Origin of the sequence: Aneurinibacillus terranovensis DSM 18919, assembly GCF_000430625.1 — a bacterium.
Taxonomy (GTDB): Bacteria; Bacillota; Bacilli; order Aneurinibacillales; family Aneurinibacillaceae; genus Aneurinibacillus_B; species Aneurinibacillus_B terranovensis.
On sequence record NZ_AUMJ01000047.1, the window covers coordinates 1 to 49,117 of the forward strand.

47 protein-coding genes, 1 tRNA gene, 2 rRNA genes, 2 pseudogenes and 1 other annotated feature are annotated in these 49,117 nt (G+C 43.2%); of the genes and pseudogenes, 39 read left to right on the top strand and 13 right to left on the bottom strand.

Going from position 1 to position 49,117, the window contains the following annotated elements; translation table 11 throughout:
* Positions 1 to 210, top strand: a 23S ribosomal RNA gene (locus H525_RS0108995); the annotation flags it as partial.
* A 172-nt stretch (positions 211 to 382) separates the two neighbouring features.
* Here the strand turns inward: H525_RS0108995 and H525_RS0109000 are convergent.
* Complete coding sequence (locus tag H525_RS0109000; protein ID WP_162142488.1) at positions 383 to 1,435, bottom strand: YaaC family protein; 1,053 nt, start codon at positions 1,433 to 1,435, stop codon at positions 383 to 385.
* A gap of 199 nt (positions 1,436 to 1,634) precedes the next feature.
* Here H525_RS0109000 and guaB point away from each other — a divergent pair, with 199 nt between their 5' ends.
* From guaB to serS, 5 genes are all read left to right on the top strand, one after another.
* Entirely contained in the window at positions 1,635 to 3,101 is a 1,467-nt protein-coding gene (gene guaB, locus H525_RS0109005) for an IMP dehydrogenase (protein ID WP_027415936.1), read from the top strand.
* Between the two features lie 121 nt (positions 3,102 to 3,222).
* Positions 3,223 to 4,548, top strand: coding sequence for a D-alanyl-D-alanine carboxypeptidase family protein (locus H525_RS0109010; protein ID WP_245590438.1), 1,326 nt, complete (start codon positions 3,223 to 3,225; stop codon positions 4,546 to 4,548).
* Between the two features lie 118 nt (positions 4,549 to 4,666).
* Positions 4,667 to 5,551, top strand: coding sequence for a pyridoxal 5'-phosphate synthase lyase subunit PdxS (pdxS, locus tag H525_RS0109015; protein ID WP_027415938.1), 885 nt, complete (start codon positions 4,667 to 4,669; stop codon positions 5,549 to 5,551).
* 2 nt (positions 5,552 to 5,553) lie between these two features.
* Positions 5,554 to 6,141: a pyridoxal 5'-phosphate synthase glutaminase subunit PdxT gene (gene pdxT, locus H525_RS0109020; protein ID WP_027415939.1), complete on the top strand. Its 588-nt coding sequence runs from the start codon at positions 5,554 to 5,556 to the stop codon at positions 6,139 to 6,141.
* Positions 6,142 to 6,326: 185 nt separating this feature from the next.
* Positions 6,327 to 6,530 (top strand) — a binding site (T-box leader).
* Positions 6,531 to 6,592: 62 nt separating this feature from the next.
* Positions 6,593 to 7,876, top strand: a complete 1,284-nt coding sequence (gene serS / locus H525_RS0109030) for a serine--tRNA ligase (protein WP_027415941.1) — start codon at positions 6,593 to 6,595, stop codon at positions 7,874 to 7,876.
* Here serS and H525_RS26155 read toward each other — a convergent pair.
* Positions 7,789 to 8,445, bottom strand: a complete 657-nt coding sequence (locus H525_RS26155) for a thiamine pyrophosphate-dependent enzyme (protein WP_081413316.1) — start codon at positions 8,443 to 8,445, stop codon at positions 7,789 to 7,791. The two genes, serS and H525_RS26155, sit on opposite strands and share 88 nt — an antisense overlap.
* Before the next feature lie 55 nt (positions 8,446 to 8,500).
* Positions 8,501 to 10,051 carry a succinyl-CoA:acetate CoA-transferase ScpC gene (gene scpC, locus H525_RS23420; protein WP_051330920.1) on the bottom strand — a complete coding sequence of 517 codons (1,551 nt, stop codon included), beginning with the start codon at positions 10,049 to 10,051 and terminating at the stop codon, positions 8,501 to 8,503.
* Between the two features lie 220 nt (positions 10,052 to 10,271).
* On the opposite strand from scpC, the gene H525_RS0109040 reads away from it, so the two are divergent.
* Positions 10,272 to 10,347, top strand: a tRNA-Arg gene (locus H525_RS0109040).
* A 501-nt stretch (positions 10,348 to 10,848) separates the two neighbouring features.
* Here the strand turns inward: H525_RS0109040 and H525_RS0109050 are convergent.
* A complete protein-coding gene (locus tag H525_RS0109050; protein ID WP_155837207.1) occupies positions 10,849 to 11,472 on the bottom strand; it encodes a hypothetical protein in 624 nt (207 codons plus the stop codon).
* Positions 11,473 to 11,921: 449 nt separating this feature from the next.
* On the opposite strand from H525_RS0109050, the gene H525_RS0109055 reads away from it, so the two are divergent.
* The 14 genes and pseudogenes from H525_RS0109055 (at position 11,922) to lpdA (ending at position 25,817) form a co-directional block, all read left to right on the top strand.
* Complete coding sequence (locus tag H525_RS0109055) at positions 11,922 to 13,934, top strand: glycosyltransferase family 39 protein (RefSeq protein ID WP_027415943.1); 2,013 nt, start codon at positions 11,922 to 11,924, stop codon at positions 13,932 to 13,934.
* A 24-nt stretch (positions 13,935 to 13,958) separates the two neighbouring features.
* On the top strand, positions 13,959 to 14,936 hold the full coding sequence (locus H525_RS0109060; RefSeq protein WP_027415944.1) for a glycosyltransferase family 2 protein: 978 nt from the start codon (positions 13,959 to 13,961) through the stop codon (positions 14,934 to 14,936).
* Positions 14,929 to 15,333 (top strand): GtrA family protein, encoded by a 405-nt coding sequence (locus tag H525_RS0109065; RefSeq protein ID WP_027415945.1) that lies wholly within the window; start codon positions 14,929 to 14,931, stop codon positions 15,331 to 15,333. The genes H525_RS0109060 and H525_RS0109065 overlap by 8 nt, the downstream gene beginning before the upstream one ends.
* Positions 15,330 to 15,629, top strand: a pseudogene (locus H525_RS29435) (sugar phosphate nucleotidyltransferase); the annotation flags it as partial. The gene H525_RS0109065 and the pseudogene H525_RS29435, both read left to right, overlap by 4 nt.
* A gap of 2 nt (positions 15,630 to 15,631) precedes the next feature.
* Positions 15,632 to 15,757, top strand: coding sequence for an NAD-dependent epimerase/dehydratase family protein (locus H525_RS26160; RefSeq protein WP_081413318.1), 126 nt, complete (start codon positions 15,632 to 15,634; stop codon positions 15,755 to 15,757).
* Positions 15,715 to 15,893, top strand: a pseudogene (locus H525_RS26165) (NAD-dependent epimerase/dehydratase family protein); the annotation flags it as partial. The gene H525_RS26160 and the pseudogene H525_RS26165, both read left to right, overlap by 43 nt.
* A 141-nt stretch (positions 15,894 to 16,034) precedes the next feature.
* Positions 16,035 to 16,712 carry a response regulator transcription factor gene (locus tag H525_RS0109080; RefSeq protein ID WP_027415946.1) on the top strand — a complete coding sequence of 226 codons (678 nt, stop codon included), beginning with the start codon at positions 16,035 to 16,037 and terminating at the stop codon, positions 16,710 to 16,712.
* Positions 16,713 to 16,715: 3 nt separating this feature from the next.
* On the top strand, positions 16,716 to 17,948 hold the full coding sequence (locus H525_RS0109085; RefSeq protein WP_027415947.1) for a sensor histidine kinase: 1,233 nt from the start codon (positions 16,716 to 16,718) through the stop codon (positions 17,946 to 17,948).
* 108 nt (positions 17,949 to 18,056) lie between these two features.
* The gene (locus H525_RS23430) at positions 18,057 to 18,533 is read left to right on the top strand and encodes a phosphotransferase (protein ID WP_051330921.1); all 477 of its coding nucleotides are present in this window, start codon (positions 18,057 to 18,059) and stop codon (positions 18,531 to 18,533) included.
* 271 nt (positions 18,534 to 18,804) lie between these two features.
* The gene (locus tag H525_RS0109095; protein WP_342664281.1) at positions 18,805 to 20,763 is read left to right on the top strand and encodes a sigma-54-dependent Fis family transcriptional regulator; all 1,959 of its coding nucleotides are present in this window, start codon (positions 18,805 to 18,807) and stop codon (positions 20,761 to 20,763) included.
* A 207-nt stretch (positions 20,764 to 20,970) separates the two neighbouring features.
* Positions 20,971 to 21,957, top strand: coding sequence for a thiamine pyrophosphate-dependent dehydrogenase E1 component subunit alpha (locus H525_RS0109100; RefSeq protein ID WP_027415949.1), 987 nt, complete (start codon positions 20,971 to 20,973; stop codon positions 21,955 to 21,957).
* 43 nt (positions 21,958 to 22,000) lie between these two features.
* A complete protein-coding gene (locus H525_RS0109105) occupies positions 22,001 to 23,020 on the top strand; it encodes an alpha-ketoacid dehydrogenase subunit beta (protein ID WP_027415950.1) in 1,020 nt (339 codons plus the stop codon).
* A 49-nt stretch (positions 23,021 to 23,069) separates the two neighbouring features.
* Positions 23,070 to 24,425 carry a 2-oxo acid dehydrogenase subunit E2 gene (locus tag H525_RS0109110; protein WP_035100498.1) on the top strand — a complete coding sequence of 452 codons (1,356 nt, stop codon included), beginning with the start codon at positions 23,070 to 23,072 and terminating at the stop codon, positions 24,423 to 24,425.
* Positions 24,426 to 24,437: 12 nt separating this feature from the next.
* Positions 24,438 to 25,817 (top strand): dihydrolipoyl dehydrogenase, encoded by a 1,380-nt coding sequence (lpdA, locus tag H525_RS0109115; RefSeq protein ID WP_027415952.1) that lies wholly within the window; start codon positions 24,438 to 24,440, stop codon positions 25,815 to 25,817.
* Between the two features lie 40 nt (positions 25,818 to 25,857).
* Here lpdA and H525_RS0109120 read toward each other — a convergent pair whose 3' ends face one another.
* The 3 genes from H525_RS0109120 to H525_RS0109130 all read right to left on the bottom strand — a co-directional run bounded on the left by H525_RS0109120 (position 25,858) and on the right by H525_RS0109130 (position 27,518).
* Positions 25,858 to 26,193: an AAA family ATPase gene (locus H525_RS0109120; protein WP_342664282.1), complete on the bottom strand. Its 336-nt coding sequence runs from the start codon at positions 26,191 to 26,193 to the stop codon at positions 25,858 to 25,860.
* An 80-nt stretch (positions 26,194 to 26,273) separates the two neighbouring features.
* Entirely contained in the window at positions 26,274 to 26,402 is a 129-nt protein-coding gene (locus H525_RS28960; protein ID WP_281172595.1) for a hypothetical protein, read from the bottom strand.
* Positions 26,403 to 26,468: 66 nt separating this feature from the next.
* Positions 26,469 to 27,518 (bottom strand): aliphatic amidase, encoded by a 1,050-nt coding sequence (locus H525_RS0109130; protein WP_027415954.1) that lies wholly within the window; start codon positions 27,516 to 27,518, stop codon positions 26,469 to 26,471.
* A 282-nt stretch (positions 27,519 to 27,800) separates the two neighbouring features.
* Between H525_RS0109130 and H525_RS23435 the strand changes: the two genes are divergently transcribed.
* From H525_RS23435 to glpK, 5 genes are all read left to right on the top strand, one after another.
* Positions 27,801 to 30,155, top strand: coding sequence for a sigma-54-dependent Fis family transcriptional regulator (locus H525_RS23435; protein WP_051330922.1), 2,355 nt, complete (start codon positions 27,801 to 27,803; stop codon positions 30,153 to 30,155).
* 110 nt (positions 30,156 to 30,265) lie between these two features.
* Positions 30,266 to 31,006, top strand: coding sequence for a hypothetical protein (locus tag H525_RS0109140; protein ID WP_027415955.1), 741 nt, complete (start codon positions 30,266 to 30,268; stop codon positions 31,004 to 31,006).
* 169 nt (positions 31,007 to 31,175) lie between these two features.
* Positions 31,176 to 31,733 (top strand): glycerol-3-phosphate responsive antiterminator, encoded by a 558-nt coding sequence (locus H525_RS0109145; RefSeq protein ID WP_027415956.1) that lies wholly within the window; start codon positions 31,176 to 31,178, stop codon positions 31,731 to 31,733.
* 229 nt (positions 31,734 to 31,962) lie between these two features.
* Entirely contained in the window at positions 31,963 to 32,787 is an 825-nt protein-coding gene (locus H525_RS0109150) for an MIP/aquaporin family protein (RefSeq protein WP_027415957.1), read from the top strand.
* A gap of 36 nt (positions 32,788 to 32,823) precedes the next feature.
* Positions 32,824 to 34,314, top strand: a complete 1,491-nt coding sequence (gene glpK, locus H525_RS0109155) for a glycerol kinase GlpK (protein WP_027415958.1) — start codon at positions 32,824 to 32,826, stop codon at positions 34,312 to 34,314.
* 142 nt (positions 34,315 to 34,456) lie between these two features.
* On the opposite strand, the gene H525_RS27205 is transcribed toward glpK, so the two are convergent.
* The gene (locus H525_RS27205) at positions 34,457 to 34,699 is read right to left on the bottom strand and encodes a hypothetical protein (protein ID WP_155837208.1); all 243 of its coding nucleotides are present in this window, start codon (positions 34,697 to 34,699) and stop codon (positions 34,457 to 34,459) included.
* 34 nt (positions 34,700 to 34,733) lie between these two features.
* Here H525_RS27205 and H525_RS0109160 point away from each other — a divergent pair, with 34 nt between their 5' ends.
* Positions 34,734 to 36,425 (top strand): glycerol-3-phosphate dehydrogenase/oxidase, encoded by a 1,692-nt coding sequence (locus H525_RS0109160; protein WP_027415959.1) that lies wholly within the window; start codon positions 34,734 to 34,736, stop codon positions 36,423 to 36,425.
* 130 nt (positions 36,426 to 36,555) lie between these two features.
* Here H525_RS0109160 and H525_RS0109165 read toward each other — a convergent pair whose 3' ends face one another.
* Both H525_RS0109165 and H525_RS27780 read right to left on the bottom strand, forming a co-directional pair.
* Positions 36,556 to 36,792, bottom strand: coding sequence for a transporter substrate-binding domain-containing protein (locus H525_RS0109165; protein WP_027415960.1), 237 nt, complete (start codon positions 36,790 to 36,792; stop codon positions 36,556 to 36,558).
* Between the two features lie 44 nt (positions 36,793 to 36,836).
* Positions 36,837 to 37,130, bottom strand: coding sequence for a DUF2653 family protein (locus H525_RS27780; protein ID WP_027415961.1), 294 nt, complete (start codon positions 37,128 to 37,130; stop codon positions 36,837 to 36,839).
* 444 nt (positions 37,131 to 37,574) lie between these two features.
* On the opposite strand from H525_RS27780, the gene H525_RS0109175 reads away from it, so the two are divergent.
* The 3 genes from H525_RS0109175 to H525_RS0109185 all read left to right on the top strand — a co-directional run bounded on the left by H525_RS0109175 (position 37,575) and on the right by H525_RS0109185 (position 38,914).
* The gene (locus H525_RS0109175; protein WP_425387670.1) at positions 37,575 to 37,778 is read left to right on the top strand and encodes a DNA alkylation repair protein; all 204 of its coding nucleotides are present in this window, start codon (positions 37,575 to 37,577) and stop codon (positions 37,776 to 37,778) included.
* Positions 37,779 to 38,192: 414 nt separating this feature from the next.
* On the top strand, positions 38,193 to 38,642 hold the full coding sequence (locus H525_RS25485) for an LpxL/LpxP family acyltransferase (protein ID WP_051330923.1): 450 nt from the start codon (positions 38,193 to 38,195) through the stop codon (positions 38,640 to 38,642).
* Positions 38,639 to 38,914, top strand: a complete 276-nt coding sequence (locus H525_RS0109185) for a hypothetical protein (RefSeq protein WP_027415963.1) — start codon at positions 38,639 to 38,641, stop codon at positions 38,912 to 38,914. The genes H525_RS25485 and H525_RS0109185 overlap by 4 nt, the downstream gene beginning before the upstream one ends.
* A gap of 266 nt (positions 38,915 to 39,180) precedes the next feature.
* On the opposite strand, the gene H525_RS0109190 is transcribed toward H525_RS0109185, so the two are convergent.
* Positions 39,181 to 40,296 (bottom strand): aminopeptidase, encoded by a 1,116-nt coding sequence (locus H525_RS0109190; RefSeq protein ID WP_027415964.1) that lies wholly within the window; start codon positions 40,294 to 40,296, stop codon positions 39,181 to 39,183.
* A gap of 236 nt (positions 40,297 to 40,532) precedes the next feature.
* On the opposite strand from H525_RS0109190, the gene H525_RS0109195 reads away from it, so the two are divergent.
* Both H525_RS0109195 and H525_RS23445 read left to right on the top strand, forming a co-directional pair.
* A complete protein-coding gene (locus tag H525_RS0109195) occupies positions 40,533 to 41,042 on the top strand; it encodes a DUF2062 domain-containing protein (RefSeq protein WP_027415965.1) in 510 nt (169 codons plus the stop codon).
* Positions 41,043 to 41,260: 218 nt separating this feature from the next.
* Positions 41,261 to 42,169 carry an alpha/beta fold hydrolase gene (locus tag H525_RS23445; protein WP_051330924.1) on the top strand — a complete coding sequence of 303 codons (909 nt, stop codon included), beginning with the start codon at positions 41,261 to 41,263 and terminating at the stop codon, positions 42,167 to 42,169.
* A gap of 66 nt (positions 42,170 to 42,235) precedes the next feature.
* On the opposite strand, the gene H525_RS28965 is transcribed toward H525_RS23445, so the two are convergent.
* Complete coding sequence (locus H525_RS28965) at positions 42,236 to 42,370, bottom strand: hypothetical protein (RefSeq protein ID WP_281172596.1); 135 nt, start codon at positions 42,368 to 42,370, stop codon at positions 42,236 to 42,238.
* 211 nt (positions 42,371 to 42,581) lie between these two features.
* Here H525_RS28965 and H525_RS0109205 point away from each other — a divergent pair, with 211 nt between their 5' ends.
* Complete coding sequence (locus H525_RS0109205) at positions 42,582 to 43,607, top strand: peptidase MA family metallohydrolase (RefSeq protein WP_027415966.1); 1,026 nt, start codon at positions 42,582 to 42,584, stop codon at positions 43,605 to 43,607.
* A 92-nt stretch (positions 43,608 to 43,699) separates the two neighbouring features.
* Here the strand turns inward: H525_RS0109205 and H525_RS0109210 are convergent, their stop codons facing one another.
* Entirely contained in the window at positions 43,700 to 43,942 is a 243-nt protein-coding gene (locus H525_RS0109210) for a YkuS family protein (RefSeq protein ID WP_027415967.1), read from the bottom strand.
* A gap of 202 nt (positions 43,943 to 44,144) precedes the next feature.
* Between H525_RS0109210 and H525_RS0109215 the strand changes: the two genes are divergently transcribed.
* The 6 genes from H525_RS0109215 to H525_RS0109240 all read left to right on the top strand — a co-directional run.
* Positions 44,145 to 44,867: an amino acid ABC transporter ATP-binding protein gene (locus H525_RS0109215; RefSeq protein ID WP_027415968.1), complete on the top strand. Its 723-nt coding sequence runs from the start codon at positions 44,145 to 44,147 to the stop codon at positions 44,865 to 44,867.
* 27 nt (positions 44,868 to 44,894) lie between these two features.
* Positions 44,895 to 45,698 (top strand): ABC transporter substrate-binding protein, encoded by an 804-nt coding sequence (locus H525_RS0109220; protein ID WP_027415969.1) that lies wholly within the window; start codon positions 44,895 to 44,897, stop codon positions 45,696 to 45,698.
* Between the two features lie 71 nt (positions 45,699 to 45,769).
* Complete coding sequence (locus H525_RS0109225; protein WP_027415970.1) at positions 45,770 to 46,474, top strand: amino acid ABC transporter permease; 705 nt, start codon at positions 45,770 to 45,772, stop codon at positions 46,472 to 46,474.
* Positions 46,475 to 46,509: 35 nt separating this feature from the next.
* A complete protein-coding gene (locus tag H525_RS0109230; RefSeq protein WP_035100505.1) occupies positions 46,510 to 48,135 on the top strand; it encodes a M20/M25/M40 family metallo-hydrolase in 1,626 nt (541 codons plus the stop codon).
* A gap of 249 nt (positions 48,136 to 48,384) precedes the next feature.
* Positions 48,385 to 48,558, top strand: a complete 174-nt coding sequence (locus H525_RS27215; protein ID WP_155837210.1) for a hypothetical protein — start codon at positions 48,385 to 48,387, stop codon at positions 48,556 to 48,558.
* A 459-nt stretch (positions 48,559 to 49,017) separates the two neighbouring features.
* Positions 49,018 to 49,117 (top strand): 16S ribosomal RNA (locus tag H525_RS0109240); the annotation flags it as partial.

Sequence of the window (49,117 nt, forward strand, 5' to 3'; positions counted from 1 at the left end):
ACCAGTTGTTCCGCCAGGAGCATCGCTGGGTAGCTATGTGCGGCCGGGATAAGCGCTGAAAGCATCTAAGCGTGAAGCCCCCCTCAAGATGAGATTTCCCACAGCACAAGCTGGTAAGACCCCTTATAGATGATGAGGTAGATAGGTTCGGGGTGGACGTGCGGCAACGCATGGAGCTGACGAATACTAATCGGTCGAGGGCTTAACCCAATACTATACAACGTGAACAACATGATCTTTCCATACAAAGCGCAATGTTTTTTCTGATTCAGTTTTCAAGGTATAACTATTTTCAGGTTCAAATCTGAAAGTGGCATGAACAAATGTAAATACAAAAAGTAAAGGCTCTCATCAACAAAATGAGAGCCTTTACTTTTTGTATTTATGTAGCCTGAAAAATATGGCGCTCTCCGAGGAGAAGGTCATACAGGAGATTGGGGAACTTGCGGCATGATACCGTTAGAAATTCATGAATGATATACATATCTTCGGAAGCGAAAGAAAAGATAATTTCTCCCCATCGCTCCGTTTCATAGCGGCAGAGCATCCCAAGTACGTACATGACAATATAGTGGTTGGTAATTTCATGGAGTTTTTTTTCGTTATTTATTTTAAAATAAAAATTTCCTTTGTAATCCTGAGTAAACAAACTGTTTTCAAATCCGTTTCCATTTTCTGCTACATGATTGCCTGAGGGGTGGGTCCATTCAAAGCATACTAACCCGTGTGGTGCTTTATGAGAAGAAGCAGATACAAAAGAACTCCCCTCGTTAAAACGGTTGATATAGTGAATGAAACTTGTATACGTTAAGTGTGCGGCATCAAGGATACGATCAGGTAAATAAAAAACGGTTGTCTGGTGGCGGAAATCGTAATCAGAAGATAGGGAAACATTGATAAGGGAGCTTTTGTTATATAATTTTTGATACGCTAGTTGAAGTTCCGGAATGAGTGACAGCAAGTCCTGGATGAGATATTTATCAGACAGCGTTTCTTTGCTTAAAAAGGAGTGGACATAGGGGAGCAACCCTTCTTTTTGAATTTTCACTTCTTCTTCTGCAAACGAATATCGGCTTTTTTTGATTTTTCGGCTGGTCACTCCGTGCTGAAGCACTTTCGAATGGGACGGATAGTCGGGATCCTGTGTTAATACATACGCTTTAAGCAAACTAACCATCCCGTAGTAAAGGAGAAGGGGGCGAACCAGGATATCGCTGTTCACGGCAGCTATATAATACTGACGGGCCTGCTTTACATAATAAATAAATTTTGATGTGTTTTGGAAGGCATAAACCATGCCCTTTTTATGGTGCGTATGTTCGTAAATCCGAAAAAGGAATTGTTTCGTTGTTGGCTCACTTTCAAAATATAGAAAGCTATCCCACATTTTTTCGTATGGATTCTCGCACGGAATGATGTGAACAGTTCGAAACAAATCTGTCTCCCCTCTCTGAATATTCGTTAAATAGTTAAATTTAAGGTTTATATTAACTATTTTTCCTTTATTATGTCCAATAAAACCGAACAATATATCTGGTTTCTTGACAGTAAAATAAGCCATTTGATAAACTTTCGATAATATCATGAACATGTTACTGAGGAAAAGTAAAAATTGGAAAGGGAAGGTAATACTTGTGTGGGAAAATAAATTTGGCAAAGAAGGCTTAACGTTTGATGATGTTTTACTGATTCCGGGAAAATCCGAAGTATTACCGCGTGATGTGAACGTCTCCACCAGGCTAAGTGATAAAGTCCAATTAAACATTCCGCTCATAAGCGCCGGGATGGATACGGTAACTGAGTCAGCGTTAGCCATTGCAATGGCACGCCAAGGTGGAATAGGAATTATCCATAAGAACATGAATATCGATCAGCAGGCGGAAGAGGTCGACAGGGTAAAACGTTCCGAATCCGGCGTTATTACCAATCCGTTCTTTCTCCATGCAAACCAACCTGTATCGGAAGCGGAAAAATTGATGTCAAAATACCGCATTTCCGGAGTTCCAATTGTCGACGAGAACAATAGATTGGTTGGTATTATCACAAATCGTGACATGCGCTTTGTCCATGATTACTCTGCCCCTATTCAGGACGTGATGACGAAGGAGAATCTCGTGACGGCTCCGGTAGGTACCACACTTAAGGAAGCCGAATTAATTCTTCAACGTTATAAAATTGAAAAACTGCCCCTTGTTGATGAAGAAAACGTACTAAAAGGACTTATCACGATTAAAGATATTGAGAAAGCTATTCAATTTCCGAACGGCGCAAAGGACCAGCACGGCCGGCTTTTGTGTGGAGCGGCAGTCGGCGTTACCAAAGATACATTTGAACGGGCTGAAGCTCTTGTACGGGTGGGTGTAGACTGTCTGGTTATCGATACCGCCCATGGTCATCACCAAAACGTTCTTGACGCTGTTAAAGAAATTCGCACTAAATATCCTGAACTTACGATTGTTGCCGGTAACGTTGCTACGGGTGAAGCGACGAAGGATCTAATCGAAGCCGGTGCATCTGTGGTTAAAGTAGGGATTGGACCAGGGTCGATTTGTACAACCCGTGTTGTAGCCGGGATTGGTGTTCCGCAAATTACTGCCATTTATGACTGTGCCGCTGTTGCCAGACAATACAATGTGCCGATTATTGCGGACGGAGGAATCAAGTATTCCGGGGATATTCCGAAAGCGTTGGCCGCCGGCGCTTCAGCGATCATGATTGGCAGCTTATTTGCGGGATGTGAAGAAAGTCCCGGTGAGTCGGAAATTTATCAGGGCCGCCGTTTTAAAGTATACCGGGGTATGGGCTCTCTAGCTGCTATGAAAGAAGGAAGTAAGGACCGTTATTTCCAGGAAAATGAGAGCGAGAAAAAGCTTGTACCGGAAGGCATTGAAGGTCGTGTTCCATACAAAGGGCCGCTTGCCGACACAGTATATCAACTGATCGGGGGCCTGCGTGCAGGAATGGGTTACTGCGGCACGAAAAATATTGTGGAACTTCATACGAAAGCCCAGTTTATCCGCATCACAAATGCCGGGTTAAAGGAGAGCCACCCACACGATGTCCAGATTACTAAAGAAGCACCCAACTATTCACTTTCTTAGAAAATGATTTGAGAATCAGTGATAAAAGATGGTCTTAGGACAGGGTAGAAACACCCTGTCTTTTTCTATGTTATATGGTAGAATCAAATGTGTTGTAAAATATGCATGGAGGTGCGGGAGTTTGGTCATACCGAATACAAAAACAAATAAAATACTCGCAATTTTGATGGCATTCTTATTATTTTCCATCCCTGTTTTTTCAATTAAAACCGGGGAAGTTCAGGCCGCCAGTCCTGGTCTTAATCTCAATGTGAAATCGGCTATACTGGTTGAAGCCACAACAGGTAAAATCCTTTACAAATACAATGAAAATCAAGCTTTCCCACCGGCTAGTATGACAAAAATGATGACGGAGTATCTGGTTTTGGAGGCCATTAAAAACCATAAAATTTCGTGGGATCAGGTAATCCCAGCTGACGAATATGCGGCATTCATTGCTAAAGCCGGCGGTTCTTCATCGGCTGTTTTGCTGGCAGTGGGAGAAAAACATACGGTAAAAGAGCTTTATGAGGCGATGGCAATTTATTCTGCCAACGATGCGACGGTCCTGCTGGCTGAAGCTGTTGCAGGTTCGGAAGCGAATTTTGTCAAAGCAATGAATGATAAAGCAAAATTATTTGGCATGACGCAATCTCATTTTGCAACATCGACAGGCTTTCCTGTTAACGAATTGGGTCAATACGCACCTCCGGCAACAGGTGGAGATAACATGATGTCCGCACGTGATTGTGCGATTATGGCAAAACGTCTCATCACCGACTACCCGGAAGTGCTCCAAACGACATCGATTCCTAAAAAAATGTTTCGGGTTTCGCCGCGTCCGTTCCGGATGGACAACTGGAACTGGATGCTGCCTGGACTTGTCAGCTACTATCAGGGTGTAGACGGGCTGAAAACAGGGCACACTAATGAAGCAAAGTATTGCTTTACAGGAACGGCTCAACGTGGAAATGTCCGCCTTATCACCGTTGTTATGGGAACAGATACGTTCCTCAGTCGATTTGGAGAGACGAGAAAGCTTCTGGATTACGGCTTCAGTACGTACACAATGCAGCCTCTTGCACATAAGGGTCAAGTTGTTAAAGGAAGCGAACAAGCCACGGTGCAAAATGGCCAGGATACTGTGGTGAATGCAGTAGCCGGTAAAGATGTTGTATACCCGGTTAAACGTGGAGAAGAACAAGCCTACAAGCTGAAAGGCACGTTGAAGACTGTTGACGCGCCTGTTCAAAAAGGACAACCTTTAGGTACAATTAATGTGGTGGGTTTGAATGGACAGCCTGATGATTTTCTGACTCCGGCGGACCAGCAAACAGCAGGCGGCACTCTAGTTGCCCAAGATTCAGTTGATAAAGGAAGTTGGATTCGCCTGGCGTTCCGCTCTTTTACCCATTTCATTGGAAGTTTATTTTCCGGTCTTGGCCATATGATTAAAAGTTGGATATAGTGAAAGAAGCTTTATGCAGAAAGCTTTGTTGTCTTTTTTCATGGTTTTGATGTACTATTGTTTTATTGATTATGTTGTTTTGTACATTTCAGAATAATCGGTAGGGGGATTATAAAAGATGGCAGATCAAGGAACAACTCGTGTAAAACGCGGAATGGCTGAGATGCAAAAGGGCGGCGTTATTATGGATGTGGTCAACGCTGAACAGGCAAAAATTGCGGAAGCTGCCGGTGCAGTAGCGGTTATGGCTCTGGAACGCGTTCCAGCTGATATTCGTGCCGCCGGTGGTGTAGCCCGGATGGCCGACCCGACAATCGTAGAACAGGTAATGGAGGCTGTATCCATCCCTGTTATGGCAAAAGCCCGTATCGGTCACTTTGTTGAAGCTAAAGTGCTTGAAGCTCTCGGCGTAGATTACATTGATGAATCTGAAGTGTTAACACCTGCTGATGAAGTTTTTCATATTAATAAAAACGACTTTACCGTTCCTTTCGTGTGCGGTGCCCGTGATCTCGGTGAGGCTCTTCGCCGCATTGGAGAAGGTGCTTCTATGATTCGGACAAAAGGAGAACCGGGAACAGGAAATATTGTCGAAGCGGTTCGCCACCAGCGCATGATGCAAAGCCAGATTCGCAAAGTTTCCAGCATGTCTGCTGACGAGTTGATGGCTGAAGCAAAAAACATTGGAGCTCCCATTGAATTATTAAAGTATGTGCATGAACACGGCAAATTACCGGTTGTAAACTTTGCCGCAGGCGGGGTTGCTACACCTGCCGACGCAGCGCTCATGATGCATCTAGGTTCGGACGGGGTATTTGTTGGTTCAGGTATCTTTAAATCGGATAATCCTGAAAAATTCGCCCGTGCGATTGTACAGGCCACAACTCATTATGAAGACTATGCGTTAATTGGTGAACTGTCCAAGAATCTTGGAACAGCTATGAAGGGTATTGATGTAACCTCTCTGCTTGAAAACGAGCGTATGGCTGTGCGTGGTTGGTAACTATGAAAATAGGGGTACTTGCTTTACAGGGGGCCGTATCGGAACACATCAGGATGCTGGAAAAAGCGGGTGCGGAAGCTATCGCAATCAAAAAAGTATCACAGCTCGATGAAGTGGAAGGCCTTGTCTTACCGGGCGGAGAAAGTACAACCATGGGAAAGTTAATGAGAGAATATGGATTTGATACGGCTCTCAAAGACTTTTATGAACAGAAAAAACCTATTTTCGGAACATGTGCCGGCTTGATTCTTCTCGCCAATGAAATTGCCGAACAGGATTGGGTTCACCTCGGTTTCATGAATATGAAGGTGCAGCGCAATGCTTTTGGCCGGCAGCGCGAAAGTTTTGAGACGAATCTTTCACTGAAGGGAATCACCGATGAATTCCCCGCTGTGTTTATTCGGGCTCCACTTATTCTTGGTGTCGGGGAAAACGTGGATATTCTTTCAACCTATAATGACGAAATCGTAGCAGCAAGGCAGGATCATCTGTTATGCGCTTCTTTTCATCCGGAATTAACGGACGATGCAAGAATGCATAAGTATTTTCTTGAGATGGTACGGGAATATCGTGGACAAAAAGTGAGATAAATGGCTTCTAAGCAAAAAGAGCATCTGCCAAGGTGCTCTTTTTTTCCTTCAACGTTTCACGTGAAACGGGAATTTATTGCAGTATTCGACACGGGTGCTTTGAGTTTTACTAAAATAAAGATAGGTTTTGCATATTACGTGTATCTATAGTAAAGTAGTGAATAAGTAAAGGATTTACAAATCCATAAAAGGCATTGATGAGAACAAGTATGCAGTTTTTGTTCGTCCAGAGAGTCGATGGGTGGTGCAAATCGATCGGACAGGCTGCTAAATCCCTCTCTGAGCTGCCGGCGAAGAGTCGGTTCGGATCATCCGTTATCATGATAAGAGAGCATGCTTGGAGGTATGCTGAAGTAGGGTGGCAACACGGGTTATGTCTCGTCCCTGATAAGGGAGGGGATTTTTTTATTGTTCGGCGTTAGTTACAATTATTTGGGAGGAATTAAGAGCAATGTTAGATGTAAAACGACTGCGCGCTAATTTTGACACGATAAAAAAAGCATTAGAAAATCGTGGCGAAAAACTTAATGAAATTGATAAATTCGCTGAATTAGACATAGAGTACAGAAAGCTGCTCACAGAAAGTGAGCAGCTTAAAAATAAACGAAATGTAGTATCCGACGAAATCGCGCGCCTGAAAAAAGAAAAGCAGGATGCGAGCGGGTTGATTGCAGAGATGAAATATGTTTCTGCCAGCATAAAAACATACGACGAGAAAATCCGTGAGATGGAAGAGGAAATCCAGCAAATTATGCTCGGTATTCCAAACGTACCTCATGAAAGTGTGCCGATAGGATTAACGGAAGAAGAAAATGTTCCGATTCGCCACTGGGGTGAACCAACCTCATTTACCTTTGAGCCTAGGCCGCACTGGGAGATTGCAACCGAGCTCGGTATTCTCGACTTTGAAGGTGCGGCGAAAGTCACGGGGAGCCGCTTTGTATTTTACAAGGGGCTTGGCGCTAAAATGGAACGTGCCCTTATTAACTACATGCTTGATCTCCATACGATGCAGCATGGATATGAAGAGATTCTCCCTCCTTATATTGTAAACCGGGAAAGTATGACCGGGACAGGGCAGCTGCCGAAGTTTGAGGAAGATGCGTTCAAGTTAGCGGATACGGATTACTTTTTAATCCCTACAGCGGAAGTGCCTGTAACAAACTATCACCGCGATGAAATCATTTCTGGGGATATCTTGCCGATTCGTTATGCCGCTTATAGTGCATGCTTCCGTTCGGAGGCCGGTTCAGCCGGACGGGATACGCGGGGACTGATTCGCCAGCACCAATTTAATAAGGTTGAGCTTGTGAAATTTGTTAAGCCGGAGACTTCATATGATGAACTGGAAAGCCTTGTCCAGAATGCGGAGAGAGTTCTTCAGTTATTGAACCTGCCCTACCGTGTGTTGAATATGTGTACGGGTGACCTTGGCTTCACAGCGGCTAAGAAATATGACATTGAAGTATGGATCCCAAGCTATGAAACGTACCGGGAAATTTCCTCCTGCAGTAACTTTGAGGACTTTCAGGCTCGCCGTGCAGGTATCCGCTTCCGCCGGGATCCGAAATCAAAGCCTGAATTCATCCATACGTTAAACGGATCCGGGTTGGCAGTCGGTCGTACGATGGCTGCCATTCTTGAAAACTACCAGCAGGAAGATGGAAGTGTACTCATTCCTGAAGCTCTTCGTCCATATATGGGCGGTTTGGAGAAGATTGAGAAAAAGGTGTAACTGTAAATGAACGTAACATTGGCCTGGACATAACAATTATATAAACATACAATCACATGGATCTGAAAAAGGCAGCCGTTTACGGATAAAATGGCTGCCTTTTTTATGTTGATAAGATATAGATTGAGAAAAGCGGTATCGCTACAGCATGTAGTAATTTTTATTGGAAGTTGGAAATCTACCGCTGTCATTAATTCCTGCAAGTTCATCTGTAAACTTCCATCCCCGCTAATGCAAACGACCTGGCGTCCCGGGGAAGCAAGGGAGGCTCCAATCGCGGCGGGAAGCCCGTAGCCCATCGTGCCAAGTCCTGCGGAGGTAAGGATTTGAATCACCTTCTGAGGTTTTAAAGCAGAGAATGATGTATCAAACCGTGGAACATTTTTATGCCAGGAGGCAACCGTAGAAATCCATTCCTTTGTATTTCCTCTGATAAGTTTGTTTTGTACCTCAGATAAAACAGTTTGAATGTCTCTTGTAACAGGAAAGTCTACTTCAATATTTTTATTTAATTCAGCCGGATAAATATTGACATGAATTTTATATGATTTAGGGGAAAATGATTTCATTACCTGATAAAATTCGTGTGTTTACCTTGGTCAAGCATTCTTGCATCGTGATAGCCTACTGGTTCAGCAATGAGTGCGGGGTGGCTTCGTGAACAGTATCGGTTGGAGCTGTCATTAGCATGGTATCGTACTCACGATAATGAGAATGCCAGGATAATGCTTTTTCCAGCACGTGTGGGGTGTGCCCTCCACGCTGACAGGCTTCAGTGAAATAGGAAAGAAGCTGTTCCCGGTATACGGGGTGTGCGCATTGATAGATCAGAGAAAGGGCGCGCTCACGTGGGGCTAGTCCTCGTAAATCAGCTACTCCGTTTTCTGTTATAACGACTGCTACGTCGTGCTCAGTATGATCAACATGGGAAGCGAAAGGAACAATACTGGAGATGCGTCCATCCCGGGCCGTTGATTTTGTCACAAAGATACTGATTCGGGCATTGCGGGTAAAATCACCAGCGCCACCAATCCCGTTCATCATTTTACTGCCAAGTATATGGGTTGAATTTACATTTCCGTACACATCCACTTCCAGTGCTGTATTGATTGCGATTAAACCGAGCCGGCGAATCAGTTCCGGATTGTTTGTCATCTCCTGCGGCCGCAGGATCACTTTGTCACGGTAATGGTCCATGTTAGCCAACACATGCTCCATCTTTTCTGCGGAAAGCGTAAGGGCTCCGCCGGAGGCCGATTTTACTTTTCCAGCATCCAACAGGTCAAACACGGAATCCTGGAGTACCTCTGAATAGATCTGCAGATCCGTAAATTCAGCCTGCATAAACCCATGAAAAACAGCGTTGGCTACTGACCCTACACCTGACTGAAGAGGTGGAAGTGGGCAAGGCAGAGTTCCTTTTCTCATCTCTTGCCGTAAAAAGGCTAGCAGATGGGAAGCAATCGCTTTTGTGTCCTCATCTGGTTGTATTAAATTCTTTGGTGTGTCGGGGCAGTGAGTGATGACGATACCACGTATTTTCCCGGGATTAGTTTTAATATAGGTTGTCCCGATGCGTTGATCGGCTTTGATAAGCGGAATCGGAGGGCGGTTTCCCGGCATTCCCGGATCATAAATATCATGCAATCCTTCAAGTGAAAGCGGCTGGGCGAGATTGATTTCGACAATAATCTCTTTGGCATTCTGGATAAAAATCGGGGTGTTCCCACAGGAGGTTGTTGGTACAATGTAGCCTTCCTCGGTTACGCAAAGCGCTTCAACAATGGCGATATCAACTTGCGGAAGCGCAAGGGTTCTGATTTGATCGGCTGTGTCGGATAAATGTTGGTCGATATATTGAACTTTTCCCATGTTTATAGAGCTGCGCATTGTCGGGTCAGATTGAAAAGGCAAGCGCTTGTGCACGACACCTGCCGCTGAGAGCAGGGCATCAATAGCGGGAGAAACAGAGGCTCCAGTATAAACATTAATGTTGAATGGTTCCCTCATCACCTTTGCTCGTTCGGCAATAGCCTCTGGCATGGTCTTCGCATCACCCGAAGAAGTAAACCCGCTAAAACCAATCGTCATGCCATGCGAAATCCATGTCGCGGCCTGTTCTTTTGATACAATCCGTTCAAGGAGCCTCTTGTTTCGAATGCGGTTGGTAAGCATGTACACACCTCAATTAACTGTATTATTATTTGTGTTATTTATACATCTGTATTAATACAGTATCATCCCGGTAAATAAATAACAGTCTTTTTTGGTAATAAAGAAAATTAGACTATAAAGCAGTTTTTTTCTGATTGAAGTGAAAAAATCGGAATAAGCAACATTACGTTGAAAAATACTAATAACGTATATTATAATGTATAAGTATTGTTATTTAGATGGCTCCGTAGCTCAGCGGATAGAGCGTCGGTTTCCTAAACCGTGCGTCGGAGGTTCGACTCCTCTCGGGGCCACCATACATAACAAAACGCTATTTATCAACGTTTGTCCGCACGTTAGGTATACGAAAGCTGTTCACGGTTTCGTCCTTGAAACAGGGTAGACCGTGTGAACAGTACCGCCTAAACCGTGTGAATAATCGTCTAGACCGTGAATACAACGTCTTCCAATTGTCTGACTGATGGAGGGCGTTTTTATTATGTCTGTAAATGCAGGTGCGGAAAAAAGACGTGGCAAACGAATTATCGGGGAAAGACGTTCTTCGGCCATTGTCAATCGTCAATAACAAATAAACGCTGGGGAAGGAAAAGAGACGAGTACCAACAGGAAAAGGGATTGTCCCCTTATACAGTTTATATTCGTATTCGTTTCCTTAAAGCAGCGATAGAAGTCAAGCAGGCTATAATCCAGCGTTGGTTTCAGACGTTCCCCCTGACCTGTCGTGTATTTAATAAGAAGAATACTTGAGTCCCCGTCCTGTCACAAGGTGGGGACTATTTTACGCTTACGTAGAAATGTTATGAAGTTAATGTTTTTTTGTCTTTTATCGAATCCATAATACGCAGAATTACCCATAAAACTACCGTAATAACTACCATTACGATGAAAAATCCGCCTGCATGAATAAACACAGCCAAGAGCCATATGTTGCTCAATATAAAATGTGAAGTACGCATGAACTTATTGCGTACACGTTTATATAACCACCCGTAAATTGCTAGTGCCAGCATGATACAGAAGGCAGCTACACCTGTTAAAAGTTTTGAATTATGAAGGTCTGTTATTAAATAGTAGCCTCCATGTATGATAATTAAGACTAACGCCGACCAACCGGTATAAGTGTGTATGGAATACAGCCTTTTTACTACCTTCTTTAACGGTTTGGATGGGGAGCTAAGTTTTGTCTTAAATAAAAACCACCAATAGCTCACAGCTGCACATGCAATCGCGATGTTGCCTAGAAGGGTAAAATCAAATCCGTTGTTTTGTTTTGGGGGCATCCCAGCTGGTGGATTTGGAGGATTTCCTCCTTCTGGAGGCCCAGATGGATGTGGTGTTAAATATAAAGAGTAGACGATTAAAATAAGGCTCGCTAGAGTAACCATTATAACTGGAATAAATACGCGTAGTTTTGTACTCAAATCAATTTCTCCTTTAATTTTTACTTATTTGCCCCTATCTAACCATATGAAACTTAAAAAAAACTTAATTATTACAAATAAACCGTTAAGTCTTTTTTAAGTTTTGTTTTGCATAATCAGTCCTAAGGAAACAGTGGAACTAGTTTCCATACATTTAAGAGGAGTTGTATCAGATGAATAAAAAAATTTTTGGTTATGTCATGACAGGTGCTTTATCATTAGGAATTCTTGGCTGAGCGAGTGGTTTATTCGCTGCTAGTACAGGTACAAGCGCGGAAACATATATTTTGGTGCTGCCTCTACTGGAGAAGCAGTTAAGTATAAATTAAGTATTGTTCTTTATACTCAGTATTGTCTTGTTGAGAGGTTGGCGGAAAGGTGAAGTCTAGGTTCTAAAACAGCTGGCAAAATGGCAAATAATTTTAAAGGAGTAGAAATGCTATATGAAAATGAGGTTCAAAGGTAGGGTGGACTTCTTATTAGTTGGGATTATTGTTTTGTCCTTTTTCCTGAATTTCTATCGATTGAAAGAAGCGGGAACGAATTCGTATTACACCGTAGCGGTTAAAAGTATGCTGACAAATTTTCATGCGTTTTTCTATGCATCGTTTGACCCGGTGGGTTTTATTACGGTAGATAAACCTCCTGTGGCGTTATGGATTCAAACACTCAGTGCTTATCTGTTTGGATTCAGTGATTTTAGTGTCCTTTTACCGGAGGCACTTGCAGGTGTGGTATCTGTATGGCTTATGTATGTGATTGTTAAGCCTAAATTTGGTCGTAAAGCAGGTTTGTTATCAAGTTTAATCTTAGCATGTACGCCCATTTTTATAGCGGTTGTTCGTACGAATAATGTAGACAGTATCTTGATTGTCACGTTATTGCTTGCTACATGGTCATTAATGAAATCAGTAGAAAAACAAAAAATAAGTTGGTTGTTGTTAAGTGTGCTGCTTGTAGGGATCGGATTTAACATCAAAATGCTTCAGGCGTATATGGTAGTACCGGCTTTTTATCTTTTCTACTTCCTTGCATCAAAAGGGAAATGGACTAAGAGAGTCCTCCAGTTGACTCTGGCAACTGTTGTATTAGCATCGGTCTCCCTATCATGGGCCACCATTGTAGATCTAACACCTAAGGATCAGCGTCCCTACATTGGCAGTAGTCAAACGAACTCTGTACTTGAACTGGCCTTTGGATATAATGGTATATCTCGTTTAACAGGAAACAGGGGTCAAGGTAATCCCCCTCAAGGTATGTCAAACACAAATTCCAAAGATAACAAACAAATGCAACAACAAGCGGGAAGTGGGCAACCTCCATTTCCAGGTAGTGGGAATAATGCAAAACAAGGTCAAATGGGTCCCGGCGGCACGGGAGGAGGCATGTTCGGAACAGGAACTCCTGGCGTAGCACGGCTGTTTTCGAAAGAGTTGTCGGGACAAATCAGCTGGCTAATGCCATTTATCCTGTTTGCGATAGTGGGTCTGATTGTATCGTTTCGTAGAACACGCATGTTTACCATCCAACATCAATTTGCGATTTTTTGGCTGGCATGGCTTCTGCCGATGATGGTGTTTTTTAGTATTGCAGTTTTTTTTCACCAATATTATTTGAGTATGATGGGGCCTGCCATCGCTGCTTTAGTAGGAATCGGATGGACGACCCTATGGGATTTATATAAAGAACAACAAGGATGGGTCATTTGGCTATTACCCACTTCAATATTAGGAACCTTCTTGTTTGAAGCTCTCATTTTGTATGAAAACAAAACGGCTGTCTCAGCAGTATGGATCGGGGTTGCTGGTTTCCTTGGGCTGCTAATGTTCGCTTTGTTAGCTGCGATGCGTACGCGAGGCAAAATAGCGTATTACATTTCGGTAGCCGGAATGATTACTCTCCTCATATTCCCTGCTTACTGGGGTCTATATACCGTGATACACGGTGGGAATAGCATGACGCCAATCGCAGGGCCGGACACAAATAAACAAGGTATGATGGGCAGAGGACCGGGAGGAAACCCGCCAGGTGCTAAGGCACCGACTGGTATGAGAGGTCCGGGTCAGATGAGCGGCGGGATGATGGGTAGAAACGTGGATTCAAAACTACTAAGCTATTTAGAAAAGAATTATAAAGGTGAAAAATTTATACTGGCCACAGAAGACACACAGTCAGCTAATTCCATTATGTTAAACAGCAACTATGCGGTGATGGCAATGGGAGGCTTTCAGGGAAGTGACCCTGCTGTGACATCGCAAAAGCTTGCACAAATGACAAGGGCCGGGGAAGTAAAGTATTTCCTCATTTCACAAAGATCCCGCGGCAACCAGAATGTAAGTGATTGGATTCAAAAGAATTGCACAGAAATTCCAAGCAGTGAATGGCAGTCCTGGCAAAACACGGACACGAAACAGCCATTTGATAGGAACGGTGGAACCAAGCTGTATATGTATAAAGGATAATATATTATATCAGGGGGCTATAATATGTTAAAACAGATAGTCTACTCCGTCATCATTCCGGTCTATAACGAAGAAGCAGTGATTGATGAAACATATAAACGGATTAAGCGTGTGATGGACAGCACAGGAGAAGTTTATGAACTTCTGTTTGTAAATGATGGGAGCCGTGACCAAACGGCCCCCATTATAAAAAAATATGGGGTGAGAGATCGAACGGTTAAACTCATTGATTTTTCACGCAACTTTGGCCATCAAATTGCCATTACTGCAGGTATGGACTATGCATCCGGACAGGCGATCATTGTCATTGATGCAGATTTACAAGATCCTCCAGAACTTATACTTCAGATGATTGAAAAATGGAAAGAGGGATACGAGGTTGTTTATGCCAAGCGCACCCACCGTAAGGGAGAAACGTTTTTTAAAAAGCAAACAGCCTCGCTCTTTTATCGTTTGTTACGTGCTTCTACAGATGTGGATATTCCGCTTGATACAGGAGACTTTCGCTTAATTGATAGAAAAGTGTGCGATGAAATGAAACGAATTCCGGAAAAAAACCGCTTTGTTCGTGGGTTAGTAAGCTGGGTAGGGTTTCGGCAAACTGCCGTTGAGTATATACGGGATGAACGGTTGGCCGGTGAAACCAAGTACCCGTTGAAAAAAATGTTAAAGCTATCTATGGATGGGATGACGTCCTTTTCTTATAAACCATTAAAACTTGCCAGCTACGCTGGAGGACTGGTTTCTTTCGCAGGGTTTATCTACATGCTGGTCGTATTGTATTTAAAATTATTTACCAATAGCACAGTAGCAGGCTGGGCATCCGTAATTATCATCCAGTTGCTCTTCGGTGGAGTGGTTCTTATTATTCTTGGCGTTATAGGAGAGTATATCGGTCGTATATATGATGAAACCAAAGATCGACCCTTGTACATTGTGCGTGAATCTCATGGGATCGAAACAAAACCCAGAAAGGTACCGCATAGTGTCAAACATGGTTAAAAAGCTTTATACCCTACTCAAATTCGGAATCGTAGGGATTATTAACACGGGCATTGATTTTAGTTTGTTTGCCATTTTAAAGAATTTGGGTACCTCTTATATTGCTGCTCAATGTTTATCGTATGGTTGTGGGGTGTTGAACAGTTTTCTTTTTAATCGATCTTGGACGTTTAAACGTAACGCTAGGATCAACCGGCAAGAGATTGGAAAGTTTCTATGTGTAAATATCATCACGTTAGTGGTTACATCAGGCTTTTTAGTTGTGCTCATTCAGTTTGCTGGTTGGCCGATGTTGATCAGTAAATGTTTTGCCACTGCCGTCGGAATTGTTGTAAATTTTATGGGCACCCGTAACTGGGTGTTTGTAGAGCCAAAAGAAAGAGGGGAACAAATATGAAAATAAAAAAGGCCGTCATACCGGTAGCTGGGTTAGGCACTCGATTTTTACCAGCAACAAAGGCCCAACCAAAAGAAATGCTGCCCATTGTGGATAAACCTGCCGTACAATATATCGTCGAAGAAGCGGTTCAAGCCGGGATCGAAAGGTTAATAGGAGATCGCTATGACATTGGAGATAAACTAGGTTACATGAAAGCTTCTATAGAAATGGGATTAAAACGGGATGAGCTACACCCCGAACTTCTCATGTATCTGAATGATCTACTAAAACGCCAAACGATGGAGGAGATAAGAGTATGAATCCAGTACTTGTCACAGGAGGCGCCGGTTATATCGGAAGCCACACCGTACAGGAGTTAATGAAGCAAGGTACGGAAGTAGTGGTGCTTTGGGAGAAGACCATAAACCTGAAAGTCATTTGATTCCGATTGTCCTACAGACGGCTTTAGGACAAAGAGAATGCATTTCAATCTTTGGAGATGATTACCCTACCGCAGATGGTACATGTATCGGGATTACATTCATGTGTTAGATTTAGCTAATGCTCATATTAAAGCTACAATTTTTGAAAGTGCTTGGCAGTGGCACAATATGCATCCTGGCGGATATTTGAGTAGTATCATATCGGAACTACATAAACAGATAACGGTCCCTCGCTACACATTAATCTGCTATCATATAAAAAATGGGGTAAGGATCTTGCGAATATTAATTGTAGAAGATAACGAAGCACTATTAGAATCTATGCATCTGATGTTATGTGAGGAATATGAAACACAGTGTGCAACTGACGGTGAAGAAGGACTGTTTTTAGCTCTTCAAAATATTTATGATGCGATTTTATTAGATGTGATGCTTCCAGGAATAGATGGATTTGAAATCCTTCGCCGTATACGTTCGGAACGTATTACAACCCCAGTGTTATTCATTACAGCAAAAGATGGTTTAGAAGATCGGGTAACCGGATTAGAGATTGGAGGAGATGACTATATCGTAAAGCCGTTTCAGGTGCCTGAATTAAAAGCCAGAATTCGTGCTTTGCTGAGAAGAAGTGGTAATTTAACCATGGATCATATGATCCGCTACAAGGGAATTGAATTGTTTGGCAAGGAACAGGAAATTAAAGTAGAAGGGACTCCTGAAAGGCTTACGATCAAACAATATGAACTCTTAGAATATCTAATCCAAAACAATGGTAAAATCTTAACCAAGGAACAGATATATGACCGAGTTTGGGGATTCGACTCTGATACAACAATCACCATTGTAGAAGTGTATATTCACCAGATAAGAAAAAAGCTTGAGAAATATGGGTACTATAAAGATATACAAAATATTCGTGGCATTGGATATATGCTCAAAGAGGTCAGGGAGTAGAGAATGTTTCATAAAACACGGATTAAGCTTACTATTCTAAATTCGTTAGTCTTTATTTTGCTTATTGGCATATTGGGAAGCATTATTTATGCTTTTGTGCGGCAAAATCTATATTCAGATGTAGATAGGTCTTTACTACTGTCCATAGAACACAATGAAGGTCCAATCCCTGGCTTAGAAGTTCCACCGAGAGATCCGCGGATTACAGTATTAGTATGGACTAAGGATAACAAGATTATTGATCCTCCTCATGCTCCACCGCAAATGGATTTCTTTAAACAACATGAATCTCTCCTCATTCCTAAATCGTTTCAAACGTTACAAGATATAAAAATTGATAATTTTTATTTTCGCACTGATACAATATTAATAGAGTTCCAAGGACAACCTGTAAAACTTCAATTTATACGAAATATAAATGCTGAAAAATCCACGCTTAGTATGTTATTAATTATAATGGCTGCGGGTTGTGGTATTGGGAGCATTTTCGCCATTATTGCCGGGTTCTTTCTAGCAGAAAGAGCATTACGTCCTATTAAAAAGGCATGGGATAAACAACAGCAATTTGTTTCAGACGCCTCTCATGAGCTACGCACACCTTTGGCGGTTATCCAATCAAGAACCGAGTTATTGCTTCAGACTCCGTCCGCCAAGATTGAAGAAAAAATTGTTCATATCTCTACTATTTTTGGAGAGTGTCGCCGCTTGTCTAAACTGGTAGGCAACCTTTTAACTTTGGCACGATCAGACTCAAACGAAGTGGAAATAGAAAAAAAAGAATTTTCTTTAGATAAGTTACTAGCAGAAATTGCAGAACACTATTCGGAAGTAGCAGCCTATCAAGGAAAAGAAATCTGTTTACTAAGTGGTCCTCGTATTACTTTGATAGGCGATAAGGATAGAATTCATCAATTGATGGTCATTTTACTGGATAATGCGATGAAATACACAAGCAATGAAGATGGAAAAATTACACTTTCTTGTTATGAAACAAAGAATCATATTGGTATTACGGTTGAAGACAACGGTATGGGAATAAAAGAAGCGGATATTCCGCATATTTTCAATCGTTTTTATCAGGTGGATAAATCCAGGAAAAAATCTGAAAGTTTAGGATTGGGACTTTCCATTGCAGCATGGATTATTGAAAAACATCATGGAAAAGTAAAAGTGCAAAGTAAACTGGGAGAAGGGACTCGCTTTGACATTCTTTTTTCAAAGCGTAAATTGATATAAACGTTTGCCGGCGAAAAAACAACGATCTCCACTAAAGGAGCACGAGCTAACCAAAATAAATACAGCACTGCCCTTAACCAACTGCTGCAAACACATGGAGACTGGCTAATGAAAAGAGCGGAGACCGCTTTAAATGTATTGAATGAAACCAATTATCCCTCATTCTGCCGGAAAGCAGCCAAAAAGGGTACGCTCTGTCATGGAGATAGCGGCCCAAAAAATTTTGTCCTAACTAACCAGGGGAATTATCTGATTGATTTTGAGACATTACGTGTTGAATTACGTATCTATGACCTGTTTCGCCTGATTCGTCTCACCTGTAAACGTGAAGGATGGGGGTTCATCAACGCGCGTGCGATTCTTGACGGATATCAAACGGTTTCAAAGCTTGCAAGCATTGAATATGATTTGCTGAAAATTTGGCTTCAATTTCCCTATAAAGCATGCAAACTGCTTGCTTCATACGAGAAAGCAGGTCAGAAGCGCAGGCGGCTTATCGAACATAAACTGGAAAAATCATTGAAAAACGAGCGGTACATTTCCGGCTTTTTGAAGGATTTTGATAACTACATGCATAGGGAGTAATTAGAATGCGATGAGGCTCGCTTTCGCTATATTTTTATGTTCGAATCCACGCACAATAAAGCGTTTTCTTAAAATTATTTAAAAGTTCAATAATAACAACTATAATTAGAAATATCTGTGATATGTTTGGTTTGTGACATGTTCCACATTTACATGTTAGGGGATGAAACATGTAATCTTTTCAAATAACTTCCTTATGCAAGCAGGAAATACCAAGCTCAAGTGTAAGTAAAGCAGCCAATTTAAAAATGGAAGCAAATGGGGTGTTGTTTTGAAGGATCGAAAACAACTGGAAGAAATGTGGAAAAGGCTGATCTATGTTAAAAAGATTGACCCAAAGTTGGATCCGTTAGTCAAAGAATCCTGGCAGCGCTCTCTATTTTATGAAGTCGATCCTTTTCAAAAAAAGGGGAAACGAATCTTAACGTGTTCACAGCTTAAGCAGATAAAAAAGGAGAACGACGAATTTTTTTCCATTTCCCTGTCTGTTATGGAGAGTTTATACTCTTTTGTAAAGGGTTCCGGATTTCTTGTCATTCTCTGTAATGAAAACGGTTTCTTGATAAAGGTGATCGGGGACGAAGAGCCGCTGGAGCATGCAAGGAGTATCGATTTCGTGGAAGGGGCCGATTGGAGTGAAGAATCGATGGGAACCAATGCAATTGGAACCTGTCTCAAATTGAACCAGCCTGTTCAGATTTGTGGTGCCGAGCATTTTACCCAAATATGCCAAAGCTGGACGTGCTCAGCAGCTCCTATCCATGACCCTTCGGGAAAGCTTATTGGTGTCTTGAACATGTCCGGACCGTTTGAGCAAGTTCATTCTCATACTCTGGGAATGGTTGTTTCGGCTGTTCAGGCGATCGAACAGCAACTAAAATTGATCGATAAATCAAGGAAAAACGAGGTCATGCAAAGTTATATAGTAGCCACCATCAATACAATGACGGATGGTGTTCTAATCACCAATCAACAAGGATTGATACTAAAAGCGAACAACAGTCTGCTCCGATTATCAGGACGAAGTGAATCGCAAATTGTTGGACATACGCTGGACATCTTATTTGAAGGGGAAACGATACTGGAAAAGGCATTGGACAATCCAAAGACCATCCACGAAGAAGTAAATGTAAAACAGGCGGACAGCGGGCAGTTCGTCCCATGTTTGCTGCATGTTAAGCCGATTTATCATCCGAATGGAGAATGGATGGGGTCAATGATTTCCTTAAAGGAAATTAAGAGTGTCCGTAAATTTGTTAATCAAATTACAGGGAGTCAGGCTAAGGTTACCTTTTCAGATATCATCGGCTCTCACCCGCTTTTCGTGGAGTGTATAAAAGAAGCCAGATTAGCGGCTCGCTCGGACAGTACGGTGCTGTTGATGGGAAAAAGCGGAACCGGAAAGGATCTTTTTGCCCAGGCCATACACCAGGAAAGTGAACGAAGCCATAAACCTTTTATTGCGATCAATTGCGGTGCCGTTCCTAGAGATTTGCTTGGCAGCGAACTGTTCGGTTATGTTGAAGGAGCCTTTACCGGAGCGAGGAAAGGAGGCAGTGCCGGAAAATTCGAGTTGGCGGACGGAGGAACCCTATTTCTTGATGAAATAGGAGAGATGTCTTTGGAAATGCAGGTCCTTCTCTTACGGGTCTTACAAAATCGGGAAGTGATTCGTATGGGCGGACATCGGGTGATTCCGGTGGATGTCCGAATCATAGCTGCGACCAATAAGGATTTAGAAGAGGAATTGAGAAAAGGTCATTTTAGGGAAGACTTGTTTTACCGCTTGAATGTGATGCCTATTAAGATTCCGGCGCTGCATCAACGTAAGGAGGATATTCATCTGCTTGCCAGAAGTTTCTGCCAAAAGCTTAGCAAGAGGCTGAACAGGAATATCGAGGAAATTTCTCCTGAACTCATGCAGCAACTGGAGGCGTATGACTGGCCGGGAAATGTACGGGAACTGCAAAACGTATTAGAACGAACCATTCTTCGCTCCCAGGGGACGGTTCTATTACCGGAATATTTGCCGGCAGAACTGCAGTCCCGTTCACAACTGGAAAACCAGGTAGGCAGGCTTCCATGGAAGGAAGAAATGAAAAAACAAGCACTGGTTCGGAGCATTGAACAGTGCAGAGGAAATCTAAAAAAAGCGGCGATTCACCTGGGTATTTCCCGAAGCACGCTTTATCGCCAAATGGAAAGGTACGGATTACGGTCATCCTCTTAGTGTCCCACTTTGTGTCAATGTGTCCCTTTAGTTTAATGGGACACGTGTCCCAAAGTGGGACATTTTTTTTTTTGCGTATTATGTGCTTATCATGCCAGGACGGGGTTACAAGGACAGGAGCGATGGGGTTTTTGATCATGACAAAGGTTATTGGCATACTTCTTGCTCTGGATATAACGTGAACAAAACGTGAAGGAGGAAATTCAGATGTCAATCCCAGTGGATCACATGAAGTGGATGTACGAAACGATGTACAAAATTCGCTATTACGAGGAAACCATGGTTCAGGCTTATACAGAAGGAAAGCAGCCTGTCTTTAATATTGGTTCAGGCCCGGTACCAGGAGAAATGCATCTGGCACCGGGTCAGGAACCGGCCGCCGTTGGTATATGCGCACATTTACGTCCGGAGGATACGGTCGCATCCCCGCACCGACCTCACCACCATGCTATTGCGAAAGGTGTCGATCTTAATCGCATGACGGCTGAAATATTCGGCAAAGTCACGGGCTTAGGCAAAGGAAAAGGCGGTCACATGCACTTGTTTGACCCGGCTGTGAAATTTTCTTGCGGAGGAATTGTTGCTGCAGGGATGCCGCATGCTGTCGGTGCGGCATTGGCTGCAAAAATGAAAGGGAAGGATTGGGTTGCCGTCGCTTTTATTGGGGAGGGGGCGGCTAACGCCGGTGCTTTTCATGAATCTCTAAATCTGGCAGCTTTATGGAAACTACCGTTTATCGTTGTAATCGAAGACAACTCGTATGGAATTTCCGTTCCCAAGAAACAATCCACTGCCATAGCCTCCAATGATTTACGGGCATCTGCTTACGGTATTCCAGGTTATCTGGTAAAAGATAACGATCCGCTGGAGATGTACCGAGTTTCGGAGGAAGCGGTATCGAGGGCAAGACGCGGAGAAGGTCCATCCATCATTGAAATCGAAACCGATCGGTATCTTGGCCACTTTCAGGGAGATCCCGAGCTGTACCGCGACAAGCAGGAAGTACCTGGACTGCGCCAGAGGGATCCGATCGGACGGTTAGAAGCAAAGCTGCTGCAGGAAGGTGCTGTAAGCAAAGATGATATTGAACTGATGCAAACCCGTGCAAAAAAGGCTGTCGATGATGCCTATACATTTTCCAGAGAGAGTGCTTATCCCGCTCCTCAAGATGCCTTGCAAGACGTATTTGCCTAAGAAAAGTAGTGACAGAGAATTCTAGTAGAAAGGAATGGTGTAGATGAAAACGACGGAAAAACGATTGCTGACAGGGAATAAGGCGATGGCTGAAGGGATTGCTTTAGAAATGGAAAGAGACCCGAACGTGTTTGTACTGGGAGAAGACGTGGGTAAATACGGCGGGATTTTTGGTTCTACAGAAGGGTTGCTTGATAAATTCGGATCCACGCGTGTACTCGATACGCCAATATCTGAAACCGCATTCATTGGCGCTGCAATCGGTGCAGCAGCAGAGGGTATGCGCCCGATTGCTGAATTAATGTTTGTAGATTTTTTCGGCGTCTGCATGGATCAAATCTATAACCATATGGCGAAAATCCCCTATATGTCTGGGGGAAATGTAAAGCTTCCTATGGTTTTGATGACGGCAGTAGGAGGAGGTTATAATGACGCAGCCCAGCATTCACAAACGTTATACGCGACATTCGCTCACTTGCCGGGAATGAAGGTGGTGGCCCCTTCCACTCCTTACGATTTAAAAGGGATGATGATTTCCGCCATTCGCGATGATAATCCCGTCCTGTTTATGTTCCATAAGTCGTTACAGGGACTAGGATGGATGGATCAAATCGATGCCTCCCTGGGGCATGTTCCTTCCGAGGCTTACACGGTACCGTTAGGGAAGGCCAATATTATTCGAGAGGGAAGCGATGTCACCGTTGTTGGGCTTCAGATGACACTTCATTATGCTTTAGAGGCAGCGCAGAAGCTGGCGGAACAGGGGATCGAGGCTGAAGTCATTGATTTAAGATCACTGGTACCGTTGGATAAGGAAACCATTATCCAATCGGTTAAAAAGACGCACCGGTTGGTTATTGTCGACGAAGACTATCTGTCTTACGGGATGACTGCGGAGGTATCCGCCGTCGTTGCCGAGCACGCGCTGTATGATCTAGCGGCACCTATTCGCCGCTTGGCAGTACCAGATGTTCCAATTCCGTACAGCAGGCCATTAGAGCAGTTTATTCTTCCGAGCCCCGCCAAAATTATCGAAACGGTTTTGGATTTAATAAACGAATAAAATCATACAGTTCCAGCGATAGGAGGGAGATTTGGTGTATTCTTTCGTCATGCCCAGAATTACAGAAGAAAAAGTAGAAAGTTTAATTGTTTTCTGGCACAAATCGGAGGGGGATTTGGTAAAGAAAGGAGATGTTCTTGTCGAAGTCCAGACCGAAAAGGCAGTATCCGAAGTGGAAGCGCCGGTCAGCGGCCGGTTGGCAACCATTAACGCCAAACGTGGCGATGTTGTCGCTGAAGGTCATGTGCTTGCTGTAATTGAAGAGATGGAGGAGCATCTCGGATCCCAAAAAGAGGTGGCGGCTTCCTCTTCTGTACAGGAACAAGTAACAACGGTAAAAGGCAAACCGGAAGAGAAGAGGACCAATTCCTTTGTACAAGCTTCTCCATTTGTTCGGCGATTAGCTCAGGAGTTGAAAGTCGATCTCGCATCGATTCAAGGCTCGGGCCCTAAAGGCAGGGTTACGGAAGAGGATGTAAGGGCAGCAGCGGGTAATGATGTCGTATCCGGGCAGGAAACAATAAAAGAGCAAGTAAAACCAGATGCTTTGGCCCTTCACACCGGTGCTAACGCAACGCCTTTGGCGAAGAAAATAGCCGATGTGGAAGGAATCCCACTCGATACAATTGCCGGTACCGGTATCCAGGGAAAGGTACGTAAAGCAGACGTTCTCAGCAGCCTCGAAGGCTCAGATAGTACGCAGCTTGCGCAGGGGACAGACGATAGGATTAAAGTGGAGGGAGCGCGCCGCGTCATTGCGCACCGCATGGTCGAGAGCGCCTTTACCGCACCGCATGTGACGCTAGTGACAGAAGTCGATATGAGCGTCTCTATCGAGATGAGAAAGACACTGTTGCCTGTCATCGAGAAAAAGGACGGGCAGCGCCTGTCTTACACGGAGATTATCATGAAGGCAGTTTCCCATGGGCTTATGCTGCATCCAAAAGTCAATGCCTCCCTTCAGGGCGACTATATCGTCTTGCATCGGGATATCAATATCGGCCTCGCCGTAGCTGTGCCGAATGGATTGGTCGTACCTGTCGTCAAACATACGAATAGAAAAGGATTGTCCGATCTCGTTGAGGACTGCAAGAGGCTGGTAGGGCTGGCTAGGGAAAACAAGCTTATGCCAGATGACATGTCGGGAGGAACGTTTACGATTAGCAATCTCGGAATGTATGCGATTGACGCTTTCACTCCGATCATCAATCAGCCGGAAAGCGCTATTTTGGGGGTAGGACGGATTCACGAGAAGCCTACAGGCGTAGAGGGAAGGATCGAACTTCGGCCAATGATGACCCTCAGCCTTTCTTTTGACCATCGCGTGATCGACGGAGCGCCAGCTGCCGAGTTCCTCCAGACGGTAAAAGATGTACTGGAAAATCCTTATCAACTGATAGTGTAGGAGGAAACGATCATGAAATCATACAATGTTGTCGTCGTCGGCGGTGGGCCTGGCGGTTATGTAGCGGCTATCCGCGCGGCAAAAGAAGGACAAACCGTCGCTCTGATCGAAGCGGATCATGTAGGCGGCACTTGCCTCAACCGGGGCTGCATTCCATCTAAAACGCTCCTTCGGCACGCAGAAGTAATTGAGGATATTAAGGCGGCAGAAAACTGGGGAATCCATGCCGGAGAGCTTACCCTTTCCCTGGATAAAATGATGGCTCGCAAAGACCAGGTGATCAAACGCTTACGTACAGGGATCATTTCTTTGCTAAAAGCAGGAAAAGTGGATGTTTACCAGGGGGTAGGAACGGTGCAGCCAGATAAGACCATCATGATTTCGGCAAATGAAAATCAAGTGATTAAGGCTCACTCCATTATCCTTGCGACCGGTTCGGTACCGTTTGTTCCTTCGATAAACGGAATGGGTGAGGTGTCCTACCATACGAGCGATACGATTTTTGCAATCAAAGAAATTCCGGAATCGATCGTCATCGTTGGGGGTGGATTCATTGGGGTTGAATTTGCCTGTATCTTTCAAAGTTTAGGAACGAAAGTAACCGTTATAGAGATGGCTGACCGTCTGCTACCAAACGAAGATCCCGATGCTTCTGCCGCTCTTCGCAAAGCTTTGCAGAAAAAGAACATCACCCTGTTAACCCGGACGACGGTGGCATCAATAGGATTCGGCAAAAACGGAAAGGTGGTTCATGTTACCGATCACGCGGGTAACAGGGATGAACTGATTTGTTCCGAGATTTTGATGGCCGTTGGCCGCAGGCCGAACCTCTCTGGCATCGCGGATTTAAGACTGAAAATGACGGGTCCCTTTGTCGAGGTAAATGATTATTTGGAGACAAGCATTAAGGGAATTTATGCTGTCGGTGATCTCATCGGCGGTTCGCAATTGGCCCATACAGCCAGTGCGGAAGGAAGTGTAGCCGCACTCAATGCATCCGGTCAGCGGATCGCTATGAATTACAAAGTCATTCCTCGCTGTGTCTATACCCAACCGGAAATTGCCAGTGTAGGGCTGACAGAAGAGGAAGCGCGTAAAAAGGGGTATCAAGTAAAAGTAAGCATGTACCATCATGTCGGAAATGGGAAAGCACTTGCCATTGATCGGAAAGACGGTTTTACAAAAATCATCGCGGAGGAAAAATACGGCGAGATTCTTGGTGCTGTGCTTGTGGGGCCGCATGTAACTGAAATGATTTCCACACCCGCTGCCTTTATGCATCTCGAAGGAACAATAGATGAATTGGCCAGTATGATCTATCCCCATCCAACGGTATCTGAAACTATAATGGAAGCTGCCGCAAGCTGGCTTGGGAAGGGAATTCATTCATAAGAAAACCAACATGAAATCATAAATAGATGAGTCCGAGAATCTATGGAAGAGGCTCGGACTCATCTGCATCGGTAGTATAAACAGCACTTTTTCCGTCAATTCTTCCTAGAATTTGCCCTAACACTTCCTGCTGCAGCCATTGAAAAACAAAGATGTCGTCAAATCGATTGATAAATTCAGGGCTAAATCTCTTTTCTAACTGGTTAAGCACAAGATCTTTTAGAAAATCCTGTTCATTCATCCCCCAGTGAGAAGGACGAAGAAACCATAGCAGCTTGCGGATGGCATAGTTAAAGTTTCCATTTGCGTAACTTATAATCTCCTTTGCGCCAAGGTTACTAGTCATAAAAATTAAGGAGTTCCTAAAGTTAATCACTTTTTTTCACGAGGTCATAACCAATAGTCCATTGTCCATTACATTGAGAAGAGAGCAAATGACTTGATCGCTTGCTTTTTCTAATTCATCAAATAGCACAATTCCTGGCTTACTGTATGATCCTTCGATTTTCTGCGGCTTTTTTCTAACGGTTCTTCGACTTTAGTATATTGATTCAGATCCTTTAATTTACTTGTTATAAAGGTCATAATAGGCGCCTCCCATGATTACAAAGGAGGTCAGGCATCAACCCTGACCTTAATTACTTTGTTTTTTTACTTAGCACCGGCGGCTTGTTCTTTCCCTTCATGGGGAATGCCTGCAATTGGACATTCAGATGTACCTACTGTTGATCGCGTAAATTTCTCTGCATTATCCCGTGCTTTTTCTGCGTCAAGCACCCATGTGCGATAGAAATCAAATGGACACTCTGCTACGCCACGATCTCCTTCTCCAGAATTAATGAGCCCAGTGTAGCCACGATGAAGCAGTTTGAATAAGTGATTCTGCGATTGTGCATTTTTACGGAAATCACGGATTTGTGAGATCGAGATTTCGGCGTACTGAACCCCGTTTTCTTCCGTTCCACACTCCCCGAGAGTACGGCCATCGAATCCGATAATGGACGAGTGTCCAAAGTAAGAATACACTCCGTCAAAACCTGTTGCATTAGCCACTGCTACATACGTATTGTTCGACCAAGCCATAGCCCTAGCCATGATAATTTGTTGTTCTTTGGCTGGATACATGTAGCCCTGGCATCTGACAATAAGTTCCGCACCTTTCATGGCGCAGTCACGCCAAATTTCTGGATAGTTTCCATCATCACAGACGATTAAACTTACTTTGAGACCTTTTGGCCCTTCTGCAACATACGTACAGTCTCCGGGGTACCAACCTTCAATTGGACACCAGGGAATTATCTTCCTGTATTTCTGAACGATTTCGCCTTTATTATTCATTAAGATCAGGGTATTGTAAGGAGCTTTATTCGGATGATTCTCGTGTTTTTCTCCTGTTAAAGAGAAAACACCCCAGGTATTCGCTTTGCGGCAAGCTTCTGCAAAGATGGCTGTTTCTTCACCTGGAATAGAAGAGGCGGTGTCATACATTTCTTGTTCGTCATACATAATTCCGTGTGTGCTGTACTCAGGGAAAATAATTAAATCCATACCCGGTAATCCTTGTTTAATTCCAACCACCATATCGGCTATATTACGGCAATTCTCCAGAACTTCGGCTCTCGTATGCAGCCGTGGCATTTTGTAATTCACCACTGCTACGCCGACCGTGTCGTGACTGCTAGAAATGTCTCCATGTCTCATTTGTATACTCCTTTCCCCAATCAAAAAATTATGAGATAGGCAAGTAGAGGCGAATTCCTCAATTCATCTATCTGTCTTTATTTAAAAGCAAGAAGGGTGCCAAAAAAATTTATGTAGGAATATAAGCATTTTGGAATAGGAGAGAAAATAAACTTGTCGTATAGTAAAGCAGTTATTTTAAAAATTATTTAAAAATTCAATAATATCAGCTACAATTAGAAATGTCAGAAATATGTTTAATTTTGCGACAGTGTTTACTATTTATACACTAGGGGATGAAATATGGAACCTGTTCGAATTGGATTTTTGTTTTCCTTGACAGGAACAACTTCCTTGACGGAAGTAGGACAGTATCAAGCCGCTCTGTACGCCCTTAATCAGTTCCAATATGAAAGGGGTAATTTGGATTTTACGTTTACTTATGAGGTACGGGACATACAGTCCGATCCCCGGGAGAGCTATCGCCATGCATTAGAGATGGCCCAATCAGGAATAAAAATTTTTGTCGGTTGCTATACGTCTGCTTGCCGTAAAGCCGTCTTACCTGTTCTCGAAGCGTATGACTGCCTTTTGGTATATCCAACTCTATATGAGGGGCAGGAGATTCATCCAAACGTATTTTACATTGGGGAAGTGCCTAATCAGCAAATTACTTCTCTTCTTCAATTTATGGTGCAACAATTTGGGCGGCGGGTCTATTTAATAGGGAATGACTATATCTATCCACGGTATACTAATCAGCAAATTCGTGAAATGCTACAGAATATGAATGGAGGTGTAGTAGGAGAACAATATGTGCCACTTGGTTACACCCAATTTGTACATCTTTTTCAGGATATTCAACTTGCTTCTCCTCATGTGATCCTCTCTACCCTCGTGGGTGAAAGCGTCTTGCACTTTTATCGAACTTATTATGAATGGGGCTTCAATCCTGAGAAAATGCCAATCTTCAGCCCCATCACGACAGAACTGGAGATTCAGTCTATGGGGACCAAATATGCAGCAGGTCATTATAGTTGTGCAAGCTACTTTCAGTCCATTGATACTGTCGAGAATCGAATGTTTGTAGAAGGAATGAGGAAATTATATGGGGCCAATACAGTTGTATCTTCAGTGATGGCAAGTACCTATTCGGGCGTACAAATGATTTTACATGCTATTGTGCATTTGCAATCTGCAGGGCGAAAGCAGATTTTAAATTACTTGTATAGGAAGAGTTTTTCATCTCCTGGCGGTAGAATTCAGGTGGATTCTAATCATCATATATCACGCGAGGTGAGAATTGGGAGGGCAAATTTAGATGGCCAATTCTCAATTATCTGGAGTTCCAAACAGCCAATACCGGCTAAACCTCTTATGACGAATATGATTCTTAATGAACCGAAAGAGGAATCTATTTGGAAGTCTGTCGTTGAGACGTTAGCCCAGGAAATAAATCATGGTATTGTAGTGATCGATGACGATCGGACAGTTCTATATGTTAATTCGAGTGCTTTCTCCATACTTCGAGCCCAAAAGGGAGATCTACTTGAGGAAGATCACTTGCAAGAATTGGTTTCAACCTATGAGTGGGTTGAACGCTGGATAGATGATGATCGGCGGGTCGGTATCATCTTACTTAAAAAAAAAGAACAGGTTCCTACACTCGGAAAAAAACCGTTGGTTGAGGAATATCAGTTTGGACGGATAGTGACATGGAGCCGCTCCTTTCAAAAGGAACTCCACGTTGCAAAGATTGCTTCTCAATCAGATGCCAATGTTCTGATTTTAGGTGAAACCGGTTCGGGCAAAGAGGTTATGGCGCGCACCATCCATGAACAAAGTCCACGCTGTAAGGGACCGTTTGTCGCTCTTAATGCCGGAGCTATTCCGCGTGAACTCATTTCTAGTGAGTTGTTTGGCTACGTAGAGGGAGCTTTCACCGGCTCAAGGAGAGGAGGAAGTATAGGCAAGCTTGAGGCTGCTGATGGAGGTACCTTATTTCTAGATGAAATTGGCGAGATGCCCTTTGAACTGCAGGTTAGCCTATTGCGGGTCCTTGAAGAACGTAAAGTGGTTCGGATTGGAGAAAATAGGGAACGCCTTATTAATGTGCGTGTAATTGCGGCTACGAATCGGAATCTTAAGGAGCAAATTGCTTATCAAGGAACCTTCCGATCGGATCTTTACTATCGATTAAATGTGTTTACGATTCATGCACCTCCACTTCGCCAGCGGATTGAAGACATTGAATATTTGTCAGCTCAATTTTTAAATCAGATGCAACAGCATTATGGTAAAGGCCCTTTGCTTATCTCACGTTCCGCATTAAAAGTGCTCCAGGAACACCCTTGGCCGGGTAATGTCAGGGAATTAAGAAATATCATTGAAAGAGCTTTTCATCTTGCCATCGATGAACCGGAGATTCTACCGCGTCACTTTCCGGAGGATTTGCAGCATAGTAATAGGGTCGACCTGAAGCCTTCAGCTGTTAATTTGAGAGAGATAGAAAAACAACTGATTGAACAAGTCCTTCATGAATCGTCAAGTGTAAGTGAAGCAGCCCGAAAACTCGGTATAACGAGAAGCACATTATATCGAAAAATGAGTCAGTGGAACATCTATAAGGTAAATAAATCAAGGCCCTTTCAAAATTGAAAGGGGACAATTGTTCGTTTGGTACATCACGTGAGAAAAAGTTACGAGCGTTTTAACCATGTTGCAACGGGTAAGAATAGGATGTAAACGTTTCTTAAGGAGGAAGGGGTATGGAGGTCATTTTCATTGTCTCTTTTTCGGGTGCTATTCTTTTGTGCTTTTTTTGCAGCTATTTTTTAAAAGAAAGTCACAAGATTTTTTCTCTTTTTCTTGTCGTGATGGGTTCTTTGTGTTTATTCTTTGCGGCAGGGATTCTTTCCTTCGTGGGTCTTTACCCTGCTCCATCGGCTCCTTCCACGCCTATTGTAAAAACGCAGCAATCCCAGTCGTTTTCAGCCGAACCTACCGATGTTTTGTCTCTCACGAATTCAAATCCGTCTTTTCCGGCTGACAATAGCAATCGGATCGTTGCAGAGCCCATTCAATCATCAAAAAATCCGGGAAAAAATAATGTCGTTCAACCAAGTCAACCAGTTTCAGTTACATCTGTTAAAAACCACCCTGATGCACCTAAGCAAAAACCTCAACAAACGCTATCATCTTCCGCTAAAAAACAGGCTGTTGGATCGGAAAAAAAACCTGCGTTAAAACTACAGGCTCGGCCAAACGAGGAACAGCCGGCTTCGTCCACTTCCGCGCAAGACCCGGAACCAGGTCAACAAATAAACCAACTACCAAGCCAGCCATCCGCTGATACAAATACAAACACAAACAATATGCAGGACTCACAGACAATAATAGAAACTCAAACTCAGCCCAGAATTTCCTCATCGCCGGCGGAGAATCAAACAAATACAGATACCAATACGAGTTCAAATTCAAATGTGGATACAGGTACAGAGCATAAATAGTGCCGCGATTTTTCTTCCACAGAATCCTCCTCTTTTCGCCACGTGAGTCTATTCCAACATAAGGGGGATTTTTTTCGTGGGAAAAAGGAGTACTGACGCAAAAACAGAATTCTATACATGCGAATAAAATTTTAAGGGTGTGTATCATGATTGAACGGCGGGTGACGAGATGAGTTTTCACGGGCAAAAGATTTTACCGGCAGCCAGGAATATGAAGGATTTTGAGAAAATCGTCCATAGTTCTTATGAGTATGGCGTTTTTTTGGATACTCATATCGCGCAATTAAAAAATTTATATCAAATGGCGCATAAGTATAACAAAAAAATGTTCCTGCACGCAGATTTAATCCAGGGGTTAAAAAATGATGAGTATGCAACGGAGTATTTGTGTCAGGAAATCAAACCATTTGGGTTAATTTCAACGAGAGCAAGCGTCATTATGAAGGCGAAACAAAAAGGGGTGCTGGCGATTCAGCGAATGTTCCTCTTAGATACAAATGCTTTGGAAAAAAGCTATTCCCTCATAGAAAAAACTCAGCCCGACTTCATTGAAGTGTTGCCGGGGGCCATGCCGGCTATCATTACAGAAGTACAGGAAAGAACAGGACTCCCTATTTTTGCCGGAGGGTTAATCCGGTCGGTCGAAGATGTGGAGAATGCCTTACAGGCTAAGGCAACTGCCATTACCACTTCCAATCGAAGCCTCTGGGAGCATTACGCACGCTAAAGAAAATTCTAAAAAAATTGTGAAGATATATTGACGTTTTTTAAAATTTAAATTAACATAATAATCAAGTTAATAATCGTGATGGAGACACGGAGATCCACATCAAATTCCACCGTTTACGGGGGTTTTGTTGTGGATCTCTTTTTTCTTTCACAAGTTCCTCGGTCATTCGCTTTTATTAACCTTATTTTTAAAGCGCTTGCAAAAATATTTAAAGGAGGAAAGTCCAGTGTCACCATTTTTAGGAGAACTTGTAGGAACGATGATTTTAATTATTTTAGGTGGAGGTGTATGTGCGGGAGTTTCATTAAAAAAATCATTCGCCGCCAATTCGGGTTGGATTGTTATATCGTTTGGATGGGGGTTAGCCGTTGCAGTAGGAGCTTATTCGGTTGGAAAAGTAAGCGGTGCCCATCTGAATCCTGCTTTAACATTGGCGTTGGCTTTTAATGGTGATTTTCCGTGGACAAGCGTGCCGTCCTATATTTTAGCGCAAATGATCGGAGCTTTTCTTGGCGCTGTTATCGTATACTTGCATTACTTGCCGCACTGGAAAGAAACAGAAGACCCTGCTGCAAAACTTGGCGTATTTTCAACAGGTCCCGCTATCCCTAATCCTTTCGCAAATCTGCTCAGTGAAATCATTGGAACATTCGTATTGGTTTTAGGAATACTGGCAATTGGCGCAAATAAGTTTACGGAAGGACTGAATCCACTTGTTGTCGGGTTTTTAATTGTTAGTATTGGTCTTTCACTCGGTGGGACAACAGGATATGCGATCAATCCTGCCCGTGATTTAGGACCAAGAATCGCCCACTTTTTCCTGCCTATCCATGGAAAAGGCAGTTCAAATTGGGGATATGCATGGATTCCGGTGGTTGGCCCCATACTGGGAGGTTCGTTTGGAGGAGTGTTCTTCAAGGCATTTTTCCAGGGAAAAATGACAACAAATTTCTGGTATATTACAGTGGTTATGGTTGCGGTATTATTGATCGCGTATGTAATGGGGAAAAAGCGGCAAGGCAGCATTCATAATGAAAAGTTAGTTGCATAAGTTAAGATAAATAAAAGCATGGTGGAGGAGTTTCACATGGAAAAGTACATCTTATCTCTCGATCAAGGGACCACAAGTTCACGCGCGATTTTATTTAATAAAAAAGGGGAAATTGTCTATACGGCTCAACAAGAGTTTACTCAGCATTTCCCGAAGCCGGGTTGGGTTGAGCACAATGCGAATGAAATTTGGAGCTCCATCCTGGCTGTTATTGCAGCGTGTTTATCGGAGTCGGGAGCAAAACCGGAACAGATTGCGGGAATAGGGATCACCAACCAGCGGGAAACAACAGTCGTATGGGAAAAAGAGACGGGGAAACCGGTGTATAATGCGATTGTCTGGCAGTCCCGCCAGACGAATGAGATTTGTGAAGACTTAAAAGCCAGAGGTTTAAACGACCTTTTCCGGAATAAAACCGGGTTGTTAATTGACGCGTACTTTGCCGGAACAAAGGTAAAATGGATTTTGGACCATGTAGAAGGTGCGAGGGAGAAGGCGGAAAAAGGGGAGCTTCTTTTCGGTACCATTGATACGTGGTTGATTTGGAAATTATCCGGTGGTCGTGCTCATGTGACCGATTATTCTAATGCATCTCGAACGTTGCTATATAATATTCACGAATTAAAATGGGATGATGAGCTGCTTGAAATACTATCGATTCCCAAGTCCATGCTGCCGGAGGTTCGTCCATCGTCAGAAGTATACAGCCATACGATTGATTATCATTTCTTTGGCAAGGAAGTACCGATTGCAGGCGCTGCAGGCGACCAGCAGGCAGCTTTATTTGGACAAGCATGCTTTGATAAAGGCATGGCAAAAAACACATACGGTACAGGCTGCTTTATGTTGATGAATACAGGAGATAAAGCGGTCACTTCTACTCATGGATTGCTGACAACCATTGCATGGGGGCTTAATGGAAAAGTGGAGTATGCGCTCGAAGGGAGCATATTTGTCGCCGGTTCCGCGATTCAGTGGTTGCGTGATGGATTGCGTATGTTTAAAGACGCAAAGGATAGCGAACAATATGCTGTTCGCGTCCAATCCACGGATGGTGTTTATGTCGTCCCTGCTTTTGTTGGATTAGGAACTCCTTATTGGGACAGCGAAGTAAGAGGGGCTGTCTTCGGTTTAACGCGCGGTACGACAAAAGAACATTTTGTCCGTGCGACACTGGAATCACTGGCATACCAAACAAAAGATGTATTAGCTGCAATGGAAGCAGATTCGGGAATATCGCTGAAAACCCTGCGGGTTGACGGAGGAGCTGTCAAAAATAATTTCCTGATGGAGTTCCAAAGTGATATTTTAGATGTGCCTGTGGAACGTCCGGTCATTAATGAAACAACGGCTTTAGGGGCAGCTTATTTAGCCGGACTGGCGGTTGGCTATTGGGAAAGCCCGGCTGAAATATCAAAGCAGTGGAATGTAGATCGTTGCTTTGAGCCGACAATGTCTAAAGAAAGAAGAACGCAATTGTACGGTGGTTGGAAAAAAGCGATACAGGCAACAATGGCATTTAAGTAAAAGAAGGTTTGTGGTATACTGAAATTAAGTTAATAAATCGGTAGGAGCTTCGGAGAGACCGCACTGCATTATAGCTGGAAAGATGGCTATATTGTTTGTCGCGGTCTCTCTTTTTTATCCGTTAAAGAAAGTATATGTTGCTTTACAGTGTTAAAGCGACATATACTTTCCTCCATGGGTCACCTGAGAAAAACTCGCGGGAGTGTGCCGAACGTTGCTTTTTCGATGTGGAGCGTGTGGCCGGAAGGTCGCTCAGACCGACAATTGTCTCCATCATTGAGGTACCCGGATGTTTTGTCGGTCCGACCTTCCGGTCACTAAGCGGCCGTTTCGCTTCCCTGCAGAAAAAGGACGAGCGGCAACGCCCGCGAGTTTTTCTTATCATTAGGAGAGTATAACTTCGAGGAGGGCGATTCTATATGAAAACATCATTTTCAAGCAGGGAAAGAATGAGCATAGCTGACGGGTTGAACGAACAAACATTTGATTTACTCGTAATAGGCGGAGGGATTACCGGATCAGGTATTGCGTTAGACGCGGCCACGCGCGGAATGAAAACCGCTCTGGTTGAAATGCAGGATTTTGCGGCCGGAACGTCCAGCCGTTCCACAAAGCTTGTCCACGGCGGATTGCGCTATTTAAAACAATTTGAAGTCAAAATGGTGGCGGAAGTGGGAAAAGAGCGGGCGATCGTTTATGAAAACGGCCCTCATGTCACAACGCCTGAATGGATGCTGCTGCCCATTCACAAGGGTGGGACGTTCGGCAAGTTCAGCACGTCAATCGGTTTAAAAGTGTATGATTTTCTCGCAGATGTGAAGAAAAGTGAACATCGTAAAATGTTAAATCCGCAGGAGACGGTAGAAAAAGAGCCGCTGCTTAAAAAAGAAGGACTGAAAGGTGGCGGATACTATGTGGAATACCGTACGGATGATGCCCGGTTAACGGTAGAAGTCGTCAAGGAAGCCGTTAAGCAAGGAGCTACGGCCATTAACTATACGAAGGTGGAAGAATTCATATATCGCGATGGAAAAGTGGCAGGCGTCCGTGTTGTCGATCAAATTAGCCATAAAATGTACGAAATTTATGCGAAGAAAATTGTAAATGCCGCCGGACCATGGGTGGATTCATTGCGGGAAAAGGACGGTTCCCGAAGGGGCAAAACCCTTCAATTAACAAAAGGGGTCCATCTTGTCATTGACCAAAAGCGGTTCCCGTTAAGGCAGGCGGTTTACTTTGACACGCCAGACGGAAGGATGGTGTTTGCAATTCCCCGCGATGGCAAAACATATGTTGGGACAACGGACACTTTTTATGATGAAGATATTGCCCAGCCGAAAATGACGGTAGCTGACAGAAAATACGTGATCGATGCGATCAACTATATGTTTCCGGATGTCCGTATTACCGATCGCGATATTGAATCAAGCTGGGCGGGGGTTCGGCCGCTCATTCTGGAAGAGGGAAAAGATCCTTCAGAAATCTCCCGGAAAGATGAAATTTGGCAATCAAATTCCGGACTGATAACGATTGCAGGCGGGAAGCTGACAGGGTACCGGAAAATGGCTGAAACGGTTGTCAATCTTGTTGCGAATTTATTAAAAAATGAAGGACACAGCTCATTTCCTGCATGCAGGACGAAGAACTTCCCCATCTCCGGTGGAAATGTAGGCGGCTCAGCTAATTTCCCGGCCTTTATTAAGAAGAAAACAGCAGAGGGGATGCATCTCGGGTTTACAGCAGTGCAAGCGGAAAGATTAGTGCGCCTATATGGTTCCAATGTCGGCCGGTTATATGAAATGGCGGCGCTCTATGAAACAGAAGCCGAAGCGGGCGAATTACCGCTCGACCTTTTCGTTTCTGTCCACTATGCGATAGAGGAAGAAATGGCGTATAAACCGGTGGACTTTTTTATTCGTCGGACCGGTGCCGTATTCTTTCATATTGACTGGGTATACAAATGGAAGGAATCGGTTATCAACTATATGGCAAAACGGCTGCAGTGGAGCCGGGAAGAAAAGACAAAGTACAGCAATGAGCTTGAAATGTGTTTGCATGATGCGACCGTACCTGTAGATGACAAGAATCATAATAAAAAGTTTGCCATATAAAGCAGGTACTAATAGTATAAGAAGAAAAAGTATGTCCACCAGAAAAACTGGTGGATTTTGCTTTTAATTACTGTATACGGCTGTTTACTCTCTTAACGATTAAGGTTTTGATTTGGTGTTGTAATAACCTCTAGTTTTGTCTGAGGAATATAAATAGAAAAGCAGGTACAACAGCGTTGACATTTTCAATAAGCGGTGATTTTCCAAACTGTAAATAAGGATGAGATAATTGGACATTTTTCTGCCGCTCCAGCGTACGGGTAATGCCGCCCATTGCAATGTCATAACTTACTAATTTTATCCTTACGACAAATACTTTGTGGAGATCAATGAAAACTACCCGAACCTGTGCCGGCTTCTTGTCCATAAAATTTCTCATGGATAAAACCAGAACGGTGAACAAATGAACTTTTACACTACCATAATATCGGCTTCTATTCCTGTTTGCTGGTTGAAAGACAGGGAAACTCTCAGATTTTCCGGTATAAAATTATGATAGTCCGCCAGATAAACGGCAATTGCATCAATTAAATCCTGTTCAGTCAACCGGATATTTTGATACCCTTTACGGGCATCTGCCGCGAATCCGGAGCCGGGATTGAATTGAAGGTCGACATCTACCTCTTCAGGTATCCCAAAATGCCTCTTCGCTACAAATACACAGCAAGCATCCACTACATCCTGTTCAATAAAATGAATCTTCATATTACGTTCCCTCCGAAATTTTTCGTATAATAAGTTTTTAACTGAGAGCGTGGTACGGCGTAAAGTGGTGAGGTTTGATTGAGCAATGATTTGATTTTCTTTATCGTCGCTCTTACTTACTCCCCTGCGAGATGAAATATCACTTTGAACCTGTATCATAAAATGAACTGGGCCAGCCATACAGTGTATACGATAACGACTAATATGCCTGCTGCAAAAAATTATAGCACATTATTTATATTGATATACAGCAAACGATAAGAGAAGGTTGGGAATCATAACCCACTTAAAAGCATAAAGACGCCATAAAACTGAAATAATATAACAAGTAAAAACGTCATTCATTCATGTGGTATACGGCTTTAAAAGTTAACAGAGCGAGGAGAGTCACAGATGATTAGCCCCTACTTTTGCCCATCATGCAGAAACCGAACCAGGTTCACGGTGATTGAACAAGTCCCCCACTATATCAAAATTGACCCGGGCAGCGGTGAGATTATGGAGAAATATGCGGAGGACCTCGAACTGTTTCAGGTACGGTATACGGGCAGTCCGCAACGTATCCAGTGCGGGGCCTGCGGAATGATTGATGATGACAAAATCTTTATGAAAATGGCGCAAAATTTTAATCAAAAAGGCTCTATGTAGGTAACGAATCAAGGATTATGGCTCCCGCACAGCTTTTAACAAAGTGATGGGAGCTTTTTTTATTTCATCCAATAATTTTTATCACTTCTTGTAAAAGATTGTTAAACAAAGCGAAGGGAGATTCAAGAAAGATTAATAAAATATCAACAAAATCCTCTGTTGCATGATTGGCTTGATTATTTATTTATTCGCTATGCAATTTAGAAAACGCGTTTTGCAAAACCTGGTTGAGCTGTTAACGAATCAATCTTTGCGTGAAATACGTTCTTATTGCAGGACTTATTTTTATCATATATGCATCACAATGTATGAAATTCTTATTGACTCACCGACTTTGGAACGGACAAAAAAAGAAAATATGCGTGTTTAACAGTGGCTACGGCAGGAAGTAAGGAACTTCGACCGCTCTATCTTATGTTTGAACGAATGGGGTGTGCAGGATTAGATTATGACACTGTGCCTCCTATCCAATTACTCCGGACATCACGGCGGCATTTGGGCGCTAACGGTGTGATTGTACTTCTTGGTGATTTTTGGCGCCCATCATTTCCGATGGCAAGGTTTTTTGATCGAAACACCCGTAGTCCTGCAGGAACAGCGATATTAGCAATAGAACAACAGGTGCCTGTTGTACCTTTTTATGGATATCGAACTCGGGGGTTTGAACATCGTATAAAATTTGAAAGGCCTATGTTTTTGTATGAGAATTTTGATTCCAATGAACGAACGGAAGCCACGAATGCATTAAATGCCGTTTTAGAAAAAATAGTCGTCGAAAAACCAGCGCAGTGGTTTTATTGGTTTAATGCGGATGAAAGGTGGGAGGCAAACACAGTTCAGAAGAATGGCTTTGATAGTCAATGAGGAAAACGAATGGAGGAGACGATAAAAGGATTCACCTCGACATGCTAGCCATTTTTGAACCCTTTTTGTTTTTGCTCCATGCAGGAGGATTGATTTTTTGGTTTGGGCTCCATTATCAGCCCGATACCGGGGAAATTGTGTATGGCAGGGTGAATCTGGAGGATGTCTATTCAAAACAAAAAAAGGATGCCGTTATCCAGGCCACGCTTGCAACCGACACGGTATGTGTGTTTTTGGAATTTGCACAAACAGTAAGAAAAGGATATCCCTGAAATACAGTCATAGGGCATATTCATTTTCAAGGATATCCTTTATGTCGTTTATTCTTTTCCGGGTATATTCATATCCGGATTCTACACAAGCTATCGTTTTGGAAAAGTCGAGCATCCAATGGAGCGGACTTCAGGCTGCAAAACAATGTCGGCTTTACTTACTAATTGTTTTGCTTGAATGGCGAGATTTACGCTTACAACGCGTAATAAGATGTTTTTTTGCTCTCTGGAAGGGAGTGCAGGCAATGTTTGCAGTTTTTTTCGGTTTACTTCAAGTTCTCCGGATTCAATCCTTCCAGTTCAGGAACAACAAACTTTCCATCTTTGCGGATGAGTCGGTCGTCAAACCAGATTTCTCCGCCGCCGTATTCCGGACGTTGGATTAACACCATATCCCAGTGAATGGCCGACTGGTTGCCATTAAAGGCATTATCGTAGCACTGGCCAGGTGTAAAGTGAATCGAACCATCAATTTTTTCATCAAACAGGATGTCTTTCATCGGCTCACGTATATACGGATTGACGCCGATTGCGAATTCCCCGATGTAACGGGCTCCTTCATCGGTGTCGAAAACTTTGTTAATGCGTTCCGTGTTATTCGCCACTGCGTCCACAATTTTTCCATTTTCAAAAGTGAGTTTCACTTTCTCGAACACAAAGCCGTTGTAAGGGGAAGGGGTGTTATACGATATGACACCATTTACTGAATCCTTAACAGGGGCGGTATACACTTCCCCATCCGGAATATTTAAATCTCCGGCACATTTGATGGCAGGGATATCTTTAATGGAGAATTGCAAATCTGTTCCTGGAGCAACGAGGCGGACTTTATCCGTTTTGTTCATTAAATCAACAAGCGGACTCATAGCTTTATTCATTTTTTCATAGTCCATTGTACAAACGTTAAAATAGAAATCTTCAAACGCTTCCGTGCTCATGTTGGCCAGCTGGGCCATGGACGGATTAGGGTAGCGCAGTACAACCCACTTCGTTTTTTTAATCCTCACTTTTGTATGTACTTCGGCTCCGTAAATTTGCTGGTATAATTTTGATTTCTCATCGGGCACATCGGAGAGCTCGTTGATATTTGCCCCGCCGCGTATTCCAATATAAGCGTTCATCATGCTCATTTGTTTTGTATCGTATTCGGCCCACGTCCGGATTTGCTCGTCGGTAGCATTGAGAAGCAGTTGTCGGATAATCTGGTGGTCTCTAATGTTTACATAAGGATTCCCGCCTGCTTTATGAACTTCGCGTATAATTGCCTTAACAAGTGCGTTATCAATACCAAAAGCTTCAATCAGGACATTTTCACCAGATTGTGTTTTTGTGGAATAGTTAACTAATAAAGCGGCTAAACGTTCCAAACGCGGATCTACCATAATTGATTCCTACCTTCTGTGGAGTTTTGTTAGAGCTGTATTTAGCTAGGTAAACTGACATACCACAGGTTTACCATATTTAAATAACCGTATTCAAGTAATCATTCCATTATAACGGCCAATCCAATGGAGAACAACAGTAAGAATAAAGGCCTAGATGAAACTTCTTACCTTGGATTTCGTATAGATATACAGTACCGCGTTATCAATTTCCGGCTTGAGAAAGAAGGTGCTTCATGGAACAACCGGATGTTAAATCGTATACATTCCCTCAGCGGGTAGGGCGAAAAATAAAGCATGAATATTATAAGCTAATTAGAAATAAAGGGGCCTTATCTATTGTAGCCCGCAGTTTTGCGATTGGATTATTCATTGAATTTGTAACTCTGCCTACATTTGGGATAGCTTTCCTGGCGCTGTTCCCTTTAATTCGATTATTCGGAGGGATCACGAGTATAGCCCTGATCGGTTTTTTGTTAGGAAAAGTTATTCTGCCTGTATTCTTTTACCTTAATTTTAATGTAGGAAGGTTTCTCATTGGAAGAGATGTCGGGAATACAGTGAGCCATGAGCTCCATCATACGTTCTCCCTTGCTTTTTTTAAGGAAAAGGGGCTAGCATTATTAATGGGAAGCTTTGTAGACGGGTTAATTATGGCCGGCATCAGTTATTTTGTCGTCTATTTCTTCCTTCTTGTATATCGTAAAAGAAAAGAAAGGCAAACCAAAAGAAAAACATCCCGTTAATATAAAAAAGTACAAAAAACATAAACAAAAATCCGCTTGCTGTGTCTATCGGATTTTTTGCGTAGGGTCCATTTCAATAGCTCACCATCATACGTTTCTTAGTTGACAGAAAAATCGAATATAACTATAATTATAACGAACGTAGTCATTTACATTATAAAAATCACCAACGATTGAGCAGAGGAAATTCCTATATTATAAAGAGAGTAGGAGATCATATGAGCCTCAATCATTTTATGGATGTATCCCCCGCAGACGAACGTTGGGGACATGGAATGGCACCCGGAGTAGAAGGTGTACAACTGCATTATGTGCGGCAGGGAATGGGTCCGTCGGTTATTCTGCTGCATGGCTGGCCTGGCTTTTGGTATGATTGGCGGCATGTTATACCGAAATTGGCCTTACAGGCGGACGTCATCGCCCCGGATTTTCGTGGATATGGGGATTCAGAAAAACCGGATCTTCCTCCGGCGCAAGGATATACTCCGCAGGTTTTCGCAAAGGATATTATCGCTCTACTGGAACATTTGAATCTCGATAAGGTTATTGTGGCTGCACACGATATAGGAGCGACGGTGGCCCAGGCTCTTGTCCGAATCGTTCCCGAAAGAATTCACTCTTTAATTTTATTGAACCCGCCGTATCCGGGAATCGGCACGAGAAGGTTCGATCCTTCCGTTCAGGGACAGTTCTGGTACCAGCATTTACATAATCAACCCTGGGCCGAGCAGCTTATCGGGTATGACCGCAATACAGTAAAGCTGTACATAAGCCACTTTTATCAACACTGGGCCGGCCGCAAAGAGTCGGTTCGTCCGAAAGAATTAGAGGCCATCATTGATGTGTATTCCCGCCCTGGTGCTGTGAAGAGCAGTATTGCTTACTACAGGGCACGCGCCGGAGCCCGTGCGCAAGAAGCGGCTGCAGACCCCACATCCATTCAAGTCCACCATCCCACTACAGTACTGTGGGGGGAAGACGACCCGGTCATGCTTGCGGCCTGGTCTGATAAACTTGGTGAATATTTTAGCCGCTTATCGTTCCGCATGCTTCCCGGCATCGGGCATTTTGTTCCGTGGGAAGCTCCCAATGCAGTGATTGAAGCCATTCAGGCTCATTTGGAATGAAGCAGAAAAATGAAGCGCGGAATTTCCCGGCCGCGTTTTTAACCGTTAAAGAAAGTATATGTTGCTTTACAGTGTTAAAGCAACATATACTTTCCTCCATGGGTCACCTGAGAAAAACTCGCGGGAGTGTGCCGAACGTTGCTTTTCGATGTGGAGCGTGTGGGCCGGAAGGTCGATCAGACCGACAATTGTCTCCATCATTGAGGTACCCGGATGTTTTGTCGGTCCGACCTTCCGGTCACTAAGCGGCCGTTTCGCTTCCCTGCAGAAAAAGGACGAGCGGCAACGCCCGCGAGTTTTTCTTAGTATGGCGGTCGGGCATCAAGCCGACATTTTATTGACATATTGGAGAGATAGAATAGAAGAGACAGGATATAATTTCCGTGGGTTGGTTAGAAAGGGGAAACACAACATGAAGACATTGTTTTTGGCTGCTATGCTTGCGACAACATCTTTGTCCGGACATACCCATGCAGATGTCATTCAATTCCAACATAAAATGGTAAAATACGCTCAACAGAACCCTTCTCTTGATGAATGGATAAATAAAATGATTAACGATATGAATCGGTTAGAGGCATCTCCGGATAATATTGAGAGTCTTAATCAACAGATGAGCCAGGTTTTTGATGACATAGATCAGGTCCATAAGCTGATGACTTTGCACCGGATTGGGATTAAGCAGCTGCCTGGGCCGGGATCGAATTCGTCACAGAATGTATCGCCTCAAATACAGATTTCCGTCGGCGACAATCAAGTATCAGGCAACACGCTCGCTCTTGCCGGTCAAACGGTGAAAGATATCTCTCTCCCTATCCTAAAAGAAAATTTGGGCTACGTACCGGATAAATCTACGCATGTAGTGCTGTTTTCAACAAAGAATTCATATAGGAAAGCGCTGAAGCGAGCGGGAGTTCCGACTGATCAGATATCAAAAATTGTGAACGAGACGGGTGGACTCACCGTACAGTCTGATATTTGGATCCCTTTATACGCTCTGCAGGACCAATCCGAGTTAGCGAATGTGCTTACCCATGAGTTAACACACGTGGTGCTGAATCAGCAAAACATTGGAGATGAAATTCCGGTTTGGTTGAATGAAGGCATTGCCTGGCATGATGGAATGCTGGCCAAAAGTCAAGTAAGCCCATTAAAGGCGCAGCAGGAATGGGATGCTTTAAATGCCCAGCTACAACAGGCGGTTGATGCAGGTATAGCCGTCCCTCTTACCGCAAGTGAAGATGATATCTTAAACGCCCAGTATAATGTAGAATGGGAAGATTATCTCGCCGTTCGCCAGCTGATTCAAAATGGTGGACAGGAAAAATTCAAGTCGTTTATTCAGCAGGTAGAAAAAGATGGGGTAGAAAAAAGCTTCCTTACGACATTCGGGATTCCGATGAAAGAATATGAAAATAATTTTTACCAATCCATTTAACTATCAATACGACAGAAAAGGAACAACCGGCAAGGTTGTTCCTTTTTCATGATCTAAGAAAGAACATGGCTCACATACCCGCTTCTTCGGGATTATACTAAACGGCTTTCCACTTGTTTACAAATTTCTTCTGCCGTTAGTCCGCGGGCATCAATAACTGATCCGTTGGTTACAACGTTATGATACCCCATAACATTTTTATCGCTGCCTGTAATGACACAGCAGTCGCAATTCTTCGCGTCATTTTCCTGTTTGAGAGTGACCACTTGATACCCCCTACTTTCAAGCGCTTGTCTAACGTCTGTTAGAGATTGTTCTACACCGATTCTCGCCATGCTGTCCACCTCCTTGTTCATAATGTTCCCAACGAAATTCCGCTTATTCCCATACTCTATAAGAAAAAGGATTATTTATAGGCTTTTATACATAATGTATAAAAATAACGAAATTATTTATATTTTATAGACGATTGTGAGTATTGTGTACAAACACTATGATGTAAATAACAATGGAACCCAATTTATTCGGAGGTGTCATATGATTCGGGTACGCAGCTTAAGGAAATCATTTGGTTCCTTTGAAGTCCTTAAAGGAATCGACCTGACTGTGAATGAGAAAGAAGTTGTTGTTTTATTGGGAGCCAGCGGTTCCGGAAAAAGCACGTTATTAAGATGCCTGAATTTCCTCGAGATTTACGATCAGGGGGAAATTGTAATCAATAAAGAAGTAATCAAGCCCAATGAAACGGATTTGAATAAATTCCGTACCGAGGTTGGGATGGTATTTCAACATTTTAATTTATTTCCGCACAGAACTGTGCTGGAAAATATCATGGAGGCACCGATTTATGTAAGAAAGATGAAAAAGGACCACGCGAAAATGAACGCCTATGATTTGTTAGAGAAAGTCGGTCTGAAAGATAAGGCGCATATATATCCTGAAATGCTCTCAGGCGGACAAAAACAACGTGTGGCTATTGCCAGGGCACTTGCTATGAATCCTAAAATTATGCTGTTCGACGAACCTACTTCAGCGTTGGATCCGGAATTAGTCGGGGAAGTTCTTCAGGTAATGAAGCAGTTAGCTAAGGAAGGAATGACAATGGTCGTTGTCACACATGAAATGGGTTTTGCAAGAGAAGTGGCTGACCGCGTTGTTTTTATGGACGATGGACAAATTTTGGAGGAAACTACACCTGTTAAATTTTTTGAAAATCCTGAAAGTGATAGAGCGAAACAGTTTTTAAGAAGCATTATGTAACATTTAACAAATAAAGGGGGCAAAAAAATGAAAAAAACATGGATGGTATTTCTTGTTTCTACGGTGTTGGCTGGTTCACTGTTCGTAACCGCATGCGGCGGGAAGCAGGAAGCTGCAAAACCGGCACAAAATCAAGGCACTGAACAACAAGCGTTTCATTTTGGATTGAGCGGTTTATATAAACCGTTTAATTTCAAAGAAAATGGGAAACTTGCAGGATTTGATGTGGAGATAGGGGAAGCCCTGGCGCAAAAGATGGGGATGAAACCAGACCCGGTAACCAATCCTTGGGAAACCATAGTTCAAGGGCTGTTGGCCAAAAAGTACGACGCCATTCTCGGGAGTATGACGGTCACGGATGAACGTAAAAAGGTAGTTAATTTTACGAATCCTTATTATCGCTCAGGCTCGCAAATTTTTGTGGCTGAGAATAATGACACAATTAAATCTGCTGCCGATTTAAAAGGGAAAAAAATCGGTGTCGTAAAAGCGAGTCCTTATAAAACTCTCGCTCTTACGTATACCGATAAGGATAAAGTTATTGAATACGATAGCGATTTAACAGCTATTATGGATTTGCCAACGGGTCGGCTCGATGCTGTTATCACGGACCAGATGGTTGGATTTCGCGTAATAAAGGAAGGGTCGGCTAAAATTAAGGACGTTGGCAAACCTCTCAGCCATGATGATCAGGCCATTGCCGTAAGAAAGGAAGATAAGGAGCTCCTCGATAAATTAAATAAGGCACTGGATGAAATCATTAAGGATGGAACCTACGATAAGATTAGCAACAAATGGTTTGGTCGTAATATTCTAGGAGATGAAAAATAAGAAAAACACGAGGGTGCCTTCATGGCACCCCTGTTTTTCAGCAACCTAAACCATTCGGGAGTGATTATGGCATGATTGATATTTTTCTATCGACATACAAGGTATTTCTGCCCGCAACAGTTCTCACACTACAGTTAACTATAACCTCTCTTGTTCTCGGAATCGTGATTGGACTGATTTTTTCTTTTTTTCGCCTTTCTAACAATAAGATGTTAAATTATTTATCTACTTTATATCTTGCAGTCGTTCGGGGAACGCCGCTTATCGTCCAAATTGCAATTCTTTATTTTGGGATTTCCAGCGTTGTAACTTTGTCACAGTTCTGGGCGGGTGCCCTCGCATTAGCGATTCACAGCGGAGCCTATATTGCGGAGATTTTTCGCGGTTCCATTCAGTCGGTCGACCGGGGGCAGGTGGAAGCGGCCCGGTCTTTAGGAATGTCTTACCCTCTGACTATGAGAAGGGTGGTTCTTCCGCAAGCTTTTAAGCTGGCTATCCCTCCTTTGGGCAATCAATTTATTATCGGTCTTAAGGATTCCTCTCTCGTTGCTTATGTTGGTATGCAGGATTTATGGGGTTCAGGCTTGAGTGAAGCGGCCTCCAACTTTCAGCAGCTGACCACGTATATTGTAGTCGGGTTGTATTATTTTGCTCTTGTCTTAGCTTTTTCCTATTTTGTTACGAAACTTGAAGCCAGGTTTGATATAAGGAAAAAACAAAGAAATAATCAGGCGAAAAATTCGAGCGGCAATGTTACAGTGGTAGATATAAACTAGCCATTATTTTTGTGTTGGAGAAAGGGTGCTGTGTGTTGAATACGGACAAACCAAAGTGGCAGACAAAAGCTCAATTGACGGATCTTCTCTCAACGCTGGTAGGGTTCCCTAGTATAACCGGTTCCAAGGATGAAATTGCAATTGCTGAATTTATCGCCCGTGAGTTAGGGGAGACGGTTTATTTTAAAGAACACCCTGAACATTTGCGACTCCACACGATAAGTGACGGACGCAAAATCGTGACCGGCCTTGTTAAGAAAACGAATGAGACCAAAAACACGGTGATTCTTATTTCTCATTTTGATGTGGTAGAAGTTGAAGATTACGGCAGATGGAAAAGCATCGCTTTTCACGTTCGTGAATTGACCCGGGAATTTTATGCGAATAAGATTTCTATGCCTGTGGATGTACAAGAGGATTTGACGAATGGAGACTGGGTGTTCGGCAGAGGTACGATGGATATGAAATGTGGGCTGACGCTGCATATGTCTATGATAGAAAAAGCCTTCAGCGGGACGTTTGATGGCAATCTACTTCTCTTGGCTGTTTGCGACGAAGAAGTCAATTCAATGGGGATGAGGGACGCTGCTCCTCTGCTCGTGCAAATCGCTAAACAGCACCAACTGGAATATAAAGCATGCTTAAATTCTGAACCGATATTTTCCTGTTATCCCGGGGATCGTGGAAAGTATATTTACACCGGTTCTATCGGAAAGATTTTACCCGGATTTCTCTGCTACGGAAAAGAGACGCATGTCGGTGAACCGTTCATGGGACTCAATGCGAGCTACATGGCATCACAGATTACGTGTGAATTGGAGTTAAATACAGAACTATGTGAAGTGGTGGGAGGAGAAGTAACACCACCGCCGACGAACCTTTTTCAAAAGGACTTAAAAAAGGAATACTCCGTACAAATTCCCCACCGCGCCGTTTCCTTATTTAATTTATTCTTGTTCGAAAAATCCATGGGTGAAGTTCTCGAACAACTCCGCTTCCATGTGAAAAAGGCGGCTGGACGCATCGAAGAAGGCTATCACAAACAAGCCGAAAAGTTCTCTACACTTGCACATTCAACTATTGGCAAGATGAATATTAGGGTGTTAACCTATAAAGAATTAATGGATTATGCATTGGAAAGATATGGCCAAGAGGAAATCAGCCGTATCGAAACCAATGTGCTGAAAAATAAAGGAGATGACCGGGAAGCAACCATTCAATTGGTAGATGAACTGGCAATCCAATGTAAAGAACTGGCACCAATGATCGTTCTCTTTTTTGCACCACCGTACTATCCGGCGGTCAGTTCCCGGAACCATTCCCGAATTAGAAAAGCGGCGGATGAATTGATTGCATATGCCGGGAAAGAGCACGGTATTGCGATCCGGGAAAAACATTATTTTCCGGGAATCTCGGATTTAAGTTATGCAGGGTTAGAAAAACCCGCTTCTTCCTTACAGCCGTTGCTTTCTAATCTCCCGCTCTGGGGAAAGAATTATACGCTTCCTTTAGACAGTCTGGAAGAGCTCAACGTTCCGGTTATAAATTTGGGACCGGTAGGAAGGGATGCTCATAAATGGACGGAACGATTGGATGTTGACTACGCCTTTGAGCCTTTAGTGGACATGGTAGAGGTTTTAATAAATCAATTATTACAATAGCTAATAGCAGGAAGGCAAGGAGGTATAACCGCCCTTGCTTTCCTGCTATTTCTGTCTTGCTTCTATGTGAGTGATAGGGGATTTACGATTCTAGCCATGTTTTCTAAATACTTTTACATGGCTGGGATCCTGTCTCCCGTCAACATACTCTTGACATAATCGAAAGGTATAGTAAGGGTAAGGATACCTTAACATCGTGTCTTCGAAAATCGGGTCATTTTTTTATTTTTATAACAAGGAGAGAGAAAAATGACGAAGATTGAGAAAGTAATTGTAAGTATAATTTCAGGAGGCTATATTGGTTTTCTTTGCGGAAACGGGCGGATCTGGGCAGGCATCGTTTACTTTGCCTTGACTTGGCTGCTGTTTATTTTCTCCGAAGACAAAAATCGGGTCAATAAAAGTATGAGCAATCATGAATAAAGTTAATGATGGGAGCTTAGCAGGTAAAGATGTGAGTACGGAGTTTCAGATTATATTTTCCTGTTGTGTTTGTTGTTGAATCGTGATAAATTATTTCTTGTCGCTTCTGCAGCGCAAACTTATCAAATACGCTTTTCATTAAATAGAGCTGAAAAAAGACTGGTAATAAACTATCAATCAATTGGTAACAACGTGACGATAGACAAATATTGATGAAAAAATTACCGGTTGCGTTTTTGCTGGACATTTGATAAGATATACAAGTCGCCGCTGAGAGCGGATGGCGGGAATGAAGTTCCTTGAAAACTGAACAGTGAAATGCCAAATGTGCGATATAACCCGGATACAATTCTGGATTTTAAGTAAGACCAGCTTTTTAAATGAGTATTAAGGAACGTCGACTAAGAACGCAACATCGTGTTGCAACGTCGACGTTAGCCCATCCGTGGGCGTCAAACTTTTTTGGAGAGTTTGATCCTGGCTCAGGACGAACGCTGGCGGCGTGCCTAATACATGCAAGTCGAGCGGACTTTTAAAAGCTTGCTTTTAAAAGTTAGCG

Bases quoted from the DNA above. Each gene is read 5' to 3' on its own strand.
- pdxS (WP_027415938.1), top strand. From the start codon at position 4,667: ATGGCAGATCAAGGAACAACTCGTGTAAAACGCGGAATGGCTGAGATG.
- pdxT (WP_027415939.1), top strand. From the start codon at position 5,554: ATGAAAATAGGGGTACTTGCTTTACAGGGGGCCGTATCGGAACACATC.
- serS (WP_027415941.1), top strand. From the start codon at position 6,593: ATGTTAGATGTAAAACGACTGCGCGCTAATTTTGACACGATAAAAAAA.
- H525_RS26155 (WP_081413316.1), bottom strand. From the start codon at position 8,445: ATGAAATCATTTTCCCCTAAATCATATAAAATTCATGTCAATATTTAT.
- scpC (WP_051330920.1), bottom strand. From the start codon at position 10,051: ATGCTTACCAACCGCATTCGAAACAAGAGGCTCCTTGAACGGATTGTA.
- H525_RS0109055 (WP_027415943.1), top strand. From the start codon at position 11,922: ATGAGGTTCAAAGGTAGGGTGGACTTCTTATTAGTTGGGATTATTGTT.
- H525_RS0109060 (WP_027415944.1), top strand. From the start codon at position 13,959: ATGTTAAAACAGATAGTCTACTCCGTCATCATTCCGGTCTATAACGAA.
- H525_RS0109065 (WP_027415945.1), top strand. From the start codon at position 14,929: ATGGTTAAAAAGCTTTATACCCTACTCAAATTCGGAATCGTAGGGATT.
- H525_RS26160 (WP_081413318.1), top strand. From the start codon at position 15,632: ATGAATCCAGTACTTGTCACAGGAGGCGCCGGTTATATCGGAAGCCAC.
- H525_RS0109085 (WP_027415947.1), top strand. From the start codon at position 16,716: ATGTTTCATAAAACACGGATTAAGCTTACTATTCTAAATTCGTTAGTC.
- H525_RS23430 (WP_051330921.1), top strand. From the start codon at position 18,057: ATGAAAAGAGCGGAGACCGCTTTAAATGTATTGAATGAAACCAATTAT.
- H525_RS0109100 (WP_027415949.1), top strand. From the start codon at position 20,971: ATGTCAATCCCAGTGGATCACATGAAGTGGATGTACGAAACGATGTAC.
- H525_RS0109105 (WP_027415950.1), top strand. From the start codon at position 22,001: ATGAAAACGACGGAAAAACGATTGCTGACAGGGAATAAGGCGATGGCT.
- H525_RS0109110 (WP_035100498.1), top strand. From the start codon at position 23,070: ATGCCCAGAATTACAGAAGAAAAAGTAGAAAGTTTAATTGTTTTCTGG.
- lpdA (WP_027415952.1), top strand. From the start codon at position 24,438: ATGAAATCATACAATGTTGTCGTCGTCGGCGGTGGGCCTGGCGGTTAT.
- H525_RS28960 (WP_281172595.1), bottom strand. From the start codon at position 26,402: ATGACCTTTATAACAAGTAAATTAAAGGATCTGAATCAATATACTAAA.
- H525_RS0109130 (WP_027415954.1), bottom strand. From the start codon at position 27,518: ATGAGACATGGAGACATTTCTAGCAGTCACGACACGGTCGGCGTAGCA.
- H525_RS23435 (WP_051330922.1), top strand. From the start codon at position 27,801: ATGGAACCTGTTCGAATTGGATTTTTGTTTTCCTTGACAGGAACAACT.
- H525_RS0109140 (WP_027415955.1), top strand. From the start codon at position 30,266: ATGGAGGTCATTTTCATTGTCTCTTTTTCGGGTGCTATTCTTTTGTGC.
- H525_RS0109145 (WP_027415956.1), top strand. From the start codon at position 31,176: ATGAGTTTTCACGGGCAAAAGATTTTACCGGCAGCCAGGAATATGAAG.
- glpK (WP_027415958.1), top strand. From the start codon at position 32,824: ATGGAAAAGTACATCTTATCTCTCGATCAAGGGACCACAAGTTCACGC.
- H525_RS27205 (WP_155837208.1), bottom strand. From the start codon at position 34,699: ATGATAAGAAAAACTCGCGGGCGTTGCCGCTCGTCCTTTTTCTGCAGG.
- H525_RS0109160 (WP_027415959.1), top strand. From the start codon at position 34,734: ATGAAAACATCATTTTCAAGCAGGGAAAGAATGAGCATAGCTGACGGG.
- H525_RS0109165 (WP_027415960.1), bottom strand. From the start codon at position 36,792: ATGGACAAGAAGCCGGCACAGGTTCGGGTAGTTTTCATTGATCTCCAC.
- H525_RS27780 (WP_027415961.1), bottom strand. From the start codon at position 37,130: ATGAAGATTCATTTTATTGAACAGGATGTAGTGGATGCTTGCTGTGTA.
- H525_RS25485 (WP_051330923.1), top strand. From the start codon at position 38,193: ATGTTTGAACGAATGGGGTGTGCAGGATTAGATTATGACACTGTGCCT.
- H525_RS0109185 (WP_027415963.1), top strand. From the start codon at position 38,639: ATGAGGAAAACGAATGGAGGAGACGATAAAAGGATTCACCTCGACATG.
- H525_RS0109190 (WP_027415964.1), bottom strand. From the start codon at position 40,296: ATGGTAGATCCGCGTTTGGAACGTTTAGCCGCTTTATTAGTTAACTAT.
- H525_RS0109195 (WP_027415965.1), top strand. From the start codon at position 40,533: ATGGAACAACCGGATGTTAAATCGTATACATTCCCTCAGCGGGTAGGG.
- H525_RS23445 (WP_051330924.1), top strand. From the start codon at position 41,261: ATGAGCCTCAATCATTTTATGGATGTATCCCCCGCAGACGAACGTTGG.
- H525_RS28965 (WP_281172596.1), bottom strand. From the start codon at position 42,370: ATGATGGAGACAATTGTCGGTCTGATCGACCTTCCGGCCCACACGCTC.
- H525_RS0109205 (WP_027415966.1), top strand. From the start codon at position 42,582: ATGAAGACATTGTTTTTGGCTGCTATGCTTGCGACAACATCTTTGTCC.
- H525_RS0109210 (WP_027415967.1), bottom strand. From the start codon at position 43,942: ATGGCGAGAATCGGTGTAGAACAATCTCTAACAGACGTTAGACAAGCG.
- H525_RS0109215 (WP_027415968.1), top strand. From the start codon at position 44,145: ATGATTCGGGTACGCAGCTTAAGGAAATCATTTGGTTCCTTTGAAGTC.
- H525_RS0109220 (WP_027415969.1), top strand. From the start codon at position 44,895: ATGAAAAAAACATGGATGGTATTTCTTGTTTCTACGGTGTTGGCTGGT.
- H525_RS0109225 (WP_027415970.1), top strand. From the start codon at position 45,770: ATGATTGATATTTTTCTATCGACATACAAGGTATTTCTGCCCGCAACA.
- H525_RS27215 (WP_155837210.1), top strand. From the start codon at position 48,385: ATGACGAAGATTGAGAAAGTAATTGTAAGTATAATTTCAGGAGGCTAT.